At 72.3% G+C, this 56,038-nt stretch carries 57 protein-coding genes (1 of these 57 cut by a window edge); 11 read left to right on the forward strand and 46 right to left on the reverse strand.

Translation table 11 applies throughout. From position 1 onward, the window contains the following. Positions 1-481, forward strand: a 481-nt coding sequence (locus QQX13_RS09505) for a class I SAM-dependent methyltransferase (RefSeq protein ID WP_301153289.1), incomplete at its 5' end; no start/stop codon positions are given. Positions 482-491: 10 nt separating this feature from the next. Here the strand turns inward: QQX13_RS09505 and QQX13_RS09510 are convergent. The 11 genes from QQX13_RS09510 to pgsA all read right to left on the reverse strand — a co-directional run bounded on the left by QQX13_RS09510 (position 492) and on the right by pgsA (position 9,409). Further along, positions 492-1,076, reverse strand: coding sequence for a YdeI/OmpD-associated family protein (locus QQX13_RS09510; RefSeq protein WP_301118382.1), 585 nt, complete (start codon positions 1,074-1,076; stop codon positions 492-494). Between the two features lie 2 nt (positions 1,077-1,078). Next, complete coding sequence (gene dapF / locus QQX13_RS09515; RefSeq protein WP_301118383.1) at positions 1,079-1,951, reverse strand: diaminopimelate epimerase; 873 nt, start codon at positions 1,949-1,951, stop codon at positions 1,079-1,081. A gap of 31 nt (positions 1,952-1,982) precedes the next feature. Next, positions 1,983-2,945, reverse strand: a complete 963-nt coding sequence (gene miaA, locus QQX13_RS09520) for a tRNA (adenosine(37)-N6)-dimethylallyltransferase MiaA (RefSeq protein ID WP_301118384.1) — start codon at positions 2,943-2,945, stop codon at positions 1,983-1,985. Next, complete coding sequence (gene miaB / locus QQX13_RS09525) at positions 2,942-4,447, reverse strand: tRNA (N6-isopentenyl adenosine(37)-C2)-methylthiotransferase MiaB (RefSeq protein WP_301118385.1); 1,506 nt, start codon at positions 4,445-4,447, stop codon at positions 2,942-2,944. Before miaB ends, miaA begins: the two co-directional genes overlap by 4 nt. Then, entirely contained in the window at positions 4,444-5,910 is a 1,467-nt protein-coding gene (gene rny, locus QQX13_RS09530; RefSeq protein WP_301118386.1) for a ribonuclease Y, read from the reverse strand. Before rny ends, miaB begins: the two co-directional genes overlap by 4 nt. 15 nt (positions 5,911-5,925) lie before the next feature. Beyond that, positions 5,926-6,474 carry a regulatory protein RecX gene (locus tag QQX13_RS09535; protein WP_301118387.1) on the reverse strand — a complete coding sequence of 183 codons (549 nt, stop codon included), beginning with the start codon at positions 6,472-6,474 and terminating at the stop codon, positions 5,926-5,928. Next, on the reverse strand, positions 6,474-7,547 hold the full coding sequence (recA, locus tag QQX13_RS09540; RefSeq protein ID WP_301118388.1) for a recombinase RecA: 1,074 nt from the start codon (positions 7,545-7,547) through the stop codon (positions 6,474-6,476). The genes QQX13_RS09535 and recA overlap by 1 nt, the downstream gene beginning before the upstream one ends. A gap of 179 nt (positions 7,548-7,726) precedes the next feature. Continuing rightward, the gene (locus QQX13_RS09545) at positions 7,727-7,963 is read right to left on the reverse strand and encodes a DUF3046 domain-containing protein (protein WP_301118389.1); all 237 of its coding nucleotides are present in this window, start codon (positions 7,961-7,963) and stop codon (positions 7,727-7,729) included. A gap of 3 nt (positions 7,964-7,966) precedes the next feature. Next, positions 7,967-8,278, reverse strand: a complete 312-nt coding sequence (locus QQX13_RS09550) for a helix-turn-helix domain-containing protein (RefSeq protein ID WP_301118390.1) — start codon at positions 8,276-8,278, stop codon at positions 7,967-7,969. 92 nt (positions 8,279-8,370) lie between these two features. Next, positions 8,371-8,853: a CinA family protein gene (locus QQX13_RS09555; protein WP_301118391.1), complete on the reverse strand. Its 483-nt coding sequence runs from the start codon at positions 8,851-8,853 to the stop codon at positions 8,371-8,373. After that, a complete protein-coding gene (pgsA, locus tag QQX13_RS09560; protein WP_301118392.1) occupies positions 8,840-9,409 on the reverse strand; it encodes a CDP-diacylglycerol--glycerol-3-phosphate 3-phosphatidyltransferase in 570 nt (189 codons plus the stop codon). Before pgsA ends, QQX13_RS09555 begins: the two co-directional genes overlap by 14 nt. A 69-nt stretch (positions 9,410-9,478) precedes the next feature. On the opposite strand from pgsA, the gene QQX13_RS09565 reads away from it, so the two are divergent. Continuing rightward, positions 9,479-10,807, forward strand: coding sequence for a CapA family protein (locus QQX13_RS09565; protein ID WP_301118393.1), 1,329 nt, complete (start codon positions 9,479-9,481; stop codon positions 10,805-10,807). 48 nt (positions 10,808-10,855) lie between these two features. On the opposite strand, the gene QQX13_RS09570 is transcribed toward QQX13_RS09565, so the two are convergent. The 4 genes from QQX13_RS09570 to dapA all read right to left on the reverse strand — a co-directional run bounded on the left by QQX13_RS09570 (position 10,856) and on the right by dapA (position 18,411). Beyond that, on the reverse strand, positions 10,856-13,123 hold the full coding sequence (locus QQX13_RS09570; protein ID WP_301118394.1) for a putative bifunctional diguanylate cyclase/phosphodiesterase: 2,268 nt from the start codon (positions 13,121-13,123) through the stop codon (positions 10,856-10,858). After that, on the reverse strand, positions 13,108-15,753 hold the full coding sequence (locus QQX13_RS09575) for an FtsK/SpoIIIE family DNA translocase (RefSeq protein ID WP_301118395.1): 2,646 nt from the start codon (positions 15,751-15,753) through the stop codon (positions 13,108-13,110). Before QQX13_RS09575 ends, QQX13_RS09570 begins: the two co-directional genes overlap by 16 nt. A 71-nt stretch (positions 15,754-15,824) precedes the next feature. Next, the gene (locus QQX13_RS09580; RefSeq protein ID WP_301118396.1) at positions 15,825-17,507 is read right to left on the reverse strand and encodes a ribonuclease J; all 1,683 of its coding nucleotides are present in this window, start codon (positions 17,505-17,507) and stop codon (positions 15,825-15,827) included. Positions 17,508-17,517: 10 nt separating this feature from the next. Then, complete coding sequence (gene dapA, locus QQX13_RS09585; protein ID WP_301118397.1) at positions 17,518-18,411, reverse strand: 4-hydroxy-tetrahydrodipicolinate synthase; 894 nt, start codon at positions 18,409-18,411, stop codon at positions 17,518-17,520. A gap of 224 nt (positions 18,412-18,635) precedes the next feature. Between dapA and QQX13_RS09590 the strand changes: the two genes are divergently transcribed. The 7 genes from QQX13_RS09590 to QQX13_RS09620 all read left to right on the forward strand — a co-directional run bounded on the left by QQX13_RS09590 (position 18,636) and on the right by QQX13_RS09620 (position 23,126). Continuing rightward, a complete protein-coding gene (locus QQX13_RS09590) occupies positions 18,636-19,511 on the forward strand; it encodes a hypothetical protein (protein ID WP_301153290.1) in 876 nt (291 codons plus the stop codon). A 112-nt stretch (positions 19,512-19,623) separates the two neighbouring features. Continuing rightward, on the forward strand, positions 19,624-20,427 hold the full coding sequence (locus QQX13_RS09595; protein ID WP_301118399.1) for a thymidylate synthase: 804 nt from the start codon (positions 19,624-19,626) through the stop codon (positions 20,425-20,427). A 2-nt stretch (positions 20,428-20,429) separates the two neighbouring features. Beyond that, positions 20,430-20,933, forward strand: a complete 504-nt coding sequence (locus tag QQX13_RS09600) for a dihydrofolate reductase (RefSeq protein WP_301118400.1) — start codon at positions 20,430-20,432, stop codon at positions 20,931-20,933. Beyond that, complete coding sequence (locus tag QQX13_RS09605) at positions 20,930-21,562, forward strand: GNAT family N-acetyltransferase (protein WP_301118401.1); 633 nt, start codon at positions 20,930-20,932, stop codon at positions 21,560-21,562. The genes QQX13_RS09600 and QQX13_RS09605 overlap by 4 nt, the downstream gene beginning before the upstream one ends. Continuing rightward, positions 21,559-22,242 (forward strand): AzlC family ABC transporter permease, encoded by a 684-nt coding sequence (locus QQX13_RS09610; RefSeq protein WP_301118402.1) that lies wholly within the window; start codon positions 21,559-21,561, stop codon positions 22,240-22,242. Before QQX13_RS09605 ends, QQX13_RS09610 begins: the two co-directional genes overlap by 4 nt. Further along, a complete protein-coding gene (locus QQX13_RS09615) occupies positions 22,239-22,562 on the forward strand; it encodes an AzlD domain-containing protein (protein ID WP_436968574.1) in 324 nt (107 codons plus the stop codon). Before QQX13_RS09610 ends, QQX13_RS09615 begins: the two co-directional genes overlap by 4 nt. Positions 22,563-22,616: 54 nt before the next feature. Continuing rightward, complete coding sequence (locus tag QQX13_RS09620; protein ID WP_301118403.1) at positions 22,617-23,126, forward strand: GNAT family N-acetyltransferase; 510 nt, start codon at positions 22,617-22,619, stop codon at positions 23,124-23,126. Here the strand turns inward: QQX13_RS09620 and QQX13_RS09625 are convergent, their stop codons facing one another. The 17 genes from QQX13_RS09625 to rimP all read right to left on the reverse strand — a co-directional run bounded on the left by QQX13_RS09625 (position 23,127) and on the right by rimP (position 39,847). Next, positions 23,127-23,609 carry a GNAT family N-acetyltransferase gene (locus QQX13_RS09625; RefSeq protein WP_301118404.1) on the reverse strand — a complete coding sequence of 161 codons (483 nt, stop codon included), beginning with the start codon at positions 23,607-23,609 and terminating at the stop codon, positions 23,127-23,129. Further along, positions 23,606-24,067: a hypothetical protein gene (locus QQX13_RS09630; protein ID WP_301118405.1), complete on the reverse strand. Its 462-nt coding sequence runs from the start codon at positions 24,065-24,067 to the stop codon at positions 23,606-23,608. The genes QQX13_RS09625 and QQX13_RS09630 overlap by 4 nt, the downstream gene beginning before the upstream one ends. Continuing rightward, positions 24,064-24,807 carry a 4-hydroxy-tetrahydrodipicolinate reductase gene (gene dapB / locus QQX13_RS09635; RefSeq protein WP_301118406.1) on the reverse strand — a complete coding sequence of 248 codons (744 nt, stop codon included), beginning with the start codon at positions 24,805-24,807 and terminating at the stop codon, positions 24,064-24,066. The genes QQX13_RS09630 and dapB overlap by 4 nt, the downstream gene beginning before the upstream one ends. A gap of 61 nt (positions 24,808-24,868) precedes the next feature. Further along, complete coding sequence (locus QQX13_RS09640) at positions 24,869-26,194, reverse strand: M16 family metallopeptidase (RefSeq protein WP_301118407.1); 1,326 nt, start codon at positions 26,192-26,194, stop codon at positions 24,869-24,871. A 146-nt stretch (positions 26,195-26,340) separates the two neighbouring features. Then, on the reverse strand, positions 26,341-28,545 hold the full coding sequence (locus tag QQX13_RS09645; RefSeq protein WP_301118408.1) for a polyribonucleotide nucleotidyltransferase: 2,205 nt from the start codon (positions 28,543-28,545) through the stop codon (positions 26,341-26,343). Between the two features lie 337 nt (positions 28,546-28,882). Continuing rightward, on the reverse strand, positions 28,883-29,152 hold the full coding sequence (rpsO, locus tag QQX13_RS09650; RefSeq protein WP_062301281.1) for a 30S ribosomal protein S15: 270 nt from the start codon (positions 29,150-29,152) through the stop codon (positions 28,883-28,885). Positions 29,153-29,309: 157 nt separating this feature from the next. Next, entirely contained in the window at positions 29,310-30,374 is a 1,065-nt protein-coding gene (locus QQX13_RS09655; RefSeq protein ID WP_301118409.1) for an amino acid ABC transporter permease, read from the reverse strand. Continuing rightward, positions 30,371-31,024, reverse strand: a complete 654-nt coding sequence (locus tag QQX13_RS09660; RefSeq protein ID WP_301118410.1) for an amino acid ABC transporter permease — start codon at positions 31,022-31,024, stop codon at positions 30,371-30,373. Before QQX13_RS09660 ends, QQX13_RS09655 begins: the two co-directional genes overlap by 4 nt. 57 nt (positions 31,025-31,081) lie before the next feature. Then, entirely contained in the window at positions 31,082-31,963 is an 882-nt protein-coding gene (locus tag QQX13_RS09665) for a glutamate ABC transporter substrate-binding protein (RefSeq protein ID WP_301118411.1), read from the reverse strand. Between the two features lie 54 nt (positions 31,964-32,017). Further along, complete coding sequence (locus tag QQX13_RS09670) at positions 32,018-32,767, reverse strand: amino acid ABC transporter ATP-binding protein (RefSeq protein ID WP_301118412.1); 750 nt, start codon at positions 32,765-32,767, stop codon at positions 32,018-32,020. A gap of 94 nt (positions 32,768-32,861) precedes the next feature. Continuing rightward, the gene (locus tag QQX13_RS09675; RefSeq protein WP_301118413.1) at positions 32,862-33,836 is read right to left on the reverse strand and encodes a bifunctional riboflavin kinase/FAD synthetase; all 975 of its coding nucleotides are present in this window, start codon (positions 33,834-33,836) and stop codon (positions 32,862-32,864) included. Between the two features lie 5 nt (positions 33,837-33,841). After that, positions 33,842-34,801, reverse strand: a complete 960-nt coding sequence (truB, locus tag QQX13_RS09680) for a tRNA pseudouridine(55) synthase TruB (RefSeq protein ID WP_301118414.1) — start codon at positions 34,799-34,801, stop codon at positions 33,842-33,844. Between the two features lie 3 nt (positions 34,802-34,804). After that, positions 34,805-35,236, reverse strand: coding sequence for a 30S ribosome-binding factor RbfA (gene rbfA, locus QQX13_RS09685; protein ID WP_301118415.1), 432 nt, complete (start codon positions 35,234-35,236; stop codon positions 34,805-34,807). After that, complete coding sequence (infB, locus tag QQX13_RS09690; protein ID WP_301118416.1) at positions 35,236-37,941, reverse strand: translation initiation factor IF-2; 2,706 nt, start codon at positions 37,939-37,941, stop codon at positions 35,236-35,238. The genes rbfA and infB overlap by 1 nt, the downstream gene beginning before the upstream one ends. 92 nt (positions 37,942-38,033) lie before the next feature. Next, on the reverse strand, positions 38,034-38,354 hold the full coding sequence (locus QQX13_RS09695) for a YlxR family protein (protein ID WP_367281255.1): 321 nt from the start codon (positions 38,352-38,354) through the stop codon (positions 38,034-38,036). Positions 38,355-38,372: 18 nt separating this feature from the next. Continuing rightward, positions 38,373-39,380, reverse strand: a complete 1,008-nt coding sequence (gene nusA / locus QQX13_RS09700) for a transcription termination factor NusA (protein ID WP_301118418.1) — start codon at positions 39,378-39,380, stop codon at positions 38,373-38,375. Then, positions 39,380-39,847 (reverse strand): ribosome maturation factor RimP, encoded by a 468-nt coding sequence (gene rimP / locus QQX13_RS09705; RefSeq protein ID WP_301118419.1) that lies wholly within the window; start codon positions 39,845-39,847, stop codon positions 39,380-39,382. Before rimP ends, nusA begins: the two co-directional genes overlap by 1 nt. Positions 39,848-39,941: 94 nt before the next feature. Between rimP and QQX13_RS09710 the strand changes: the two genes are divergently transcribed. After that, positions 39,942-40,880, forward strand: a complete 939-nt coding sequence (locus QQX13_RS09710) for a hypothetical protein (protein WP_301118420.1) — start codon at positions 39,942-39,944, stop codon at positions 40,878-40,880. Positions 40,881-40,893: 13 nt separating this feature from the next. Here the strand turns inward: QQX13_RS09710 and QQX13_RS09715 are convergent, their stop codons facing one another. From QQX13_RS09715 to rpsB, 14 genes are all read right to left on the reverse strand, one after another. Next, the gene (locus tag QQX13_RS09715; RefSeq protein WP_301118619.1) at positions 40,894-42,687 is read right to left on the reverse strand and encodes a proline--tRNA ligase; all 1,794 of its coding nucleotides are present in this window, start codon (positions 42,685-42,687) and stop codon (positions 40,894-40,896) included. 60 nt (positions 42,688-42,747) lie between these two features. Continuing rightward, positions 42,748-43,464 (reverse strand): glycerophosphodiester phosphodiesterase, encoded by a 717-nt coding sequence (locus tag QQX13_RS09720; RefSeq protein WP_301118421.1) that lies wholly within the window; start codon positions 43,462-43,464, stop codon positions 42,748-42,750. A 70-nt stretch (positions 43,465-43,534) separates the two neighbouring features. Beyond that, positions 43,535-44,920, reverse strand: coding sequence for an S-layer homology domain-containing protein (locus tag QQX13_RS09725; protein WP_301118422.1), 1,386 nt, complete (start codon positions 44,918-44,920; stop codon positions 43,535-43,537). 176 nt (positions 44,921-45,096) lie between these two features. After that, positions 45,097-46,017, reverse strand: a complete 921-nt coding sequence (locus QQX13_RS09730) for a GNAT family N-acetyltransferase (protein ID WP_301118423.1) — start codon at positions 46,015-46,017, stop codon at positions 45,097-45,099. A 1-nt stretch (position 46,018) separates the two neighbouring features. Next, positions 46,019-47,149, reverse strand: a complete 1,131-nt coding sequence (gene ispG / locus QQX13_RS09735; RefSeq protein ID WP_301118620.1) for a flavodoxin-dependent (E)-4-hydroxy-3-methylbut-2-enyl-diphosphate synthase — start codon at positions 47,147-47,149, stop codon at positions 46,019-46,021. Positions 47,150-47,206: 57 nt separating this feature from the next. Beyond that, complete coding sequence (locus tag QQX13_RS09740) at positions 47,207-48,517, reverse strand: M50 family metallopeptidase (RefSeq protein WP_301118424.1); 1,311 nt, start codon at positions 48,515-48,517, stop codon at positions 47,207-47,209. Between the two features lie 5 nt (positions 48,518-48,522). Beyond that, a complete protein-coding gene (dxr, locus tag QQX13_RS09745; protein ID WP_301118425.1) occupies positions 48,523-49,695 on the reverse strand; it encodes a 1-deoxy-D-xylulose-5-phosphate reductoisomerase in 1,173 nt (390 codons plus the stop codon). Next, positions 49,692-50,261 carry a DivIVA domain-containing protein gene (locus QQX13_RS09750; RefSeq protein ID WP_436968575.1) on the reverse strand — a complete coding sequence of 190 codons (570 nt, stop codon included), beginning with the start codon at positions 50,259-50,261 and terminating at the stop codon, positions 49,692-49,694. The genes dxr and QQX13_RS09750 overlap by 4 nt, the downstream gene beginning before the upstream one ends. Next, on the reverse strand, positions 50,258-51,370 hold the full coding sequence (rlmN, locus tag QQX13_RS09755; protein ID WP_301118427.1) for a dual-specificity RNA methyltransferase RlmN: 1,113 nt from the start codon (positions 51,368-51,370) through the stop codon (positions 50,258-50,260). The genes QQX13_RS09750 and rlmN overlap by 4 nt, the downstream gene beginning before the upstream one ends. Beyond that, on the reverse strand, positions 51,367-52,503 hold the full coding sequence (locus QQX13_RS09760; protein ID WP_301118428.1) for a phosphatidate cytidylyltransferase: 1,137 nt from the start codon (positions 52,501-52,503) through the stop codon (positions 51,367-51,369). Before QQX13_RS09760 ends, rlmN begins: the two co-directional genes overlap by 4 nt. 31 nt (positions 52,504-52,534) lie before the next feature. Continuing rightward, entirely contained in the window at positions 52,535-53,083 is a 549-nt protein-coding gene (gene frr / locus QQX13_RS09765) for a ribosome recycling factor (RefSeq protein ID WP_436968576.1), read from the reverse strand. A 34-nt stretch (positions 53,084-53,117) separates the two neighbouring features. Next, the gene (gene pyrH / locus QQX13_RS09770; RefSeq protein ID WP_301118430.1) at positions 53,118-53,864 is read right to left on the reverse strand and encodes a UMP kinase; all 747 of its coding nucleotides are present in this window, start codon (positions 53,862-53,864) and stop codon (positions 53,118-53,120) included. Between the two features lie 54 nt (positions 53,865-53,918). Next, complete coding sequence (tsf, locus tag QQX13_RS09775) at positions 53,919-54,758, reverse strand: translation elongation factor Ts (RefSeq protein ID WP_301118431.1); 840 nt, start codon at positions 54,756-54,758, stop codon at positions 53,919-53,921. A gap of 11 nt (positions 54,759-54,769) precedes the next feature. Next, positions 54,770-55,651, reverse strand: a complete 882-nt coding sequence (gene rpsB, locus QQX13_RS09780) for a 30S ribosomal protein S2 (protein ID WP_301118432.1) — start codon at positions 55,649-55,651, stop codon at positions 54,770-54,772. 338 nt (positions 55,652-55,989) lie between these two features. Between rpsB and QQX13_RS09785 the strand changes: the two genes are divergently transcribed. Beyond that, positions 55,990-56,038: the beginning of a murein hydrolase activator EnvC family protein gene (locus tag QQX13_RS09785; RefSeq protein WP_301118433.1), read on the forward strand. Its footprint extends 488 nt past the window's final position; only the first 49 of its 537 coding nucleotides appear in the window; it begins with the start codon at positions 55,990-55,992; its stop codon lies off the right edge, out of view.

Consider the following 56,038-nt stretch of genomic DNA (forward strand, 5'->3'; position numbering starts at 1 on the left):
CCACGTCGACCTGGGCACGCGGGTGCTGCTCGCGCAGGTGCCGGACCCGCGGGGACGCGTCCTCGACATCGGCTGCGGGTGGGGGCCCATCGCCCTCGACGCGGCGCTGCGCGGACCCGACGACGTCACGGCGATCGACGTCAACGAGCGTGCCCTCGACCTGCTCCGGCGCAACGCCGACCGCATCGGGCGCCATCACGCGCTCGCACCCGTGGCCGCGATGCGTCCGGACGAGGTCCCGGCCGGGGCCACCTTCGACACCATCTGGTCGAACCCGCCGATCCGCATCGGCAAGGCCGCGCTGCACGAGCTCCTCGCGACCTGGCTCCCCCGTCTCGCGCCCGGCGGCGAGGCCTTCCTGGTGGTGCAGCGCAACCTGGGCGCGGACTCGCTGGCGCGATGGCTCGGCGACCAGGGCTGGGGCGCGGTCGACAAGGTCGCGAGCTCGAAGGGGTTCCGCGTGCTCCGCGTGGCCGCCTGACCCGGCCTCGCTACAGCCGCTCGCCGCGCGCGGCGGCATCGGCGATCGCGACGATGCGCGCGGCGCGCGTCGCCTCACGGCGCGCCATGGCGACGTGCCCGAGCATCTGCTTCCGGGCGGACGGCGAGAAGCCCTCCCAGGCCTCCCGTGCGCCCGGGCGGCTCGCCAGGGCCTCGGCGAGATCGGGCGGTACGACAAGGTCCTCGACGTCGTCGAGCATCGTCCACGAGCCATCTGCCTTCGCCGCGGCGACCACCGCGGCGCCCGAGGGAGCCATGAGCCCCGCGCGCTCGAGCTCGGCCAGGCGGACCTTGTTGCTGCGCGCCCAGCCGGAGCCGCGCCGGCGCGGCGCGCAGTACTGCAGCGTCCGCGAGTCGTCGAGCCTGCGCGTGATCGCGTCGATCCACCCGAAGCAGAGGGCCTGCCGCACCAGGTCCTCGTAGGTGAGGCCGGCGCGGCCCGCTCCGTGTCGCCACATCGCCACCCAGACCCCGGTGGCCTCCGCGTGATGCTGCTCGAGCCACGCACGCCACTCGTCGGCGTCGGCGGGGTGGATCCGTGCGACGCCGTCGTCGCCTGCCTCGATGGGGTGCACGGTCAGCCCGGCAGGTCGACCATGCCCTCGGCCACGAGCACCGCGGGCCCCTCGAGCACGGTCGAGTCCCGCGAGACCCGGACGGTCACCACACCGCCGGGCACCTCGACGTCCCACACGTCCGGAGCGTCGAGACCCGCCCAGAAGCGCATCGCGAGCGCGACGGCGCACGCGCCCGTGCCGCACGAGCGGGTCTCGCCGGAGCCTCGCTCGTGCACCCGCATGCGCACCCGGCCGCGGTGCTCGCCGGCCACGTCCTCGAAGCCCAGCGCGACGGCGAACTCGACGTTGCTGCCGTGCGGAGGCATGGGCGACACCGCCGGGGCGGCGGTCAGGTCGAGGGCGTCGAGCTCGCCGGTGTGGGCGAGCGCGACCACGTGGTGGGGGTTGCCCATGTCGACCGAGAGAGCCGGCCGCGCGAGGTCGAGCCCGCGCGCCTCCACCTCGGCGTCGAAGCCGGCGGCCGTGTCGCCGAGCCGGTGCACGCCCATCCCGATCGCGTAGCGGCCGTCGTCGAGCCTGGTGATCGTGCGCGGCCCGCCGCGCGTGCCGAAGGTCAGGCCCCCCGTGAGGTCCTCGCCCGCGTGACGCTCGAGGAGTGCGCCGAACACGCGTGCGCCGTTGCCGCACATCTCGGAGGTGGTCCCGTCCGAGTTCCAGTAGTCCATGAACCAGGTGTCGGGGGCAAGGTCCGCCCCGGCCTCGAGGACGCCCGCACGCACCGCGCGGATCACTCCGTCCCCGCCGATCCCGGCACGGCGGTCGCACAGGTACGCGACACGATCCGGGGTGAGGTCGATCTCGCCCGCCGGGTCGTACAGCAGCACGAAGTCGTTCTCGGTGCCATGGCCCTTGGTGAACGGGAGCGTCGTCATGGGGCCCAGCCTACGGGGGACGATGCGCGGGTCAGGCCGCGTCGGCGGCCCGCACCTGGGCGAGCGCGTCGGCGGAGGCGCGAGCGACATCGTCGGGGCCGACGGGCGCGCCGATCCAGCGCACCCGCGGGTCCGGGCGGAACCACTGGGCCTGCTTCCGCGCGAGCCGGCGCGTGTGCTGCGCGATCAGCTCGCGCGTCTCCTCGGCGTCGAGCTCGCCGTCGAGATGACGCAGCGTCTCGGCGTATCCGACCGCCCGGCGCGCGGTGACGCCCTCCCGCAGCCCTCGCGCCTCGAGGCCGCGCACCTCGTCGACCAGGCCCTGCTCCCACATCGCGTCGACCCGGGCGCCGATCCGCGGGTCGAGCACGTCGTAGGCGAGTTCGAGGGCGATGGTGACCGCGGGCGCGGCGTAGGCGTGCCGGGGAAGCGAGCTCCGCGTCGATCCAGTCAGCGTGATGATCTCGAGGGCGCGGACCAGGCGCTTCACATTCTGCGGCGGGATCTTGGCTGCGGCCTCCGGGTCCGCGGCGGCCAGCTCGCGATGCAACGCGCCCGGCCCCTCGGCGTCCGCGCGTGCCTCGAGCGCGGCGCGCAGCGCGGGATCGGTGCCCGGGAACTCGAACACGTCGAGAAGCGCGCGCAGGTACAGGCCCGAGCCGCCCACCACGATCGCGCGCCGGCCGCGCGCGTGGATCGCGGCGATGTCGGCGCGCGCCTCGGCCTGGAATCTGGCGACCGAGGCGTCCTCGTGGACGTCGAGGGTGTCGAGCTGGTGGTGAGGGATCCCGCGCCGCTCGCCGAGCGGCAGCTTGGCGGTGCCGATGTCCATGCCGCGGTAGAACTGCATCGAGTCGGCGTTGACGATCTCGCCGTCGAGGGCCCCGGCGAGGTCGAGGCTCACGGCGGACTTGCCCGTCGCCGTGGCGCCCACCACCGCGACGATCACCGGCGCATCGTCCCTCGCCGCGGTCGGACCCGAAGGCGTCGTCACGCGCGGCGCAGCGTCGGGATGCCGAGCCCGACCGGTCCGGCGGCACCGCCTCCGGTGCCGCACGCGTCGCCGCCGTGATCGTGGTCGTCGGCCTGCGCCGCGTCCCAGGCGTCGCCGGCGCGCGTACGTCGCACCTGGTACAGCCCTCCATCGAGACCGGAGTCGGCGATCAGGTGATGCGGCGCACCGTGCGTGACGCGGACCCGCACCATGTCGCCGGGACGGGGCGTGGCCTCGCCGGCGGGCACGGAGAAGTGGACCAGGCGGTTGCCGGGTTCACGCCCGGACATCCGCGCCGACTCGCCGTCCTTGCGTCCACCCGAGTCCAGCACCAAGAGCTCGAGGTCGCGGCCGACCAGCGCCCGCGAGTCCTCCAGCGTGATGCGCTCCTGAAGCGCGACGAGGCGCTCGAAGCGCTCCTGCACCACCGCCTTGGGGAGCGGCTCCAGCTCGTACGCGGGCGTGCCCGGGCGCGGCGAGTACTGAAAGGTGAAGGCCGACGTGAACCGCGACGCCTCGACCACCCGGAGGGTCTCGGCGAAGTCCTCCTCGGTCTCGCCGGGGAACCCGACGATGATGTCGGTGGTGATCGCCGCCTCGGGCATCGCCGTCCGCACGCGGTCGATGATGCCGAGGAACCGCTCCGAGCGGTACGAGCGGCGCATCGCGCGAAGCACCCGATCGGACCCCGACTGCAGCGGCATGTGGAGGCTCGGCATCACGTTCGGCGTCGCGGCCATCGCCTCGATCACGTCGTCGGTGAAGGCCGCGGGATGGGGCGAGGTGAAGCGCACGCGCTCGAGGCCGGGGATCTCGCCGCAGGCGCGCAGGAGCTTAGCGAATGCGCCGCGGTCGCCGAACTCGACGCCGTAGGAGTTGACGTTCTGACCCAGGAGCGTGACCTCGACGGCGCCCTGGGCGACCAGCGCCTCCACCTCGGCGAGGATCTCGCCGGGACGCCGGTCGCGCTCCTTGCCGCGCAGCGACGGGACGATGCAGAAGGTGCAGGTGTTGTTGCACCCGACCGAGATCGACACCCAGCCGGACGCGTGAGAGTCGCGTCTCGAGGGCAGCGTCGACGGGAAGACCTTGAGCGACTCCTCGATCTCGACCTGCGCGGCGGCGTTGTGACGCGCGCGCTCGAGCATCGCGGGCAGCACGTCGATGTTGTGCGTGCCGAAGACGACGTCGACCCACGGCGCGCGGGTGACGATCTCGCCGCGGTCCTTCTGCGCGAGGCAGCCACCGACGGCGATCTGCATCCCGGGACGCTCCGCCTTGACGGCCGCGAGCTGCCCGAGGTTGCCGTACAGGCGCGTCGCGGCGTTCTCGCGCACTGCGCAGGTGTTGATCACGACCACGTCCGCGACGTCGGCGCCCGCGGGCGCGGCGGCGTACCCGGCCTGCTCGAGCAGGCCCGACATGTGCTCGGAGTCGTGAACGTTCATCTGACACCCGAGCGTCCTGACGAGGTACGTGGGTGCGGGGGAAGTCTGGGTCATGCCTGTCCTGCGACGGCGTCCGCGCGTAGCTCGCGGATCACCGTCACCTTGATCTCTCCGGGGAAGGTGAATTCCTTGCTGATGTGCCCCGCAATTGTACGCGCCAGCGCCTGCGTGCCCTCGTCGTCGACCTCGTCGGGCTCGACGATCACGCGGACCTCGCGCCCGGCCGACATCGCCAGCACTCGCGTGACGCCCTCGTGTGCCGCGACGAGCTCCTCGAGGGTCTCCATCCGCGACACGTACGCGTCGAGGTCCTCCCGCCGGGCGCCGGGTCGGGCCGCGGAGAGGGCGTCGGCGACCTGGACGATCACCCCCTCGACGCTCTCCTGCGGCACCTCGTCGTGGTGGGCGGCGATGGCGGCGACCACCAGCGGCTCCTCGCCGTGCTCGGCCGCGAAGCGTGCGCCGACGGCCGCGTGGGTGCCGGGGAGGTCGTGCGTGAAGGCCTTGCCGATGTCGTGGAGGAACGCGGCCCGCCGCGCGACCTCGACGTCGGCGCCGACAGCGCGGGCGATGTCCTCCGCGAGCTGGGCGGACTCGACCAGATGGGCGAGCACGTTCTGCCCGTACGAGGTCCGCAGCCGGAGCCGCCCGAGCACTTCGACCATCTCGGCAGGGACCGCGCTGATCCCGGCCGCGGCGATCGCATCGAGCCCGGCGTCGCGGTGGCGCTGCGAGGCGCCCGCGACGGCACGCGCGTACGCGGCCTCCACGCGCTGGGGCTGGATGCGGCCGTCCTGGACGAGCGCCGCGAGCATGACCTCCGCGATCTCCCGTCGCTCGGGGTCGAAGCAGGAGAGCTGGACGGCGTTGACGCCCTCCTCCACCAGCACGTTCACCCCGGTGAGCGCCTCGAACGCGCGGATGTTGCGACCCTCGCGCCCGATGATGCGGCCCTTCATCTCCTCGCTCGGCAGGTCGACCCACGTGGTGCCGTGCTCGGTCGACGTGGCCTGGGCCTGACGCTGCATCGCGTCCACGAGGATCTCCCTGGCGCGGAGGTCGGCCTGGTCACGGGTGCGGCGCTCGATGCGCCGGACCTCGCCCGCGGCCTTCGCGCGCGCCTCGGCGACGAGGGCCGCGCGGAGCTCCTCCCGGGCCTCCTCAGGGGTGGTGCCGGCGACATCCGCCAGGGCCGCCGCGCGCTCCTGATCGACGTGCGCGCGCTCCTGCGCGAGCCGCTTCTCGTCACGCACCACGACCGCCGCCCGTTCCTCGAGCGAGCGCGCGTACTGCTGCGCCTGCCGGTGATCGGCGGCGATCTCCGCTTCACGGGCCAGCGCCAGCTCCTCCCGACGCTTGGCCTCGGTCAGCCTGGCGCGTGCGTCCTCGCGCAGCGACTCGGCCTCGCGACGGCCGGCCTCCCGCTCGGCGCGGGCCTCTCGGCGGGCGAACAGGACCAGCAGCAGGGCGACCAGGGAGGCGCCCAGGAGCACCAGGACGATCACCGACGTCGGCATCCCGGCTCCCTCCGCTTAGTGGTCCTCCTGACTATCGGCATCTCGCAAGTCTCGCACGAGGGCGAATGCGAGCGAGCTCGAGTAGCCCTTGCGGCCGAGCATGGCGACCACGCGCCTGGTGCGCACCTCGTCCGGGTGCGACGCCAGCTGGTGCCACCGGCGCGCGGCGAGCTCGGAGGCGCGCCGACGCTCGTCGTCCTCGTCGACCTGGGCGAGCGCCGTCTCGATGTCGTGGTCGTCGAAACCCTTGCGGCGGAGCTCCTGCCGGATGGCCCGACCGGCCTGGCCCCGCTCCGCGTGCCGGGTTCGCACGATGGTCGCGGCGAGCGCGGAGTCGTCGAGCAGGCCGACCTCGATGTACCGGTCCACGACGAGCTCCGCGGTCCCGGGATCGACGTCCCGCGCGAGGAGGCCGTCGCGCAGCTGGGATGCCGACCGGGGCGCGTGCGTCAGGAGCCGCAGCGCGATCTCGCGCGCGCGCTCGGCGGGGTCGGAGGCCGCCTCGGCCGCCCGCCGGTGCGCGGCGTCGTCCTCGCGACGCCGCGCACCGCGCGGGCCCGCCACTAGAAGTCCGCCTTGCCCTTGCGGCCGGAGGGCGCGACGACGGGCTCGGGGGCGTCCTGGCTCTCCTCACCGATCGGCACGCCGACCCCGAGCTTGGTCTTCACCTTGCGCTCGATCTCGTCCGCGAGCTGAGGGTTGTCCTTGAGGAAGTTGCGGGCGTTCTCCTTGCCCTGGCCCAGCTGGTCCCCCTCGTACGTGTACCAGGCACCGGACTTCTTGACGAAGCCGTGCTCCACGCCGAGGTCGATGATGCCTCCCTCGCGGGAGATGCCCTGGCCGTACAGGATGTCGAACTCGGCTTGCTTGAACGGCGGCGCCATCTTGTTCTTCACGACCTTGACGCGGGTGCGGTTGCCGACGGGCTCGGTGCCCTCCTTGAGGGTCTCGATGCGGCGCACGTCGAGGCGGACCGAGGCGTAGAACTTGAGGGCCTTGCCGCCCGTGGTGGTCTCGGGGCTGCCGAAGAACACGCCGATCTTCTCGCGGAGCTGGTTGATGAAGATCGCGGTGGTGCCGGTGGTGTTGAGGGCACCCGTGATCTTGCGAAGCGCCTGCGACATGAGACGTGCCTGGAGGCCGACGTGGCTGTCGCCCATCTCGCCCTCGATCTCGGCCTTGGGCACCAGCGCCGCGACCGAGTCGATGACCAGGATGTCGATGCCGCCGGAGCGGACCAGGATGTCGGCGATCTCGAGGGCCTGCTCACCCGTGTCGGGCTGCGAGACGATGAGGTTGTCGGTGTCGACGCCGAGCTTGCGGGCGTACTCCGGGTCGAGCGCGTGCTCGGCGTCGATGAACGCCGCCGTGCCGCCCTGCTTCTGCATGTTGGCGACCGCGTGGAGCGCCACCGTGGTCTTTCCGGAGGACTCCGGGCCGTAGATCTCGACGATCCGGCCCCGCGGCAGCCCGCCGATGCCGAGCGCGATGTCGAGCGCGAGCGAGCTGGTGGGGATCGCCTCCACGGCGACCTTCTGCTGCTCGCCCAGGCGCATCGCCGAGCCCTTGCCGAACTGACGGTCGATCTGACCGAGTGCCGCCTCGAGGGCCTTGCTGCGATCGGGTGCCTGTGCCATGTCGCTTCCTTCCGTTGCCTGATGCGGCGGGTGATGCCGGGTCGAGGTCGACGCTACGCCGAGCCTCTGACACCGGCCGGTCGGGGCCTCCCACGTCGGGGAGGGCTCGGGCCGGTCGGCGTCCTGTCGACCACAGTAATCGAACGCGTGTTCGATCGGAAGCGACACGCCGTGGCGCGTCATCGGCGCGGCGGGGGCACCAGCCGTTCGATGTCTCCGCCGTCGCGCCGGTCGAGCGGCACGTCCATCTGGGCGCACCACGCGTGCCAGACGTCCCGGGGGGCGTGCCCGCGCTCGAGCGCGGCGGCGGGGGTCAGGGACTCGAGGTCCGACAGCGCGAGCTCGCGCGCCAGGGTGCGCGCGTAGGCCTCGCCGAACACGGCGTCGGCCAGCGCCCAGAACTCGCTGAGCCTCACGCCCTAGCGGGACCGCATCGAGCTGAGCAGCTCGGGGACGGTGTCCGGGATCGACGGCATCATCGTCACGGAGTCGAGGGACTCGGCGGCGGCGAAGCGGTCCGACACCTCGCGCAGGATGTCCGACATGGGGACGTCGAGCGCGTCGCAGATCGAGGCGAGCAGCTCCGAGGAGGCCTCCTTCTGGCCGCGCTCCACCTCGGACAGGTAGCCGAGGGAGACGCGCGCTCCCGAGGAGATGTCACGGAGGGTCTTGCCCTGCGTGAGACGGGCGTCGCGAAGGACCTCGCCGATCTCGTTGCGAAGCACAGGCATGCGCCCTCCCCTCATCGTCGTCATGCGGCCCTTGTCCATGTCTGACACAACGCACCATACCCCACGGTTGTTCCGCCCCCGTGGCGCGCGCGTTACAGCCCTGTCACGTCTCCCGCCATCGCCGCGCGCAGCATCGCCAGCGCTTGCTCCACCGCTCCGGTGCGCACGGCGTCGCGGTCCCCCGGGAGGTGCACCGTCGCCACCTGGTCACCGCGCGGGCCCGCGACGGCGAGGCACACCGTCCCCGCCTCCCGTCCGCCGTGCCCGTCCGGACCCGCGACGCCCGTGGTCGCGATGCCGAACGTCGCTCCGGTGAGCGTGCGCGCCGCGGCGGCCATCGCGGTCGCCACCTGCTCGGAGACCACCCCGGCGCGCTCGATGAGCGACGCATCCAGGCCGAGCAGGCGCTGCTTCATCTCGACGGTGTAGGCGACCACGCCCCCGCGCACGACCGCCGACGCCCCCGGCACGGCGACCAGCGCGGCGCAGACGGCGCCGCCGGTCATGGACTCGGCGGTGGCCACCGTCTCGCCGCGGTCGGCCAGGCGGGCGACGAGCAGCTCAGCCGTGCTCACGGCCGCCCGCCCGCTGGTGGCGCGCCGCCGCCAGGATCTTGATCGTGTAGTCCACGCCGGTGACGACGGCCAGCACGGTGGCCGCCATGAGCACCCACCAGGCCGCGGTGTCGACCCAGGCGGGCGTGCCGGGCAGCAGGTAGAGCCAGATCGCCAGCAGCTGGGCGAAGGTCTTGAGCTTGCCTCCGCGGGACGCCGCGATGACGGTGTCCTCCGCGACCAGCAGGCGCCCGACGGTCACCCAGACCTCGCGCACCGCGATGACGACCACCGGCCACCACGGGACCCCGTCGATCAGCACGATCATCACGAGCGCCGCCAGCACGAGCGCCTTGTCGGCGATCGGGTCGGCGAGCTTGCCGAAGGAGCTCACGACGCCCCAGCGGCGGGCGAGGTAGCCGTCGAGGTAGTCCGTGGCGGCCGCCGCCATGAACAGTCCGACGCCCCACCAGCGCATCGCGCCCTCGTCGCCGCCGTCGGCCCACAGGAGCACGACCATGACGGGAACCACCACGAGCCGCGCGACGGTGAGCAGGTTGGGCAGAGCGGATGTCACGGCATCACCCTAGTGGGGTTCGAGACCCGCCTGGCCGGGACCCCCGCCAAGGCGCGCGATACTTGAGCCATGAGCCGCCCCGCACGCCACGGATCGTCGCGCGCGCGCACGCCCGGCGCCGCGGGGGCGCTCGCCGCCACCCTCGCGGGGGCGATCGGCGCGGTGATCGGCCTGGCGGCGTTCCAGGCGCTGCCGACGCCCACGTCCACGCCGGCCGCGACGCAGACGTCCGACGCGGCCGCCCCGGCGGCATCCGTGCCCGCGGAGGACGCGGTCACCGCATCGCCCAGCCCGAGCCCCGAGCCTCCCACGCCCGTGCGGTTCACCCTGGTGGCGGCGGGCGACGTCCTCCCGCATACCCCGGTGAACCGCTCGGCCGCCGGCGAGAACGGCTACGACTACAGCCCGCTCATGGCCGCGCTGGACCCCTACGTGTCGGGGGCGGACCTGGCGTTCTGCCACCTCGAGGTCCCCGTCACCCCGGAGGGGTCGTCACCGTCGGGGTACCCGCTGTTCTCCTCGCCGCCGGAGCTGGTCCGCGACCTTGCCGAGGCCGGCTGGGACGGCTGCTCGACCGCGTCGAACCACACGGTCGACAAGGGCGTCCGCGGGGTCGAGGCGACCCTCGCCGCGCTCGATGCGAACGGCCTGCAGCATGCGGGCTCGGCCCGGACCGCGGAGGAGGCCGCGGAGACCTCCTTCTACACGGTGTCGAGCGGGGACCGCGAGATCCGCGTGGCGCAGATCTCGTTCTCCTACGGCACGAACGGGATGCCGGTCGCCGACCCCTGGGAGGTCAACCTGTTCGACGCGGAGGCGTCGGACGCGGCGCCGATCATCGCGGCCGCCGAGCAGGCGCGCGCGGACGGCGCGGACGTGGTGGTCGCGTCCGTCCACTGCTGCGTCGAGTACCGGACGGAGCCGACGGACGCTCAGCGCCTCCTGGCGGAGCGGATCGCGGAGTCGGGCGCGGTCGACCTCTACGTCGGCCACCACGCGCACGTGCCTCAGCCGATCGAGCTGCTTCCCGGCGGCCCCGCGGGCGAGGGCATGTGGACGGCGTTCGGACTCGGCAACTACCTCTCGAACCAGAGCACCCTGTGCTGCGTGCCGCAGACGTCGAACGGCGTGGTCCTCACGGCCACGTTCACGGTGGATCCGGACGACGCGGTGCAGGTCGCGGTCGAGTGGACGGCGATCACCGTTGACCGCGCCGACTCGCACACGATGCACGTCCTGACCGACATCCCGGACGGCGCCGGCACCCTCGGCGCCGCCGAGGTCCAGCGGCGCTGGCAGATGGTGCGCGACGCGGTCGGCGACGAGGCTCCCGAGCGCACGTCACCCGCGCAGGCGCTGGCGGAGGCGTCCGCGGCGGTCCTCACGCCGGCCGCCTGAGCGCGTCGCCGTCGGTCCCGCGGGCATCCCGCGACGCGACCCGCGCGGTCAGCCCCCGAGGCCCTTGAGGTCCAGCTCGCCGGTCTCGCGCGGGTTCGGGTCGATCAGGCTGGTCGACAGCCGCGAGTGCGCCGCGATCACGGCGGCGCCCGGCTGCGCGACCCCGAAGAGCCACCCCTGCCCGTACCGCCAGCCGCATCGGCCGAGGAACTCCGCCTGCGCCTCGGTCTCGATGCCCTCGGCGATCGTCGCCAGCCCGAGCTCGCGGGCGAGCGCCCCGAGCGCGCGCGACACCTTGGCACCCGACGGGTCCTCCGGGATGCCCGCGACGAACGACATGTCGAGCTTGACGCCGGACACCGGCAGGTCGCGCAGGTAGGACAGCGGCGACACCCCGGTCCCGAAGTCGTCGAGCAGGATCGGGACGCCCGCGTTGCGCAGCTCGGTGAGCTCGTGCCGGATCCGCGTGTTCGGGGCGACCAGGGAGGCCTCGGTCAGCTCCACGACGATGCGTTGCGGGGTGAGGTGGTGACGGCCGATCGCGCTCAGCACGCGGTCGGCGAACTCGGAGTCGCCGAGCTGGTCCGCCGACACGTTCAGCGACACCCACGTGCTCTCCGACGGGTGGCGCGCGAGGAACTGGGACGCCTGCTCCACCAGGGCGGCGCCGAGCGTGACCGCGAGGCCCTTGTCCTCGATCAGCGGGAGGAACGCGCCGGGCAGCAGCAGCCCGCGCGTCGGGTGCTGCCAGCGCACGAGCGCCTCGTATCCGACCACCGAGCGCGTCGCGAGCTCGAGGATCGGCTGGTAGTGCAGGACCAGGTCGCCGTGCTCGATCGCGCGTGCGAGCTCGGCACCGAGCGCGCTCTGGCTGTCGTGCGAGGTGCGCATCGACGCCTCGAACACCTCGGTGCGGGACTTCCCGGCCGCCTTCGCGCGGTACATCGCCGCGTCGGCGGCACTCAGGAGCGTCGCCGACCCTCCCGCGAGGCTGTCGTCGTCGGCCATGGCGATGCCGATCGAGGCACCCAGCTGGATCTGGTGACGCTTCACCGCGAGCGGGCGCTTGAGCCCCTCGTGGATCGAGGCGGCGATGTCGAACAGCGCCTTCGAGCAGTCCGGATCCTGGACGGCGATCACGAACTCGTCGCCGCCGATGCGCGCGACGGTGCCGCTGCCGCCGGTCGCGGCCCGGAGGATGCCGGCGACGTGGACCAGCGCGCTGTCGCCCGTGGCGTGGCCGAAGCGGTCGTTGAGCCCCTTGAAGCCGTCGAGGTCCACCGCGATCACGCCGACGCGTCCGTCGGCGTCGGGCTGTGCGAGCAGGTTCTCCAGCACCTCGTGGAGCAGCGTGCGGTTCGCGAGGCCGGTCAGCGGGTCGTGCATCGCGCGGTGCGCGAGGAGCTCGGAGTGCATGCGGTCGTCCGTGGTGTCGCGGAGCTGCACCACGTAGTGGTCGGGCGCGCCGCCCGCGTAGCGCACCAGCCCCACGTCGAGCACCGCCCAGACGACGTTGCCGTCGGTGCGGACGTAGCGCTTCTCGAGCGAGAAGTGGCTCTGGTAGCCCTCGTACAGGCGCTCGAGCTGGTCCCGCTCGGCCTGGATGTCCTGCGGGTGCGACAGCGCCGAGAAGGGGGTGCCGCGCAGCGCCGCGACGGTGTGGCCCATCATCTCCGCGAACGCGCGGTTGACCTCCATGAGGCGCCACTCGAGGTCGACCAGCGCCATGCCGGTCGGAGCGTTCTCCATCGCGCGGCGGAACTGCGCGTCCGAGCGGTTGAGGGCCTCGGCGGCCTCGCGCAGCCCCGTGGTGTCCATGATGGTGACCACGGTGACCGGCTGGCCGTGCGGCGCCTGCTCGACCTGGTCCGCCTTGATGTGCAGCCACCGGATGTCGTCGGGTCCGCGGCGGCCCGGGACGCCGATGATCCGCGGCCGGCCCTCCTCGGTGAGCGCGAACGCGTCGCGGCCGAGCAGCGGCCGGTGGTGCTGGTCGACGCACCGCAGCGGCAGCCGGGACAGCGGCAGCCCGGTGGTGTCGGCGGCGTTGAGGCCGAGGATCCCGGCGGCGACATCGGACATGAGGGCGACATCGCCGGTGCGCGTCAGGATCATGATGCCGTCGCGCGAGGACGTCATGACGGCCTCGAACTGCTGGCGCAGCAGGCGCTCCTGCTCGAGGGCCGTGTCGCGGGCGACCCGCTCCCTGCCGGAGCGCCAGAAGAAGTAGAACGCGGCGAGCGCCAGCACGACCAGAAGCGCGCTCGAGCCGGCGACGAACGCCGGCTGCGCGAACAGGTCTAGCGCTCCGTCCATTCGCCGTCCTCACCGTCGGGTTCCACCTGGGTGGTGCCCACGCTAGCGCCTGACTCCCCTCGTAGGACAGCAAGAGTCGACGCCAGCTCCTCAGGTGTGACCAACACGTCACGCGCCTTGGAGCCCTGCGAGGGCCCGACCACGTCGCGCGTCTCCAGGAGATCCATGAGCCGGCCCGCCTTCGCGAAGCCCATCTTCAGCTTGCGCTGGAGCATCGAGGTCGATCCCAGCTGCGTGGTGATGACCAGCTCGGCGGCCGCCAGCAGGTCGTCGAGATCGTCGCCGATGTCCTCGGCGACGGCCGCGGCACCCGTGGCCGCCTGCGTGACGTCCTCGCGGTACTCCGGGTCGGCCTGCGCCTTGGCGTGCTCGACCGCGGCGTGGATCTCCGTCTCCGACACCCACGCGCCCTGCACGCGCATCGGCTTCGACTCCCCCATCGGCAGGAACAGGGCGTCGCCCTGACCGATCAGCTTCTCCGCGCCGGGCATGTCGAGCACCACCCGCGAGTCCGCGAGCGACGAGGTCGCGAACGCCAGCCGCGAGGGCACGTTCGCCTTGATGGTGCCGGTGATGATGTCGACCGACGGGCGCTGCGTCGCGAGCACCAGGTGGATGCCTGCCGCGCGGGCGAGCTGGGTGATGCGCTGGATCGACTCGTCGACGTCGCGGGGCGCGACCATCATGAGGTCCGCGAGCTCGTCCACGATCACCAGCAGGTAGGGGTACGTGTGGATCTTCCGCTCGGAACCGGGCAGCGGCTTGACCTTGCCCGCCCGCACCGCCTTGTTGAAGTCGTCGATGTGCTTGAAGCCGAACAGCGCGAGGTCGTCGTAGCGCATGTCCATCTCCTTCACCACCCACTCGAGGGCCTGCGCGGCCTTCTTCGGGTCGGTGATGATCGGAGTGATGAGGTGGGGGATCCCCTCGTAGATGGTGAGCTCGACGCGCTTGGGGTCGACCAGCACCATGCGCACCTCGTGGGGGGTGGCGCGCATCAGGATCGACGTGATCATCGAGTTCACGAACGACGACTTGCCGGCGCCGGTCGCGCCCGCGACCAGCAGGTGGGGCATCTTGGCCAGGTTGGCCATCACGTAGCCGCCCTCGACGTCCTTGCCGATCCCGATCGCCATCGGGTGGTCGTTGCGGGCCGCGACCTGGGAGCGCAGCACGTCGCCGAGCATGACGGTCTCGCGATCGACGTTCGGGATCTCGATGCCGATCGCCGACTTGCCGGGGATGGGCGAGAGGATGCGGACGTCCGCGCTCGCGACGGCGTACGCGATGTTCTTGCTCAGCTGGGTGATCTTCTCGACCTTGACCCCCGCGCCGAGCTCGACCTCGTAGCGCGTGACGGTCGGGCCGCGCGTGAAGCCGGTGACGGTCGCGTCCACCCCGAACTGCTCAAGCACGTCGGTGAGAGCCGCCACGACCCGGTCGTTCGCGGCGGACCGCTCCTTGTGGGGCGCGCCCTTCACGAGCATGTCGAGGTCGGGAAGCACGTAGGGGGCGGAGTTCTCGAGGGTGCCCTGCTCCCCCACCGGGACGATGCGCGTGGTCGGCGGCGCCACGGGCGCGGCGGCTGGGATCGCCTGGGTGACGGCGTCGGCCGCGTCCTCCCACGGCGCGCCGTCGTCCTCGGCGTCCTGCGGCACCTCGTAGGGCGAGATCACCTCGGTCACGGGCGGGCGCCCGGCGCCCTCGGGGTCGAGGATCAGGTCGTCGAAGTCGGTGCGGCCCACCTGAGCGGCGGTCGCGAACGCCTCGTCGGCCTCGTACGAGTCGAGTCCATCCTCACCCGCCGGCTCGCCGTGCAGCGCCCGGTCGAGGAGCTGCCGCGCACGGCCGCGACGCTTCCGCGCCGGCTGCTCACCGGAGCGCGCGAGGGTGCGGTGCTCGGGCAGGTCGAGCTCCTGGTCCTCGTCGTCGCCGTGACGCACCTTGGCGGAGACCTCGCGGACCCACGCCACCGCCTCGCGCATCGAGATCCCCGCGACGATCAGCAGCGCGAGCAGGGCGAGCAGGACCATGACGACGATCGCGAGCGGCGCGGACACCAGCGACGCCAGCGGCGTCCCGATGAGGAAGCCGAGGATCCCGCCCGCCGCCTGGATGCCCTCGACGCCCGCGGTCGGGCTCGGCTGCCCCTGGGCGACGTGGATGATGCCGTCGACCATGATGGCGAGCATCAGCGCGCCGAGGGTGATGCGGTGGTTGGCGGACTCCTCCTGCGGGGCCCGCATGAGTCGGATCGCCATCGCGACCAGGACCACCGGAAGCCCGTACGCGAGCACGCCGAACGTGCCGGCGGCGACCCAGTGGATGGCGACGCCGGCCCAGCTGCTCAGCTCGAACCACTCGCGCGCGGCGACCAGGATCGCGACGATGACGAGCAGGATCGCCCACCCGTCACGTCGCACGGCGGGGCTCACGTCGCGCGCGCCGTGCCCGATCCCGCGGACGGCGTTGCCGGTCGCGGCGGCGGTCCCCTGCCCCACCTTCCGGAGCACGCGCAGCACCGCCGGAGGACGCTTCTTGGCCGGCTGCCGGGCCGCGGGGCGGCGGCCGCCGCCCTTGCCCGTCGCGGCGGATCGAGTCGCGGGGCGGCTCTGTCGCGTGTCTGCCATGGGTCAGGACGGTACCGCGCACCCCCGACTTCGGCCGGTTGCCACCCCGCGCGACCCCCGCATCGTCCCCCTCAGGCCTCCACGACCACCGGGATGATCATCGGTCGCCGGCGCAGCTTGGTGCCGACGTACCGGCCGAGCACGCGGCGCGCCACCTGCTGGAGCTGATGCGTGTCGGCGGCACCCGAGCGGGCGGAGTCCTCGATCGCCTTCTTGATCTCGGGCAGGATCGCGTCGAAGACCGCGTCGTCCTCCGCGAGGCCGCGCGCGTGGACCTCGGGGCCGCTGACGACCGTCCCGTTCGACGAGTCGACCACGGCGAACACGGACACGAAGCCCTCCTCCGCGAGGATCCGGCGGTCCTTGAGCTCGGTCTCCGTGATCTCCCCGACCGACGAGCCGTCGACGTACACGTTGTGGAACTCGACCCCGCCGACGACCTTCGCGACGCCGTCCTTGAGGTCGATCACGGTGCCGTTCTCGGCGTGGACAACGTTCTCCGCCGGGATGCCGGTGCGCATCGCGAGGCGGCCGTTCGCCAGCAGGTGGCGCACCTCGCCGTGGATGGGCATGACGTTCCGCGGGCGCAGGATGTTGTAGCAGTAGATGAGCTCGCCCGCGCTCGCGTGGCCGGACACGTGGACGCGCGCGCTGCCCTGGTGGACCACCGTGGCGCCGAGCCGCATCAGGCCGTTGATCACGCGGAACACCGCGTTCTCGTTGCCGGGGATGAGGGACGATGCGAGGACCACCAGGTCCCCCTCGCCCACCTCGACCTTGTGGTCGCGGTTGGCCATGCGGGACAGCGCCGCCATCGGCTCGCCCTGCGAGCCGGTCGACATGTACACGACCTTGTGACGCGGCATCTGGTCCGCGGCCTTCGGGTCGACCAGGATCCCGTCGGGGACGCGCAGGAAGCCCATCTCGGCGGCGATCCCCATGTTGCGGACCATCGACCGGCCGACGAACGCGACCTTGCGGCCGTGCTCCTCCGCGGCGTCGATCACCTGCTGGACGCGATGCACGTGGCTCGCGAAGGACGCGACGATGATCCGCCCCTTGGCCTGCGCGAACTGCTGGTTGAGCACGGGACCGATCTCGACCTCGGCCGTGGTGAACCCGGGGACCTCGGCGTTGGTGGAGTCGACCATGAAGAGGTCGACCCCCTCCTCGCCCAGGCGGGCGAAGGCGCGCAGGTCCGTGATGCGACCGTCGAGCGGGAGCTGGTCCATCTTGAAGTCGCCCGTGTTGAGCACGGTGCCGGCGGAGGTGCGCACCATGACCGCGAGCGCGTCCGGGATCGAGTGGTTCACCGCGATGAACTCGAGGTCGAAGCGCCCGAGCTGCTCGCGCTGGCCCTCCTTCACGGCGAGCGTCACGGGGGTGATGCGGTGCTCCTTGAGCTTCGCCTCGATGAAGGCGAGCGTGAGCTGCGAGCCCAGGATCGGGATGTCCCGGCGCATGCGGAGCAGGTACGGGACGGCGCCGATGTGGTCCTCGTGGCCGTGGGTGAGGACGATCGCCTCGATGTCGTCGAGCCGGTCCTCGAGGTAGTCGAGGTCGGGCAGGATCAGGTCGACGCCCGGCTGGTGGTCCTCGGGGAAGAGGACGCCGCAGTCGATGATGAGGATGCGCCCGTCGATCTCGAGCGTGTGCATGTTGCGGCCCACCTCGCCCAGCCCCCCGAGGGGGACGATGCGCAGGGTGCCGGATTCGAGCGGCGGCGGGGCGGGCAGGTCGGCGTGGAAGGTCATGCGGTCTCCGTCAGGGATGGATGCCCGCGGCGGTCAGGCGCGAGATGAGCGCCTCATGCTCGGCGGGCGTGTTGGGAAGAAGCGGGAGCCGCATCGCGCGGCTCGGGATGGCGCCGAGCCAGTGCACGGCGGACTTCGCGTTGGTGGCGCCGGGGCCGGTGAAGACGGCCTCGTGCACCGGCAGGAGCGACTCGTGGATGCGGTCGGCCTCGGCGTCGTCGCCCGCGTCGTGCGCGGCGATCATGGCGGCGAGCTCGGCGGACACCACATGGCTCGACACCGAGACGACTCCGACGCCGCCGGCGCGGAGGAACTCGAGGGTGAGCGCGTCGTCGCCCGAGTACCAGGCCAGGCCGGTGCGCTCGATGCGGGCCTTCGCCTGCGCCACGTCCCCGGTGGCGTCCTTGACCGCGACCACGCGCGGGTGCGCGGCCAGCTCGTCCATCGACTCGTCGGAGATCGCGAGCGCGGTGCGGCCCGGGATGTCGTAGAGCATCGCGGGCAGACCCGTGGCGCCCAGGATCGCGCGGAAGTGCGCGACGACCCCCGCCTGCGACGGCTTGGAGTAGTACGGGGTGAGCGCGAGGATGCCGTCGGCGCCGGCCTCCTCGCCCTGCTCGGCCATCCGCACCGCGTGGGCGGTGTCGTTCGAGCCGGCGCCCGTGAGGATCGTGACGTCGGGTCCGACGGCCTCGCGGACCGCCTGCAGGAGGTCGACCTTCTCCGGTGCGTGCGTCGTCGGCGCCTCGCCGGTGGTGCCCGAGAGCACCAGCCCGTCCGAGCCGCGGGCCACGAGGAAACGGGCCAGAGCCTGGGCGGATGCGAGGTCGAGGGCGCCGCCCTCGTGCATCGGCGTGACCATCGCGGTCAGCACGGTGCCGAACGGCCGGGAGGTGGAAGTCATGGGACTCAACTTACCGCGCGCGCCGGGCCGCGCGGCGTCCCTCGCCGGGCCCCGCGTGGTCGTGGACGGGGGTTGCATGTGCGCCTGGGTGTCATGTCACCGGCCTCATGCGCGGCGACCCGCGCGCGTAGCGTGGAAGATGCGGGGTCCGGCGAGGGAACCGGACCCCTGGCGGTGCGGCAGCCGCCACGCGTGCCTCACCGTCCGGATGGAAGGAGAGGAAGATGCGCACGAGAGTGCTGAGCCTCATCGCCGTGGCGCTCATGACCGTCGCCCTGGCGGCGCCGGCGGGCGCCCAGGGCAAGCCGGATGGCGTCGGCGGGGGCGGTCCGCCGTCCGGAGTCGGGGACACCGGGCTGTACAACAACCTGTCGGTGCCCACGCTCCTGGTCAGCGCGGCCGGCCAGTCGCCGCAGCCGTACCTGACGATGGGGTGCGGGACGGCCGTCGCGCCGGGTCACGACGAGCAGGCGACGGACCCCGACTTCGACGGCTACTGGACGCAGAAGTCCGAGTCGACCTGGACCGCGACCTGCGGAGTCGTGCTCGCGGCCTCCGCCGTGATCGACTGGGGCGACAACCTGACCGGGAGCACCGCGCTCAAGTCCGGGAAGACCATCCGCGTGGAGGCGAGCCTGCTCGCACCCGTCGGCGCGGGCGACACCGGGTACTACGTGGAGAAGCTCACGGACGAGCTCGACCGCTACGCCACCTACGGCACCGATGGCACCACCCTGGCGGAAGCGGCCGCGGACCCGGGCATCGACCTGCCGGCGCCGATGACGCTGGCCAGGGTCTGGGACCCCGGCGCCTACCTCACCATCGCGGAGCTCGACAAGGACGATGTGGTCGGGAGGACCGTCTACGAGGGGGTCGCCGTGGCCGAGGTCAACTCGGCCGGCGCGATCGTCTACGGCTTCAACTGGGGCCAGAAGGGCGCGGCTCCCCTGCCGGGCTCGTACCGGATCACCGTCGAGGTATCCACGGCGACCACGCTCACGGGCGTGTTCGACACCGTGGGCGACACCGACCTGCCGGACGCGCACACCGCGACGCTCGACATCGTCCTGACAGCCTCGGGAGGCAAGAACGCACGGTAGCCGGGCCGCACCGGCGCCCGGGGGACGGGGTCGACGGCCCCGTCCCCCGGACGACCCCGCATCGTCCCGCGCCGGCCCCACCCATGGCCGCCGGGCGCACTAGGCTGGCCGCGTGAGCGCGATCCCGACCCCGTACGAGGACCTGCTGCGCGACGTGCTGGCCACCGGCACGCAGAAGGGCGACCGCACCGGCACCGGCACGCTGTCGGTGTTCGGCCGCCAGCTTCGCTACGACCTCTCCGAGGGTTTCCCGCTGATCACCACCAAGCGCGTGCACGTACGGTCAGTCGTCGGCGAGCTGCTGTGGTTCCTGCGCGGCGAGACCAACGTGCGCTGGCTGCAGGAGCGCGGGATCACCATCTGGGACGAGTGGGCGGACGCGGACGGCGAGCTCGGCCCGGTCTACGGCTACCAGTGGCGCTCGTGGCCGACCCCGGACGGCCGGCACGTCGACCAGATCGCGAACGTGATCGAGTCGATCCGGTCCAACCCGGACTCGCGGCGGCACATGGTCTCGGCGTGGAACCCGGCCCTGATCGACGAGATGGCGCTGCCGCCGTGCCACGCGATGTTCCAGTTCTACGTCGCCGACGGTCGCCTGAGCTGCCAGCTGTACCAGCGCAGCGCCGATCTGTTCCTGGGCGTGCCGTTCAACATCGCGTCCTACGCGCTCCTCACGCACATGATCGCCGCGCAGACCGGGCTCGAGGTCGGCGACTTCGTGTGGACCGGCGGCGACTGCCACATCTACTCGAACCACATGGACCAGGTCGCGCTGCAGCTCAGCCGCGAGCCCTTCCCGTACCCGACGCTGCGGCTCGAACCGAAGGACTCGCTGCTCGACTACGACATCGACGACGTGATCATCGAGAACTACCAGCACCACCCGGGCATCAAGGCCCCCGTGGCGGTCTGACGATGGTCAAGGCGATCTGGGCGCAGGCACGGGACGGCGAGGGCCGCCCGGTGATCGGGCTCGGCGGGACGATGCCGTGGCACCTTCCCGAGGACCTCGCCCACTTCTCGGAGACCACGCACGGCGAGGTGGTCATCATGGGCCGTCTGACCTGGGAGTCGCTGCCCGAGCGGTTCCGCCCGCTGCCCAGCCGCACCAACATCGTCGTGTCGCATCACGAGAACACGTTCCACGGCGCCGCGAGCGCCTCCTCGCTCGAGGGTGCGCTCGACGCCGCGGAGGACCTCGACCCCGACGCGACGTGCTGGGTGATGGGCGGTGCGCGGCTGTTCGCGGAGGCCGCGGGGATCGCCGACGAGATCGTGGTGACCGAGATCGACCTGGTGACCGAGGGCGACACCTTCGCCCCGACCCTGGACCCGGACGCGTGGCGCGTGAAGGCCGCCGACTGGCAGGAGTCCCGCACTGGCCTGCGGTACCGGATCGTCCGCCACCGGCGCCGATGACCTGGCCCGTCCCCGCGCGGATCGCCACCGAGCGGCTCGTGCTCCGCCGCTACGCCCCCGCGGACGCCGAGGCTCTCGCCGCGGTCGCCGCGCGCAACCGCGAGCACCTGATCCGGTTCCTGCCGTGGGCCGCGGACGAGCCGCAGAGCGTCGCGCAGCGACGCGCGTGGATCGCCGAGGTCGACGCCGCGTTCGACGCGGGCACCGAGTTCACCATGGGCCTCTTCCTCGCCGACGGCACGCTGGTGGGAGGGACGGGCTACCACGTCCGCACCGAGCCCGAGCCGTACCTCGAGATCGGCTACTGGATCGATGCGGCGCACGAGGGGCTCGGCCTGGTCACCGAGGCGGTCGCGGCGCTGACGCTGGTCGCCCTCGAGATCTGCGGCGTGCCGACGGTCGGCATCGCTCACGCCCCCGCGAACACCCGCAGCGCCGCCGTGCCCGCGCGCCTCGGCTACGCGAGGCAGCCGGACACGGCGATCCTCACATGCAGCGACGGCGGCGCGGCCGTCGCGCCGGTCGAGTGGCGCGCGACGCCCTCCACGCTCGCCGTGGAGCCCCTCGCCTCATGGCCGCGCCCCGCGCTCACCGACGCCGATGGAGCGGCGGTCGCGTGGCCCGGATGATGCTCGACGCGACCCGCCAGCAGGCGCTGTCGGTGTCGCTCGCGACGGGCGCCTACGGGCTGAGCTTCGGAGCGCTCTCGGTGGCCGCTGGACTCGACGTCTGGCAGACCTGCGCACTGTCGCTGCTCGTGTTCTCCGGGGGCTCGCAGTTCGCGTTCGTCGGCGTGATCGGCGCCGGCGGCGGACCGTGGGCCGCGGCGGCGACCTCGACCTTCCTCGGGCTGCGCAACGGGTTCTACGGCGTCGGCCTCGCGCCCGTCATGCGACCGATCACCGGCTGGCGGCGGGCCTGGGCCGCGCAGGTGACCATCGACGAGTCGACGGCGGTCGCCCTCGCGCAGCCGGCCGACCACCGGGAGGCCCGGCGCACCGGCTTCTGGTGGACCGGCGTCGGCGTCTTCCTCGCGTGGAACGCGATCACGCTGCTGGGCGCCCTGCTCGGCAGCCGGATCGGGGACCCGGCCGACTGGGGCCTCGACGCCGCCGCCGCCGCGGCGTTCCTCGCGCTGGTGTGGCCCCGGCTCGCGCATCGTCGCGCCCAGGCCGTCGCCGCGGGAGCGGCGGTGCTCGCGCTCGCCCTCACGCCCGTCGCGCCGCCGGGCGTGCCCGTGCTCGCCGCCGCGGCGATCGCGATCCTGGCCGGCTGGGGGCACCCGCGGCTCGAGGAGGTGCCCGAGTGAGCCCCTACGCCTGGACCTGGGCGGCGATCGTCGCGGCCGGGCTGCTCGCCTGGCTGACCAAGCTCGCCGGACACGCGGTGCCCGAGTCCTGGCTCGAGGACCCGCGGGTCCACCGCATCGCCGCGTTCGTGACGGTCGCCCTGCTGTCCGCGCTGGTGGCGGTGCAGACCTTCGCGTCGGGACGCGCGCTCGCCGTCGACGCCCGGGTCGCCGCGCTCGCGGTCGCGGCGCTGCTGCTCTGGCGCCGCGCGCCGTTCATCGTGGTGGTCGCGGCGGCGGCGGCGGTCGCGGCGGGCCTGCGCGCGCTCGGCTGGGGCTGACCGGCTGCCGCGAGCCTGTTTCCATCGCGGCGCGGCGTCACTAGGCTCGGCATCATGAGCCCTGCTCCCGCTGCCGATGCATCCGTCCGCCCCGCCCGACCCGGCGATGAGGCCGCCGTCGCTCGCATCCAGGTGGACTCCTGGATCGCCGCGCTCGGCGAGCGGCTCGGGCCGCGGCGCCACAGCGCGTTCGACCTCGCCTCCGTCGAGGCCGGCTGGGCCGCCGCGATCGTGCAGCCGCCGACGCCGGGCCACCAGGTGCTCGTCGCGCTGGCCGGCGACCGGATCGTGGGCTTCGCGGCGGTGGCGCCGCCGCGCGACATCATCGCGCTCGAGGTCGCGCCCGACCAGCGCCGTCGCGGGCACGGCTCCCGGCTCCTGTCGGCCGTGGTCGACCACCTGCGCTCCCACGGCGCGGACGAGATGCGCCTCTGGGCCCTCGAGAAGGACAAGGTCCGCTCGGACTACCTGCGCTCGGTCGGATTCGCGGAGGCAGGCATGCGGCGCGAGCTCGACGGCCCCGGGATCAGCATCCCCGAGCAGCTCTGGCACGCCACGGTCTGATCAGGCGTCGGCGAGCGCGAGCGTGTAGAACCGCGAGTGCGGATCTGACCTGTAGGACCCGAAGGGCCCGCACGCGACGAACCCGTGGCGCTCGTAGAGACGGTGCGCGGGCGCGAAGAAGTCCTGGGTCCCGGTCTCGAGGCTGAGACGGGCGAGACCCCGCTCGCGCCCGAGGTCGACGATACGGGCAAGCACCGCGGCCGCCACGCCTCGCCCGCGTGCGGCGGGCGTGGTGCGCATCGACTCGATCTCGCCGTGGTCCGGGCCGAGCACCGCGAGCGCCCCCACGCCGAGGAGGGCCCCGGCGTGGTCGCGCGCGGCGAGGAAGGTGACGTGCGGGGCTCGCAGCGCGCGCACGTCGAGCGCGTGCACGGACTCGGCCGGCGAGGTCGCGTGCATGTCCGCGAGGTGCTCCGACAGCAGTGCGACGACGTCGTCGGTCGCGGGGTCCTCGACCGCGATCCGGACCTCGGGGGTGCTCACCCGGCTGACCTGCGGAAGAGCTCGGCGGCGTAGCGGTAGGAGCGCCTCGCCTGCGCCCGGTCCTCCATCACGGAGTACCCGGCGGCGAGGTGGAACCAGGCGACCCAGCTGTCGGGCTCGAGGTCGACGCCCGCGCGCGCGACCTCGTACACGTCGCGCGCGGCCTGCTCCTCGAGCCTCCCGCTCGGCGTGCGCGGGCCGTCGTGGACCGGCAGCCGCCCCTCCTGCTCGAGGCGCGCGCCCATCCGCTGGACGGCGATCACCAGCCGCCACTCCTGCCACAGGTACCAGGCCGCCACGAACGGCAGCACCAGGGACGCGACGCCGATCCCCCGCGCCAGCCACGAGTCGTCGCGGAGCAGGGCGAAGGACAGCGACGCCACCACCGAGATGTAGAGCGCGAGCAGCAGGGTCAGCGCCCCCGCGGCCAGGAACGCCGGACGCCGGAGGAGCTTCACAGGTCCATGTAGGAGTCGAGACCCACCGCGAGCCCGGGCCGGCGGACCACCTCGCGCACGCCGAGCAGCACCCCGGGCATGAAGCTCACGCGGTCGAAGCTGTCGGTGCGGATCGTGAGCTGCTCGCCCGGGTTGCCCAGCAGCACCTCCTCGTGCGCGACCAGGCCGCGCAGCCGCACCGCGTGGACGTGCACGCCGTCGATCACCGCCCCGCGCGCCCCGTCGGGGTCGTGGGTGGTCGCGTCGGGCGAGGCCGCGATGCCCGCGGCGGCGCGCGCGGCGGCGATCCCGCGGGCCGTGTGCACCGCCGTGCCTGACGGGGCGTCGACCTTGTCGGGATGGTGCAGCTCGACCACCTCGACGGACTCGAAGTACCGCGCGGCCGCCGCGGCGAACCGCATGCTCAGCACCGCGCTGAGGGCGAAGTTCGGGGCGATCAGCACGCCGAGCTCGGGACGCTCCCGCAGGTGCTCCTCCACCCGCAGCAGCGACTCCTCGGTCCAGCCCGTGGTGCCGACGACCGCGTTGATGCCGAGGTCGATCAGCGCGTGCACGTTGGCCTCGGTCGCGGTGGGAACGGTGAAGTCGACCGCGACCTGCGCGCCGGCTCGGGCCGCCTGCGCTACGTCGTCGGAGTGGTCGAGCGCCGCGACCAGCTCGAGGTCCGGCGCGGCCCCGACCGCATTCACGACGTGGGTCCCCATGCGCCCGGCGGCGCCCAGCACTGCGACGGTGATCATGCGACCACCCTACTGGCGCCCGGACGCCGGGCAGCGCGGTGCACCGCGGCCTCCATCGTCCCTACGCGCGCTCGGGGCCGACCCTCACGCTCACGCGGGCACGGGCGGCGAGGTCGGCGGCGAGGCCCTGCACCTCGGAGGCCGTGACGGCGTGCACGTCGTCGAGCATCTCGGCGATCGACCACAGGTCGCCGAAGACGAGCTCGGCCTTCCCCAGGCGCGACATGCGGCTGTACGAGTCCTCCAGCCGCAGCACCATGGACCCCGCGATCTGGCCCTTGGCGCGCTCGAGCTCCGCGTCGGTGACCCCCTCGGCCATGCGCTCGAACTCGTGCGTCATGAGCCGCACCACCTCGTCCGCCTTGCCGGGCGCGCAGGCGCCGTAGATGCCGAACACGCCCGTCTCCGCGCTGGGGGCGCCGAAGGAGTAGACCGAGTACGTCAGGCCCCGCTTCTCGCGGATCTCCTGGAACAGCCGGGAGGACATCCCGCCGCCGAGGATCGCGTTGTACACGGCGAGCACGCTCCGGCGCTCGTCCGTCGCCCGGAAGCCCGTGGTGCCCAGCAGCACGTGCGCCTGCTCGAGCTCCGAGCGGGTGATGCGGATCTCGGGCGTGACGCTCGCCTCCACCGGGGCGAACCGGTCGCGCCGGCCGGTCGGGATGCCGTCGGCGGGAAGGTCCCAGCCGCCCGCGTCGAGCGCGCGGGCGACCAGCGCGCAGACCGCGTCGTGGTCGACGCCGCCCGCGGCGGTGATGATCAATCCGCGGGGCGTGTAGTGCTGACGGTAGTGCTCCTCGACCGCGTCCCGCGTGACGGCCTCGATGATCTCGGGGGTACCGCCGATGGGGCGTCCGAGGGGATGGCCCCCGAGCACCGCCTCGGTGAAGCGCTCGTGGATGACGTCGCCCGGGTCGTCCTCGTTCATGGCGAGCTCCTCGAGGATGACCCCGCGCTCCATGTCGAAGTCGGCCTGGTCGAGCCGCGCGCTCGTGACCATGTCGAGCACCACGTCGATCGCCATCGGCAGGTCGGTGTCGATCACCCGCGCGTAGTAGCAGGTGTACTCCTTGCCGGTCAGGGCGTTGGACTCGCCCCCGACCCGGTCGAACTCCTCGGCGATGTCGAGCGCGCTCCGGCGCGCGGTGCCCTTGAACAGCAGGTGCTCGAGGAAGTGGGTCGAGCCGCCGTGCTCGGGGGCCTCGTCCCGCGAGCCGACGCCCACCCACGCGCCGAGCGTGGCCGACCGCATGCCCGGGATCTGCTCGGTGAGGACGCGCACGCCGCCGGGCAGGATCGTGCGACGGATCACCGCCCCGTGATCCTGCTCGATCGCGATGTCGGAGCCGATGGCGCCGGAGTGGACCAGGGGAAGCATGTGCGGCATGGGGGTGAGCCTAGCCGCGGCGCGGCCCCGCCCGGGCACCGGGGACGATGCGCGCGCCGGGCGACCGTCGCATCGTCGCCCGGACGCGCCGGAGGGGCGGCCCCGCTGCGCGGGACCGCCCCTCCGGACGTCAGGACTGCGAAGGCCTACGCCTCGACGGTCTCCTCGGCGGCCGCCTCCTCGACCACGCCGAGCGAGAGCTTGCCGCGCGGGTCGACCTCGGTGATCTCCACCTGGATCTTCTGACCCACGCCGAGCACGTCCTCCACGTTCTCGACACGCTTGCCGCCCACGAGCTTGCGGATCTGCGAGATGTGCAGCAGACCGTCCTTGCCCGGGGTGAGCGAGATGAAGGCACCGAACGCGACGGTCTTCACCACGGTGCCGACGAAGCGCTCGCCGACCTCGGGCACGTGCGGGTTGGCGATCGCGTTGATCGCCGCGCGCGCGGCCTCGGCCGACGGGCCGTCGGTGGCGCCGATGTAGACGGTGCCGTCGTCCTCAATGGAGATGTCCGCACCCGTGTCGTCCTGGATCTGGTTGATCATCTTGCCCTTGGGGCCGATGACCTCGCCGATCTTGTCGACGGGGATGCGCACCGCGATCACGCGCGGGGCGTGCGGGCTCATCTCGTCGGGCTCGGAGATGGCCTGCGCCATCACGCCGAGGATGTGGACGCGGGCGTCGTACGCCTGCTGCAGCGCGCCGGCCAGCACCGAGGCGGGGATGCCGTCGAGCTTGGTGTCGAGCTGGATCGCGGTGACGAACTCGGAGGTGCCGGCGACCTTGAAGTCCATGTCGCCGAACGCGTCCTCGGCGCCCAGGATGTCGGTGAGCGCCGCGTAGCGGGTCTCACCGTCGACCGTGTCGGACACGAGGCCCATCGCGATGCCCGCGACGGGGGCCTTCAGCGGCACGCCGGCGTTGAGCATGGCCAGCGTCGAGGCGCAGACCGAGCCCATCGAGGTCGAGCCGTTCGAGCCGAGCGCCTCGGACACCTCGCGGATCGCGTAGGGGAAGTCCTCGCGCGACGGGAGCACCGGCACCAGGGCACGCTCGGCGAGCGCGCCGTGGCCGATCTCGCGACGCTTCGGGGAGCCCACGCGACCGGTCTCGCCCGTGGAGAAGGGCGGGAAGTTGTAGTGGTGCATGTAGCGCTTGTGCGTCTCGGGCGAGAACGAGTCGATCTGCTGCTCCATCTTGAGCATGTTCAGCGTGGTGATGCCCATGATCTGGGTCTCGCCACGCTCGAAGATCGCGGAGCCGTGCACGCGGGGCACCACGGCGACCTCGGCCGACAGCGGACGGATGTCCTTGAGGCCACGGCCGTCGATGCGGACGCCGTCCTTGAGGATGCGCTGACGGATGGTCTTCTTGGTGACCGAGCGGACGACCGCGGAGATCTCCTTCTCCCGGCCCTCGAACTGACCGTCGAACTGCGCGTGCGCGCCGTCCTTGATCTCGTCGAGGCGCGACTCGCGGGTCTGCTTGTCGGCGATGGTGAGCGCCTCGGCGAGGTCGCCCTCGATCGCAGGCGCGACCACCGAGTACAGGTCGTCCTGGTAGTCGAGGAAGCGCGGGAACTCCGCGGTCTCCTTGGCGGCCTTCGCGGCGACCTCGGCCTGCGCCTCGCACAGGGCGCGGATGAACGGCTTCGCAGCCTCGAGGCCCTCGGCCACGACGGCCTCGGTCGGCGCCTGGGCGCCCTCGGAGACCAGCTCGAAGGCGGTCTCGGTGGCCTCGGCCTCGACCATCATGATGGCGACGTCGTCACCGACGACGCGGCCGGCCACGACCATGTTGAAGACCGCGTTGTCCATCTCCGACCAGCGCGGGAAGCAGACCCACTGGCCCTCGATGAGCGCGATGCGCACGCCGCCGATGGGGCCCGAGAAGGGCAGGCCGGCGAGCTGGGTGGACATGGACGCCGCGTTGATCGCGACGACGTCGTACTGGTCGTCCGGGTGGATCGCGAGGACGTCGACGACGACCTGGATCTCGTTGCGCAGGCCCGACACGAAGGACGGGCGCAGCGGACGGTCGATCAGACGGCAGGTGAGGATCGCGTCCGTGGTGGGACGGCCCTCGCGACGGAAGAACGAGCCGGGGATCTTGCCCGCGGCGTACTGGCGCTCCTCGACGTCGACGGTCAGGGGGAAGAAGTCGAAGCCGTCACGCGGCGCCTTGGAGGCGGTGGTGGCGGACAGCAGCATGGTCTCGCCGTCGAGGTAGGCGACGGCGGAGCCGGCGGCCTGCTTGGCGAGACGACCCGTCTCGAACCGGACGGTGCGGGTGCCGAAGCGACCGTTGTCGATCGTGGCCTCGGCGAACTGGATCTCGGGACCCTCCATAGGGGTGAGTGCTCCTTGCCTAGGAGGCAGGCAGGCGGATATGGCTCACGCCACGTCACTGATCGTCAGTCGAAATGCTCAGAACGACGCCCGCTCGCGGGGGGTTCTGCCCATCACCACCGAGGATCAGCATCCGGCTGGCCTGCCAGGTTGTGTTGGCTGGCTCGAACTTCCGAGCCGCGTCAATGGTATCAGTCACACGCCTGAAACACGCGAGTCGGACACGCGGACGGCCCAGGGACGATGCCCGCGCCTCCCCCGGACATGCGAAAGCCCGGCCGCTGCGACCTTCACGGGGAAGGGCGCGGCCGGGCTGACGCGTGAGCGGGCTGCGCGCTTAGCGGCGCAGGCCCAGACGGGCGATCAGGGCGCGGTAGCGCTCCACGTCGACGCGCTGGAGGTAGTTGAGGAGGTTGCGACGGCGACCCACGAGGAGCAGCAGGCCACGACGCGAGTGGTGGTCGTGCTTGTGCTCCTTGAGGTGCTCGGTCAGGTCCTTGATGCGCTGCGTGAGCACCGCGACCTGGACCTCGGGAGAACCGGTGTCGCCCTCGCGGGTCGCGTACTCGGCCATGATGGACTGCTTCACTGCTGCGTCGAGCGCCACTGTGATCTCTCTTTCACTCGTTGCGCGGCGCACCCGGGCCTGTTCACCGGGGCACTGTTAACCGCGGCCGTTCTGACGGCGAAGATCAATGGTACAGGACGTTGCGGGGATCGGGCGACCTCGGGAGGCATGGCCCGCGCGCGGCGGCCCGCGAACGCTACCAGGAGTCCCCGGTACGGCTGTTCGCCTGCATGCCCGCGCGGGTCGGGTCGCTCAGCACCGCGCGCCTGCGGCGCTCCTCCTCGTCGTCGCCCGGCCGTCGCTGCGGGATGGGCTGGGAGCTGACAGGCCGTCCCGCCCCGAACAACGGGTCGCCCGCGTGGGCTCCCTCCTCGCGCGCCGGGCCGCCGATGCCGGACTGCGGGATCGGCCCGGTGGGCCCGATCTCCGGCGGCGTCAGCCCACGGCCTGCCCCGCCCTCGCGCAGGCGACGCTCGATGTAGGTCGCGAGCCGCGACACGGCCATGTTGATCAGGATGTAGATGGTCGCGCCCACGAGGAACAGCGGCAACGTGTAGTCGACGCCGAAGTAGTCGCGGTTGAGCTTGATGGTCCGCAGCAGCTCGGGGTACGCGACGATGAAGCCGAGCGAGGTGTCCTTGAGCAGCACGACCAGCTGGCTCACCAGCGCGGGCAGCATGATCCGCACCGCCTGCGGGAGCTCGATCAGGAGCGTCGTGCGCATGGTCGACAGGCCGATGCTGAGCCCTGCCTCGCGCTGGCCCTTGGGCAGCGCGGCGAGACCGGCGCGCAGGATCTCGGCGACCACCGCCGCGTTGTAGACCACCAGCCCGAAGACCACGGACCACAGCACGTCCCAGCCGAACACGAGCTTCGCGAGGAACATCAGCAGCAGCACGGGGAGGCCGCGCGCGAGCTCCGTCACCACGGCGGAGGAGCCCGACAGCACGCGGCGGGCCGAGCCGCGCCGCACGATAGCGATCGCGCCGCCCAGGATGAGGGCGACGGGCGCGGCGAGGGCCGCGGCCTTGAGCGTGTTCCCCAGACCCTTCGCGAGCGACAGCCAGACGTCGCCGGCGGTCTGACCCTTCGGCGGGTCCCACAGGATGGCCCAGCGGTCGTCGAAGATCCCGCGCTGGTACCAGGACCACAGGATCCACGCGCCGATCGCGACGAACGCGAGCGAGAAGACGAGGTTGAGCGTCCGGTCGAGCCGCTTCGCGCGGGGGCCGGGGGCGTCGTAGAGGACCGATCCGCTCATCGTGCGAACGCCACCTTCCGCTCGATCTGCCCGGCCAGGAGGCCGAGCGGGATGGTGATCACCAGGTACATGAGGCCGATCCCGAAGAAGATGAACAGCCCGTCGGCGGGGTGCGTGTTGGTGAGGCGCTGCTGGATCGCGACCAGCTCGGTGAACGCGAAGCCGGCGGCGACCGACGTGTTCTTGGTGAGCGCGATCAGCACCGAGATCAGCGGCGGGATCGCGGTGCGCCACGCCTGGGGCAGCACCACCTGGGACAGCGTCTGGCCGAAGGTCAGGCCGATGCTGCGGGCGGCCTCCGCCTGCCCGATCCCGACGGAGTTCACGCCGGAGCGCAACGCCTCGCAGACGAAGGAGCTGGTGTACAGGCTCAGCGAGACCACCGCGGGCCAGAAGCCCAGCTCGGGGAACAGCAGCCCGAACGTCGGGGCGACGAAGACCCAGAAGAAGAACATGAGCGTCAGCGGGGTGTTGCGGACGATCTCGACGTACGCGGTGCCGAAGCTCCGCAGCGGGCCGACGGGCGACACGCGCATGGTCGCGAGCAGGGTGCCGAGCACGAGCGACAGCGCCCCCGCCACCGCCGTCAGCGACAGCGTCGCGAGGAAGGCCCCCCAGATGAGGCCGAACTCCTCGATGAACGTCTGCATGCTCTCCTCCGGACGGGCCGTGCGGCCCCTCGGACGAGGGGCCGCACGGCGTGGTCGCTAGTTCTCGTACCGGTCGACGGTCGGGACATCCGGGTCGGGCAGCACGGTGCCCGCGGTGGCCTGCCACGCCTCGAGCCAGCTGCCGTCCTCGAAGATCTCCTCGAGCACGTCGTTGATCCACATCCGGAACTCGGTGTCGTCGAGCGCGAGACCGATGCCGTAGGGCTCCTCGGTGAACGGCTCGCCGACCACCTTGAACTCACCGTCCGACTCGGCCACGTAGCCCGCGAGGATCACGTTGTCCGTCGTCACCACGTCGACCTGACCGTTGCTGAGCGGCTCCAGGCAGTCCGTGTACGCGCCGAACAGCGAGAGGTTCGCGTCCGGGTAGTTGTCCGCGATGTTCTGCGCGGGGGTCGAGCCCTCGACGGAGCAGACGTTCTTGCCCGCGAGGTCGTCGGGACCGTTGATGTCGTCCGTGGTGGACAGCGTCATCAGCGCCTGGCCGGCGTTGTAGTACGGACCCGCGAAGCTCACGAGCTCCTTGCGCGCGTCGTTGATCGTGTACGTCGCGATGACGATGTCGACGGTGCCGTCCTGGATGAACGGCTCGCGGTTCGCGGACACGGTCTCGACCCACTCGATCGAGCCTTCGTCGATGCCGAGCTTGCCCGCGATGATCTTGCCGATCTCCACGTCGAAGCCCTCGGGGTCGCCGCTCGGCGCGAGCAGCCCGAACAGCGGCTGGTCGAACTTGGTGCCGATCGTGATCGAGCCCGCCTCCGAGAGGGCGGCCATGGTCGACCCCTCGGCGAACTCCATCATCGAGCCGTCATCGCCCGAGGCCTCCGCATCCGAGTCGTCCCCCGACGAGCACGCCGCGAGGGTGAGCCCCGCCACGATCGCCGCTGCGGCCCAGGCCGCCTTCTTCCGCATCATCTCTGCCTCCTCCATCCGGGCGCCCCGCGGTCGCGGAGCGCCAAGCCGTTGCTCTCAGTGCGTCAGGATCTTCGACAGGAAGTCCTTGGCACGCTCCGACGTCGGCGACGTGAAGAACGTCTCCGGGTCGGACTCCTCGTGGATCCGTCCATCCGCCATGAACACCACGCGGTTCGCCGCCTTGCGCGCGAAGCCCATCTCGTGGGTGACCACGATCATGGTCATCCCTTCGTGCGCGAGGGAGGTCATCACGTCGAGGACCTCGTTGATCATCTCCGGGTCGAGCGCGCTGGTGGGCTCGTCGAACAGCATCACCTTGGGCTTCATGGCCAGGGAGCGGGCGATCGCGACGCGCTGCTGCTGGCCGCCCGAGAGCTGAGCCGGGTACTTCTGGGCCTGGTTGGCGACGCCGACGCGCTCGAGCAGCGCCATGGCCTGCGCGTCGGCCTCCTTCTTCGCCACCTTCTTGACCTTGATGGGCCCGAGCGTGACGTTCTCGAGGATCGTCTTGTGCGCGAACAGGTTGAACGATTGGAAGACCATCCCGACGTCGGCGCGGAGGCCGGCGAGCGCCTTCCCCTCTTGCGGCAGCGGCTGGCCGTCGATGGTGATCGACCCGCTGTCGATGGTCTCGAGGCGGTTGATGGCGCGGCACAGCGTGGACTTGCCCGAGCCGGACGGCCCGATCACGACGATCACCTCGCCGCGGGCCACGGACAGGTCGATGTCCTGAAGCACGTGCAGCTCGCCGAAGTGCTTGTTGACCTTGTCGACCACCACGAGGGCATCGGTTGCGGTTGGCATCTCTCCACCCTAGGCCCGCAGGTCCGGGTCCGCCCGAGATGTGACACAAAAGCGACCGAAACTTAACTGCCTGGTAACACGCCCCGGCCGTGCGTCACGGGCGGATCTCGAGCGCCTCCCGGCACCAGTCGACGTCCTCCTCGAGGCCCACCACCAGCGCCTCGACGGAACCGAAGTCGAGCATCGGGCGCCGCCACTCGACCAGGTCGAGGGCGACCTCGGCGCCGTACAGGTCGAGCCCCTCGGCGTCGATCACGTAGGCCTCGATGCGCAGGTCGGTGCCCCCGACGGTGTAGTTCATCCCGAGGCTCACGGCGGCGGGCAGGCGCTCCTGCGCGATCGCCGCGGCGCGAGCGTTGTCCCCGGGATCGATCACCGTGAGCCAGGCCGCGTAGACGCCGTGGCGCGGGATCATCCCTGCGGTGTGGTCGAGGTTCGCGGTCGGGAACCCGATGGTCCGGCCGAGCTTGTCGCCGTGGATCACCACGCCGCGCACCCGGTGCTCCCGGCCCAGCACGTCGGCGGCGCCGCGCAGGTCGCCCTCCTCGACGAGCTCGCGCACCCAGGTCGACGACCAGCGCCGCCCGGACTCGGACACCGCGCACGCGTCGTCGATGATGTCGACGTCGAAGCCCAGCCGGTCGCCCAGCTCCCGCATCGTCTCGACGTCGCCGGCGTTGCCGCGCCCGAAGCGGGTGTCGCGCCCGACCACGACGCACGAGGCGCGCATGCCGCGCACGAGGTAGTCGCGCACGAACTCCTCAGGCGTCTGGCGGGCGAAGTCCAGCGTGTAGCGCACGACGAGCACGCCGTCGAGCCCGATCGCCGCCAGCCGCTCCAACCGGTCGTCGATCCCGGTGAGGAGCTCCGGCGGGTGCGCCGGGTCGTGCACGGCCTTCGGATGCGGGTCGAAGGTCATCGCCAGCGCGACCTGGCCGCGCGCCCGGGCGTCGGCGACCATGGCCCCGAGCACCGCCTGGTGGCCGCGGTGGACGCCGTCGAAGTTGCCGAGCGTGACCACGGCGGGGCCCAGGTCGGGGATCTCCGCGAGCGAGCGCCAGACGTGCATGCGCGTCATTCTGCCGCAGCCGGCGGGGCCGACGGTCCAGGTGCGGACGATGCGGAGGCGACCTCGAAGACCACCGCGGGCTTCGCGCGGCCTGCCTTGGGCTCCACGATCGCGACCGCGCGCGGCCCGGGCGCGATGGCCACCGCGGTGCCGTCGAGGCCGGGAGCGTCGATCCACTGGCCGAAGCCGAGCGCGGTCGCGTCGCGATCCGACACCTCCAGCACCGGCAGCGTCGCGGAGGCGGCGTCGGCGAGCGGGATGCGCGGCATGGTCTCGCCCCCCTCGACCACCGCGCCCAGGTCCTCGAGCGTGCGCGCCATGGCGAGGTCGATGCCGCCCACCCGCGTCCGGCGCAGCGCGGTCAGATGCCCTCCGACGCCGAGCGCGGCGCCCAGGTCGCGGGCGAGCGCCCGCACGTACGTGCCCGACGAGACGTCGACCGTCACGTCGACGTCGACGACCGGGCCCGACCGGCGCACCGCGCGCACGTCGAAGCGCGAGACGGTGACGGGTCGCGGCGGCAGCTCGACGTCCTCTCCCCCGCGCACCCGCGCGTAGGAGCGCCTGCCGTCGACCTTGATCGCGGAGACCGCGGACGGCCGCTGCTGGATGTCGCCGGTGAGGTCGGCCACGGCCGCCCGCAGCGCCTCGTCCGTCACCGCGGAGGCGTCGGCCTCGGAGGTGACGTCACCCTCCGCATCGTCCGTCACCGTGGACTGGCCGAGGCGGATGGTCGCGTCGTAGGACTTGTCATGCCCGACCACGTAGGTGAGCAGCTTGGTCGCGCGTCCGATGCCGAGCACCAGCACGCCCGTCGCCATCGGATCGAGCGTGCCGGCGTGGCCCACCTTGGAGGTGGACGCCAGCCGGCGGACCCGCGCGACGACGTCGTGCGAGGTCCAGCCGGCCGGCTTGTCGACCACGACCAGGCCGGGGACGGGCTCGGGCCCGCCGCGGCGGCCCATGCCCTAGCTCTCGTCCTCGTCCGGGTGCTTGTACGGGTCCGCCTCGCCGGCGAACTGCGCGTTCTCGCGCAGCCGCTTGAGCTCCTCGTCCCGCTGGTGCGCCTCGTGCAGCGCGCGGTCGAGCGAGGCGGCCGTCTCGGGGACCGCGTCGAGGTGGAAGGACAGCGTCGGGGTCAGACGGATGCCCAGCCCGGAGCCGACGATCGACCGCAGCCGGCCCGTGGCCTTGGCCAGGGCCTTCGCCGCGTCCTCACGCTCGGTCTCGCCGCCCATGACGGTGTAGAACACCGACGCCTGCTGGAGGTCGCCCGTCACCCGCACATCGGTGATGGTGACGAACGCCAGCCGGGGGTCCTTGATCTCGGTCTGAAGCGCGCGGGCGACGATCTTCTTGATCGTGCCCGCGAGCTTCAGCGCGCGTGCCTTGTCAGCCATCAGTCCCTCGGGATCTCGACCATCTCGAACGTCTCGATGATGTCACCGACCTGGATGTCGTTGAACTTGCCGAGGCCGATACCGCACTCGAAGCCGTCCTTGACCTCCGTGACGTCGTCCTTGAAGCGACGCAGGGTGTCGATGGTCGGCTCGCCGATGACCACGCCGTTGCGCACGACCTTGGCCTTGGCGTTGCGGGTGATCTTGCCGGTGCGGACCAGGCAGCCGGCGATGTTGCCGAACTTGGAGGAGCGGAAGATCTCCATGATCTCCGCGCCGCCGACCTGGCGCTCCTCGAACTCGGGCTTGAGCATGCCCTTGAGCGAGGCCTCGACGTCCTCGAGCGCGCGGTAGATGACCGAGTAGAAGCGCATGTCCACGCCCTCGCGGTCCGCGAGGTCCTGGACGCGCTCCGCCGGACGCACGTTGAAGCCGAGGATGATCGCGTTGTCGACCGTCGCGAGGTTGACGTCGTTCTGCGTCACCGCACCGACACCGCGGTGGATGATGCGCAGGTCGACCTCGTCGCCCACGTCGATCTGGAGCAGCGCGTCCTCGAGCGCCTCGACGGCACCGGAGACGTCACCCTTGATGATGAGGTTGAGGGTCTCGACCTTGCCCTCCTCGAGGGCCTTGTTGAAGTCCTCGAGGGAGATGCGCTTGCGGCGCTTGGCGAGCTGAGCGGCACGCTCGGCGGCCTCGCGCTTCTCGGCGATCTGACGGGCGGTGCGGTCGTCGTCGGCCACCAGGAAGGTGTCGCCGGCGCGGGGCACCGAGGTGAGACCGATGACCAGCACCGGGCGGCCCGGCGTGGCGACGTCGACCGGGTTGTCGTGCTCGTCGAACATCGCACGCACGCGGCCGTGGGCCGTGCCCGCGACGATCGCGTCGCCGACGCGGAGCGTTCCGGAGTTGACCAGGACGGTCGCGACGGCACCGCGGCCCTTGTCGAGGTGGGCCTCGACGGCCACACCGCGGGCGTCCTTGTTCGGGTTCGCCCGCAGGTCGAGGCCGGCATCCGCGGTGAGCAGCACGGCCTCGAGCAGATCGTCGATGCCCTTGCCCTGGAGCGCGGACACGTCGACGAACATGGTGTCGCCGCCGTACTCCTCGGCCACCAGGTTGTACTCGGTGAGCTGCTGGCGGATCTTGGCGGGGTTGGCCCCCTCCTTGTCCACCTTGTTGACCGCGACCACGATCGGCACGTTCGCCGCCTGGGCGTGGTTCAGCGCCTCGATCGTCTGGGGCATCACGCCGTCGTCCGCCGCGACCACCAGGATCGCGATGTCCGTGACCTTCGCACCGCGGGCACGCATGGCGGTGAACGCCTCGTGACCCGGGGTGTCGATGAAGGTGATGGCACGGTCGACGTCCTCGTGCGTGGTGTGCACCTGGTACGCGCCGATGTGCTGGGTGATGCCGCCGGCCTCGCCGGAGATGACGTCCGCCTTGCGGATCGAGTCCAGCAGACGGGTCTTTCCGTGGTCGACGTGACCCATGACGGTGACGATCGGGGCACGCGGCTCCAGGTCCTCGTCGGTCTCCGCCTCGAGCTCGGCGTCCAGGTCGAGGCCGAAGTCCTCGAGGAGCTCCTTGTCCTCGTCCTCCGGCGACACGATCTGGATGACGTAGCCGAGCTCGCTGCCGAGGGCCTCGAAGGTGTCCTCGTCGAGCGACTGCGTCGCGGTGGCCATCTCGCCCAGGTGGAACAGGACGGTCACGAGCGACGCGGGGTTGACGTCGATCTTCTCAGCGAAGTCCGTCAGGGTCGCGCCGCGACGCAGGCGGATCGGGGTCGAGCCGTCGCCGCGAGGGATCTGCACGCCGCCGATCGACGGCGCCGCCTGCTGCTCGTACTCGGCCCGCTTCGCCCGCTTCGACTTCCGGCCGCGCGCGGGCTTGCCGCCCGCACGACCGAAAGCGCCGGCGGTGCCGCCGCCGCGGCCACGGCCGCCGGGGGCCGGACGGCCGCCGGGGCCGCCGAAGCCGCCGGGACGGCCCGGAGCGCCACCGGGACCGCCGCCCGGGGCACCGCCCGCGGGACGGGGGCCGAAGCCGCGACCAGGGGTGCCCGCGGGGGCGCCGCCGGGACGGCCGGGTGCGCCGCCGGGACCGCCGGGACGTCCGCCGCCGGCGCCGCCGGGACGGGGGCCCTGCGGACGGGGCGACTGGAACGGGTTGTTGCCGCCCGGACGGGGGCGGGGACGCGGACCTGCGTTGCGGTCCGAGAACGGGTTGTTGCCGGCCGGGCGCGGACGCGGGCGCGGCATGTCGCTCGGCGTCGGGGCCGCCGGGCGAGGTCCGGGGGTGGGCGCGCCGGGCTTGCGTGCCGGGGCGGCATCGGACGATGCGGGGGCCTGGGCCGCGGGCTTCGCCGCGGCAGGCTTCGGGCCGGGTCCGGCGGGCTTGCGCGCGGGCTCCGGGGCCTCGACCTGCTCGGCGGCGGGCGCCGCCTTGGGGCCGGGCTTGGGTGCGCCGGGCTTGGCGGCCGGCGCGGCAGCGGGCTTCGGCGCGGGCGCGGCCGCCTTGGCGGCGGGCTTCGCGGCGGACGCGGGGAAGGCGTCGCGCGCCTTGCGCACGACCGGCGCCTCCAGGGTGGAGGACGGACCCTTGACGTACTCGCCGAGCTCGTTCAGCTTGGCGATGAGGTCCTTGCTCGAGACTCCGAGCTCCTTCGCGATCTCATGAACGCGGGGCTTTGCCACAATTCTCCTGTCTTGACTCGACCAAGACAGGGTCGAGCCGTCGTTACGGGTGGGTACTCATTTCGAGGTACTCATCGGATGGCCATGGGCTTTCATCCCGTCTGACTCGTGGGTGGACGCGGTCCGGGCTCGTCGACCGTGAGGCCGGTGACGTCGAGATCCGACGCGCGCAGCGCGCGCGGCAGGGCCCGTCGCCTCAGAGCCTGCGCGAGGCACTCCGGATCGGGGTGCAGCCAGGCGCCCCGGCCCGGCATGCTCCGACGATGGTCGACGACCGCACGGCCGTCCTCGATCGCCACTCGCACAAGGACCGACCGAGAGCCCCGACCCCTGCATCCCACGCACGTCCGCTGCGGCTCCTGAGGAGCGCTGGCGGCCTCGTCGGCCACACGAGACGGGTCTCTCGGTGTCACCAGTCTAGCGGCTTCCCGTCAGCGCCCGGAACCGCCGCGCCCGGGGACCTCCGGCGCCTCGTCCGAACGGATGTCGATCCGCCACCCCGTCAGGCGGGCGGCGAGGCGGGCGTTCTGGCCCTCCTTGCCGATCGCGAGCGAGAGGTGGAAGTCGGGCACGACGACGCGCGCCGCGCGCGCCTCCTCGTCGACCACGGTCACCGACACCACCCGCGACGGGGACAGCGCGTTGCCCACGAAGGTCGCGGGGTCGTCGTCCCAGTCGATGATGTCGATCTTCTCGCCGCGCAGCTCGCTCATCACGGCGCGCACGCGCGCGCCCATGGGGCCGATGCACGCGCCCTTCGCGTTGACGCCGGGCACGGTCGCGCGCACGGCCAGCTTGGTGCGGTGCCCGGCCTCGCGCGCGAGGCTCATGATCTCGACCGTGCCGTCGGCGATCTCCGGCACCTCGAGCTCGAAGAGCTTGCGGACCAGGCCCGGGTGGGTGCGCGACAGGGTGATGGACGGGCCTTTGGCGCCCCGGGCCACGTCGAGCACGAAGCCCTTGAGCCGCTCGCCGTGCACGTAGACCTCGGTAGGCACCTGCTCGTGCGGCGGCAGGATGGCCTCCACCTCGCCGAGCTGGACGTGGACGTTCTTGGGGTCCGACGACTGCTGGATGATGCCCGACACGATCTGCCCGGTCTTGCCGGCGTACTCGCCGAGCACCGCATCGTCGCCCGCCTGGCGCAGGCGCTGGAAGATCACCTGACGCGCGGTCGACGTCGCGATGCGTCCGAAGTCCGCGGGGGTGTCGTCGAACTCGGGCGCGGTCATCGGATCCTCGCCGGGCTCCACGTCCTCGCGGGCGAAGATGCTCACCTTGCCCGTCGCGCGATCAAGGTGCGCGCGGGCGTTCCGGTAGGCGCCGGGCGACTTGTGGTACGCGGAGAGGAGCGCCTGCTCGATCGCGTCGACCAGGACGTCGAGCCTGATGTCGCGCTCGCGCTCGAGCCCGCGCAGCGCCTGCATGTCGATGTCCATCAGTCCTCCGAGATCCTCTTCATCTCCACCTCGATGCGGCCGGTGCGCACCTGCGACAGCGGCACGCGCCGCTCCTCGCCGTCGACCGCCAGCACCAGGTCGTCGCCGTCCACGTCGGTCAGGCGGCCCGTGAGCGCACCGTCCTCGACGGTCAGCGTCACCAGGCGCGTCCGTGCGCGCATGAAGTGGCGGCGCTCGGTGAGCGGCCGGCTGGTCCCGGGCGTCGACACCTCGAGCACGTAGGGGTTCTCCGGCACGTTCGCCTCGTCGAGCGCGGCGCCGATCGCGCGCGACGCGTCGGCGATCCGGTCGAGGTCGGCGCTGCCGACCTCGGTCTCGGGCAGGTCGAGCGTCACGATCACGCGCGAGCGCTTGCCCGCCGCCTCCACCGTGACGTCCTCGACCACGAGCCCGGCGGACGCCGCCGCCGGGGTCGCGAGCTCGGTGATGCGGCTCGAGATGTCCATGGCATCGCCTCCCGCGCGCGGCGCGCGCTCCGTTGCTGAAATTCGGTCGGAGACCATTCTAGGGCCCTCGCGGGGGCGTGTCATGATGTGCCACGTGACCGTCTGGGCCGAGCGAACCGTCCGCTGGGGCGCCGTCGCGGCCCTGGCCGCGGCCGCGCTCTCCGGATGCTCGCTCCGCGCCGAGACGCCGCCGCTCGAGCGGCGCACGCCGCTGCCCGAGGTGGTGGTCAGGGACGATGCCGCGGTGCGGGAGCAGGCGGTCGTCGACGCCGCGTCCGACGGGTCGTCCACGCTCGCCGCGGTCGAGTCCGTCACGGCGCCCGTGCGGCTCGAGGTGCTCGGGCCGGTCTACGTCGCCACGCCCGGCGCGACGCCCTCCCCCACGCCGGTCGAGCTGAGCGACGCGGTCCTCGATGCGCGCGACGGCGCGCTCGCCGCGGCTGCGGCCACGCCCGACGAGGAGCTGGCGGTGCTGCTGCGCGCCACCGCGCTGGGGCACTCGCTCGCGCTCGCCGCCGACTTCGTCGTGACGCCCGACGGCTGGCCCGAGATGACCGAACGGCTGGCGGGCGTCGCCTCGCTGGGCGACGCGCTGACCCCGGTGGGAGACCCGAGCGTCGACTCCGACGAGCTCGCCGGGCTGGCCCTCGTGCACGACCGCGCCGCGTTCGCCTACGAGGTGGCGGCGGCGCGCGCCGCGGACGACGAGCGGACGGCGTGGCTCGAGCGGTCGGCGCTGCACCGGGCGAGGGCGGAGGCGCTGCTCGCCGTGCCCGGCGTGGAGGACCGTCGGGACGACCTGTACGACGTGCCGCCGGAGGCCGTCGCGGACACGGACGCGCGCATCGCGACGGCACGCGCCACCGAGACGGCGCTCGGCGAGCGGTACGCCGCGCTCTGGGCGAGCGTGGGCGGCCCGGAGGACGGCTGGCTGTGCAACGCCGCCTACGACGCCTACGCCGCGGCCTTCGCGCTGCCCGGCTTCGACGTGGCGGACGTGCCGGCCCTGGCCGGCGTCGCCGCCGTGTCCTGAGCCCGCCGGGCCGTCAGCCGGCCAGCGCGGCGCGGACCCGGGCGACCACCACGGCCGCCGCATCGTCCACCGGCAGGGCCTCGCTGGTCCCCTCCGCGCGGACCTTGAGCTCCACCGTGCCCTCCGCCAGCCCGCGGCCGACCACCAGGATGAACGGCGCGCCGATCAGCTCTGCGTCCTTGAACTTCACCCCGGGCGAGACCTTCGGGCGGTCGTCGTAGCAGACCTCGACGCCGGCCGCCTCGAGCTCGGTCGCGAGCGCCGCGGCCGCCTCGAACACCGACTCGTCCTTGCCCGTCGCGACCACGTGCACGTGGTACGGCGCGACCTGGACCGGCCACGTGAGGCCGAGCTCGTCGTGGTTGTTCTCCGCGAGCAGGGCGACGGCGCGGGTGACGCCGATGCCGTAGGAGCCCATGGTGACCACCTGCTGCTTGCCGTTGACGTCGAGCACGCGCAGGTCGAGCGCCTCGGCGTACTTCCGGCCGAGCTGGAAGATGTGACCGATCTCGACACCCCGCGCGAGCTCGAGCGGGCCGGAGCCGTCCGGGGCCTCGTCGCCGTCGCGGACGTCGGCGGCCTCGATGGTGCCGTCGCCCACGAAGTCGCGCCCCATGACCAGGTCGAACACGTGCCTGCCGTGCTCGTTCGCGCCCGTGATCCAGCGGGTGCCGGGGACGATCCTCGGGTCGAGCATGTACGGGATGGTCGCGTCCTCCTCGGAGAGGAACGCGACGCCCTCGGGGCGCGCCTGCGGGCCGAGCACGCCCGGGCCGATGTAGCCCTTCACCAGCTCGGGGTGCGTCTTCAGGTCGTCCTCGTTCGCGGCCTCCACCGTCGCGGGCGCGAGCGCCGCCTCGAGGCGGGTCATGTCGACGTCGCGGTCGCCGGGGACGCCGACGACGAGCAGCCCCCGCTCGCCGGCCGGGTTCGTCGCCGCGACGACCACGTTCTTGAGGGTGTCCGCGGCCGTCCACGCGCGGTCGTCGCGCGGGTGGTCCGCGTTCGCGGCGGCCACCAGGGTCTCGATCGTGGGGGTGTCGGGGGTGTCCTCCACGTGCGCGGCGGGCGCGTCGTCCCAGGCCTGCGAGGCGGGCACGGGCGTGGTGACGGCCTCCACGTTCGCGGCGTAGCCGCCGGGCGAGCGCACGAACGTGTCCTCCCCCACCTCGGTGGGCGAGAGGAACTCCTCCGACCGGGAGCCGCCCATCGCGCCCGACTGCGCCTGCACGATCACGTACTCGAGGCCCAGGCGGTCGAAGATGCGGATGTACGTCGCGCGCTGGGCCGCGTAGGACGCGTCTAGGCCCTCGTCGGTGACGTCGAAGGAGTACGAGTCCTTCATGATGAACTCGCGTCCGCGCAGGAGCCCGGCGCGAGGACGCGCCTCGTCGCGGTACTTGGTCTGGATCTGGTAGATCGTCAGCGGCAGGTCCTTGTACGACGAGTACAGGTCCTTCACCAGCAGCGTGAACATCTCCTCGTGCGTGGGCGCGAGCAGGTAGTCGCCGCCCTTGCGGTCCTGCAGCCGGAACAGGTTGGGCCCGTACTCGGTCCAGCGCTGCGTCGCCTCGTAGGGCTCGCGCGGCAGCAGCGCCGGGAAGTGGACCTCCTGGCCGCCCGCGGCATCCATCTCCTCGCGGACGATCGCCTCGACCTTGGCCAGCACCTTGAGGCCCAGCGGGAGCCAGGTGTAGATGCCCGGCGCGGCACGGCGGATGTAGCCGGCGCGGACCAGCAGCTTGTGCGACGCGACCTCGGCGTCGGCGGGGTCCTCGCGCAGCGTGCGGAGGAAGAGCGTGGACATGCGAAGCATGGGGACAAGGGTATCGGGCGTCGGGCGGGACGATGCGCGGGCCCGGGGCGGTCAGGAGCCCGCGAGCGAGTCCCGCAGCGCGACGGCACCGCGCGGGTCATCCGTGATGAGGGCGTCGATCCCGGCCGCGATCAGCTCACGCTGCTCGTGGGGGTCGTTCACCGTCCAGGCGCGGACGCCGATCCCCGAGGCGGCCAGGCCGGCGAGGATCCCGGGGCTCGCGAGCCTCGGCGCGTACGCGTGGACCGCCTCGGCGCCGAGGCGCGTCGCGAGCTGCCACGGATGCGCACGAGGCCACTGGTAGAGGGGCGCGATCCGGGCGCCGGCGTCCAGGCGGCGGATCCGCCGCAGCGCGCCGTGGTCGAAGCTGGAGTGCACGACCCGATCGGCCATCCCCGAGGCATGCATCGCCGCGAGCGCCTGCTCCTCGAGCCCGCGGTCCGGCAGGGCTCGACGCTTGAGCTCGACGTTGAGGGTGAGGGCCGTGGGCGCGAGCATCGCGTAGGCCTCGGCGAGCGTCGGGATGCGCTCGCCGTCGCCGAGGCGGACCGCCGCGAGGTCGGCGGCCGTCACGTCGCGCAGCGCGCGGACCGAGCCGTCGGCCAACGCGACGCGGGGGTCGTGGTGGATCACGAGCACGCCGTCCGCGGTGCGACGCACGTCGAGCTCGATCCCGTCCGCGCCGGCGTCGATGGCGGCCGCGAACGCCGCGAGCGTGTTCTCGGGCGCCTCGAGCCGCGCCCCGCGGTGCGCCCAGACCTGCGTCATGCCTCGAGCCTAGGCGCGCCGAAGGCGCCGACCCCTGGGGGACGGCGCCTTCGGAACGGTGCGATGCGTCTCAGATGGTCATCGACCTGCGGAACAGGAACGCGGCGAGCGCGTCACGCTTGGTCGCGGTGAACGGCCGGTAGGTGCCGTCGGACCAGCCGGTCGAGAGGCCCGCCTCGTGCATCCACACGATCGCGACACGGTGCTCGATCGAGGTGTCCGAGAGCGCGACGTCCGAGAACGGCGACGACGAGGTCGCCAGCGCGGGCGAGCCGGCCAGGCGGTACAGGAACGCGGCGATCGCGTCACGCTTCACCGGGCTCAGGGGACGGTAGGTGCCGTCCGCCCATCCGTCGGCGAGGCCCGTCTCGCTCATCCAGAAGATGGCCTTCCAGTGCTCGTTGTAGAGCGGCGAGGAGGGGTCGCCCGACACATCCGCGAACGGCGAGGCCGTCAGGGTCGGCTCCGGCGAGCCGGACTGGCGCCAGAGGAACGCGGCGAACGCGTCACGCGTGGTCTGGGCCAGGGGACGGAACTCCTGGCCGCCCGGCGTGGTCCACCCCTTCGACAGGCCGGACAGCGCCATCCAGCGGATGGCCAGCTCGTGCTCGCTGTAGCCGGCCGCGCCCTCGACGCCGGTGACGTCGACGAAGGGCTGGCAGCCCTCGGAGGGGCGCTCCGCGTTCATGAGGACGTTGTCGATCGGCAGCTGCTCGAAGCCGTTGACGGTGATCCAGCCGTAGCGGTTCGCGCCCACCGCGTCCGGGATGGTGTCGGCGGGCGAGGTGCGGGTCCACGAGGCGAGCTCGACGCCGTCGGCGTCCAGCACGGTCATGTCCACCGCGAGCACACCGGCCTCGTCGCGGAAGTCGTGCGCGAACGTGTACCAGCCGGACTCGGTGACCGTCAGGGTGTCGCCGGTCAGCGGGCTCGCGCCCACGCCGACGAAGCCCGAGTTGTTGCTCGCGCCGATGGTCCAGGAGCCGGCTCCCGCCGACTGCGCGTGGAAGATGTAGTCCCGCTGGTGAGCGCCGTCCGAGCCGTTGGCGGCCACCGACCAGTCGAACTGGTCGAGCGAGCCGCCGGTGGCGACGTCCACGTCCAGGTAGAAGTCCGCCGACGCGGTCCAGCCGCCGGCAGGGAAGGTGTCGCCGTAGCCCCCGAAGCGGGTGAACTGGTACGCGTAGTCGCCGTCGTCCAGGTTCTGGGCCGCGATCGCGTAGAAGCAGCCCGAGGCGGCGTCGAGGCCGGAGATGCCGCTCATCGCGCGGGTGACGCCGATGACACCGTCGGTCGAGTCGTCGGAGGCGGCGATGCTGGCGGCGTCCTCGAAGCCGTACAGGGCCGTCGGGGCGGCGGAGGTCGCCAGCGCCGGTGCGCCGGCGGCGACGAGGCCGGCGGCGCCCAGGGTGGTGGCGAGGATTCCCGCGAGGGCGCGGGAATGCGTGTGCTTCATGGTGATCCCCTCAGATCATGCGCGCGCGGCGCAGACCCGGGTGGGCCGGTGCGTCGCTGCGCGCGGTTGGTGAGTGGAATCTATGGCCCGCGGATGACGAATGGTTGGCGAACAGCGAAATAACCACGTCAGTGTGATGAAGCCCATATCCGACGGTTGTCGGATGTCCGAAACGCCTAGAACATCACGGTGGCGAAGGTGCCGACCCGCGCGAGGCCCACCGCCTCGTACGCCCGGATCGCCGCGGGGTTGAAGTCGTTGACGTAGAGCGACACCGTCGGGGCGATCGATCGCCGCACCGCGTCGATCACGCCGCCGAGGCCCGCGCGGGCGAGCCCGCGCCCGCGCAGCCGGGGGTGCACCCAGACGCCCTGCAGCTGCGCGACTCCCCCGGCGACGGCGCCGACCTCCGCCTTGAAGACCACCTCGCGCCTGCCGTCGATCGTGCCGAGCTGCAGGAACGAGCGTCCCGAGCGGACCAGGAAGCGCAGCCGCTCCTCGTAGGCGGCCCTGCCGTGGGCGAGCGGGTCGTAGCCGACCTCGCCGATGAACATGTGGACGCACGCGGGCAGCAGCAGGTCGTAGTCGTCGAGCGTGGCGCGGCGCACGGCGTCCAGGGCGAGTCCCGCATCGTCCACCCCCGCGACCCTCACCGGGGCGCCGGAGATCGCCATCGAGAGCTGGCGCGGGCGGAGCTCCCGCTCCGGTCCCCACCACGGCTCGACCCGGCCCCACAGGTCGAGCACGGTCTCGGAAGGACCGACGATCGCTGCGGGGCGGGTGAGCCGGCCCACCGCGGCGGCGGCCACCTCGGCGCGCATCGCCTCCGACTCCTCCGACGCGTCCGCGGGGAGGACCGGGCACAGGTTCGCGCCGTTCCACACGAGCGCGACCAGCTCCGCCCTGAGTCCCGCGCGTCGACGCACCGCCCACATGGAGGTGGGCGTCACGCCCGAGTCGCGCGCCATCTCGAGGTGCATCAGCGGCACCACGTTCGCCACCGGGTCGGCCCCGGCGATCTCGAGCGCCTGCGCGAGCTCCCGTCGCTGCAGGGGCGCCAGCGAGTGCTGCGCGCGCCTGAGCAGCGAGTCGGTCATGTCAGCTCGGCACCACCAGCGGCGACGCGCCCTCGACGGGCTCCATCGTCTCGGCGATCTTCATCGCCTCCTCGATGAGCGTCTCCACGATCTGGGACTCCGGCACGGTCTTGATGACCTCGCCCTTCACGAAGATCTGGCCCTTGCCGTTGCCGGAGGCCACGCCGAGGTCCGCCTCGCGTGCCTCGCCCGGGCCGTTCACCACGCAGCCCATGACGGCGACGCGCAGCGGCACCTCCATGCCCTCGAGCCCGGCGGTGACCTTCTCCGCGAGCTCGTAGACGTCCACCTGCGCACGCCCGCAGGACGGGCAGGAGACGATCTCGAGCTTGCGAGGCCGCAGGTTGAGCGCCTGGAGGATCTGGATCCCGACCTTGACCTCCTCGACGGGCGGGGCGGACAGCGACACGCGGATGGTGTCGCCGATGCCCTGCGCGAGGAGCGCGCCGAACGCGGTCGCGGACTTGATGGTGCCCTGGAACGCGGGACCGGCCTCCGTCACGCCGAGGTGCAGCGGCCAGTCGCCTCGCTCGCTCAGCATCTCGTAGGCGCGGACCATGACCACCGGGTCGTTGTGCTTGACGGAGATCTTGAAGTCGTGGAAGTCGTGCTCCTCGAACAGGCTCGCCTCCCACACCGCGGACTCGACGAGCGCCTCCGCCGTGGGCTTGCCGTACTTGTCGAGCAGGCGCTTGTCGAGGGAGCCCGCGTTGACGCCGATGCGGATCGACGTGCCGTGGTCCTTCGCCGCCTGCGCGATCTCCTTGACCTGGTCGTCGAACCTCTTGATGTTGCCCGGGTTGACGCGCACCGCGGCGCAGCCGGCCTCGATCGCGGCGAACACGTACTTGGGCTGGAAGTGGATGTCCGCGATCACCGGGATGTTCGACTTGCGCGCGATCGGCGCGAGCGCGTCGGCATCGTCCTGCGTCGGGCAGGCGACGCGGACGATGTCGCAGCCCGACGCGGTCAGCTCGGCGATCTGCTGCAGCGTCGCGTTCACGTCGTGCGTCTTGGTGGTGCACATCGACTGCACGCTGATGGGCGCGTCGCCGCCGACGTACACGTCGCCGACCTTGATCTTGCGCGTCCTGCGCCGGGGCGCGAGGACGGGGGCGGGCATGGCGGGCATTCCGAGTCCGATGGCGGTCACGGTGTCAGTATCTCCCAACGGTCGAGGGCGGACGGATCACACCACGCTGACGGGCGCGACGATGTCCGCGTAGATGAGGACGACGCCCATGACGAGCAGCAGCGCGAAGACCCCGTACGCGAGGGGCATCATGCGCGCCACGTCCACGGGCGCGGGGCGCGGCAGGCCGCGCACCTTGGCGTAGGCGTTCTTGACGGCCTGCCACAGCGCCGAGGCGATGTGGCCGCCGTCGAGCGGCACCAACGGGATCATGTTGAAGGCGAAGAGCGCGAGGTTGAGGCCGCCGAGCAGCATGAGCATGTCCGCCACGCGCTCGCCGATCGTGTAGCCGGGCGCCTCGAGGGAGGAGATCTCGCCGGCGACCCGGCCCACGCCGACGATCCCCATGACGGAGTCGGTGGTGCGCTCCTCGAGGCCGACGGCGGCGCGGGCGACGTCCCACACGCGCTGCGGGAGGTGGATCACCACGTCCGCGGTGGTGGCGAGCACCTCGCCCGTGTACGCGAGGCCGGCGGTCGCGCTGCGCTCCATCGCGATCTCCGGGTAGATGCCCATGTAGCCGACCGTCTCGGTGACCACGGCGCCGGACGCATCCGTGACGACGGCGCCGTCGTCGTCGGTCACGGCGCGCTCCCGCTCCGCGGGGGTGAGGTCGAGCGTCACGGCCTCGCCGTCGCGCAGCACCGTCAGCTCGAGGTCCTCCCCCGGGCGGGCGCCGACGTACGCGGTGAGGTCCTCCCACTCGGTCATCTCGACGCCGTCGACGGCCGTGATGGTGTCGCCGGCCTGCAGGCCGGACTGCGAGGCGGGCGACGCCGGGTCGGCCGCGGTGCAGTCGGATGCGCCCACGGCGGGGACGCACGCCGTCACCTGGGAGACGGTGAGGGTCGGCGTGGTCGGGGTGCCCATGACCGCCATGACGCCGGTGAAGATCAGCACGGCGAGCAGCAGGTTCACGAACGGGCCGCCGAACATCACGATCGCCTTGCGCCACCAGGTCAGGTGGTAGAAGGCGCGGTGGTCCTCGCCCTCGCGGATCTCCTCGACCGCGGCCTCACGCGTGTCGGCGATGATCCGGGCGATGCGCCCGGTGCCGCGCACCGGCTTCACCGCGGTCTCCGGCGGGATCATCCCCACCAGCCTGACGTAGCCGCCGAGGGGGATCGCCTTGACGCCGTACTCCGTCTCCTTGCCGCGGCGCGACCACAGGGTGGGCCCGAAGCCCACGAAGTACTCGCTCACGCGCACGCCGAACCTCTTCGCCGGGATCATGTGACCCAGCTCGTGCAACGCGATCGAGACGAGCAGCCCCACGATCAGGACCGCCCAGCCCAGCACCTCAGCCATGTCTCCTACCTTGCTCCCTGCGCCGCGATCGCGCCACGGGCGCGTTCCCGCGCCCATCTCTCGGCCTCGTCGACGGCGTCGAGATCGACGGTCGCCGGGGCGTCGTACGCCTCCACAACGCTTCTGACGGTGTCAACGATCCCGAGGAACGGCAGCATTCCCTCGACGAAGGCCTGCACGCACTCCTCGTTCGCCGCGTTCAGCACGGCCGGGTGGAGGGACGATGCGGCGAGCGCGTCGCGCATGAGACGCACCGCCGGGAACGCGACCTCGTCGAGCGGCTCGAACGTCCACGACTGCGCCCGGGTCCAGTCGAGGCGCGGCGCCACGTCGGGCAGGCGGTCGGGCCAGCTGAGACCGAGCGCGATGGGCAGCCGCATGTCGGGCGGCGACGCCTGCGCGATGGTCGCGCCGTCGACGAACTCGACCATCGAGTGCACGATCGACTGGGGATGCACCACCACGTCGATGCGGTCGAGCGGGATCCCGAACAGCAGGTGCGCCTCCGCGACCTCGAGCGCCTTGTTCACCATCGACGCCGAGTTGATGGTGACCACGGGCCCCATGTCCCAGTTGGGGTGCGCGAGGGCGTCGGCGGGCGTGACGTCCGCGAGCGAGGCCCGGCTGCGACCCCGGAAGGCGCCGCCCGAGGCCGTCACCACCAGGCGCCTCACCTCGCCGTGCGATCCCGCGCGCAGGCACTGCGCGAGCGCCGAGTGCTCCGAGTCGACGGGCACGATCTGGTCGGGCCGCCGCTTCGCTGCTTCGACGAGCGCACCCCCGGCGATCAGCGACTCCTTGTTCGCCAGCGCGAGCGTCGAGCCCGACTCGAGCGCGGCGAGGGTCGGGCGCAGGCCGACCGAGCCGGTCATGCCGTTGAGCACCACGTCGGCGCCGAGCCGCGCGGCCTCGACCACGGCCGCGGCACCGCCGCGGACGTCCACCCCGGCGACTCCCGCATCGTCCAGGCCCGCGCGGACGGCGTCCGCGGCCGACTCGCGGGCGACGGCGACGTAGCGGGGACGATGCGCGATCGCCTGCGCGATCACCGCGTCGGGGTCCGCTCCCCCGGCCGCGAGCGCGATGACGTCGAAGGCGTCGGGGTGGCGGTCGACGACGTCGAGCGCCTGCGTCCCGATCGAACCGGTCGAGCCGAGCAGGGCGACGGTGCGGGTCATCCCTCGTCGACGCCGAGCAGGATGTCGACCATGCGGGCGAGGAACGCGTCCACGGTCGGCTCGTCGTAGGCGCGCGAGCCGCGGCCGGACTTGAACGTCGCGGACCGGACCTCGTCGGCGGTCAGCGGCGCGCCGCGGTCGAAGAACGAAGTGACGCGCGCGAGCAGCTCGTCGACGTCGCTCGCACGGTAGCCGCGTCCCATCCCCGAGGGGTGGGCGAACCGCTCGCCCGCGGGCCGACGCAGCCGCGGGTAGAGGGTCTGGGCCCGGCTCGCGAGCTCCTGCATCCACGCGTCCTTGCCGTGCTGGCGGACGAACGCGTCGCGCTGCCGGCCCACGAACGCGAGCTCGAGCCGGTCGAGCGCGGAGTCGACCGCGGCGGTCTGGTAGCCGCCGTGCTTGAGGTCGAACGCCGTCCGCCGCACCTCGAGGGGGCCGAGCGCGGTCTCCGGGGTGCCGGACTGCTCGTACGCGGCGCGCGCCTTGTCGAAGAACTCCTCGACCTGATGCGGGTGATAGCCCAGCTTCAGCGCTCCGACCTTGGGGAACAGGCTCGTCGTCATCATCTCTCCTTGATCGCCAGCTGCCCGCAGGCGCCATCGATGTCGCTTCCCCGAGTATCCCTGATGGTGGTCGGAATCCCGTGCATTCGGAGGATGCGGACGAACTCCTGCTCGACCTTCGGGTCCGACGCGGTCCACTTCGAGCCGGGCGTCGGGTTGAGCGGGATGGGGTTGACGTGGACCCAGCCGTCGCCGCGGGCGGTGAGCTTCTGCGCGAGGAGCTCGGCGCGGTGGGCGTGGTCGTTGATGTCGCGGATGAGCGCGTACTCGATGCTCACGCGGCGTCCGGTGGCGTCGAAGTAGCGGCGTGCGGCGTCGAGCGCCTCGTCGACCTTCCAGCGCGCGTTGATCGGCACCAGCTCGTCGCGGAGCTCGTCGTCCGGGGCGTGGAGGCTGAGCGCGAGGGTGACGGGGATACCCTCGGCCGCGAGGCGGTCGATGCCCGTCACCAGGCCCACCGTCGACACCGTGACGTGGCGCGCGGACAGGCCGAAGCCCTCCGGCGGCGGGCTCGTGAGCGCGCGCACCGCGGTGATGACGGCGGCGTAGTTGGCGAGCGGCTCGCCCATGCCCATGAACACCACGTTCGACAGGCGCACGGGGTCGCCGCCCAGCTCGCCGTCGCGGGCCTGCTTGGCGGCGAGGCGCACCTGCTCGACGATCTCGCCGGCGGACAGGTTCCGCGTGAGGCCCATCTGGCCGGTCGCGCAGAACGGGCAGGCCATGCCGCAGCCGGCCTGGCTCGTGACGCACAGGGTCGCGCGGTCGGGGTACTTCATCAGCACCGACTCGACCTTGGCGTTGTCGATGAGGTTCCACAGCGTCTTGACCGTCTCTCCGCCGTCGGCGGCGAGGGAGGTGACCTTGGTCAGGAGCGGCGGGAACAGCTCGGCGGCCAGGTCCTCGCGCGCGGCCGCGGGCAGGTCCGTCATGTCGTCCGCCTCGACCGTGAGGTGGTCGTAGTAGTGCGTCGCGAGCTGCTTGGCGCGGAACTTGGGCTGCCCGAGCTGGGCGAGCGCCTCGACACGCTCGGCGGCGTCGAGGTCGGCGAAGTGGCGCGGCGGCTTGCCGCGACGCGGGGCGAGCATGGGGAGCAGAGGATGCTGGGTCATCGGGTTCCGATCAGCAGGGCGAAGACGATGTACGCGACGGCGGCGGCGGGCAGGAGCGAGTCGAGCCTGTCCAGGATGCCCCCATGGCCGGGGATCGCGCTCGACATGTCCTTCACGGCGATGTCGCGCTTGAGGGCGGACTCGGCCAGGTCGCCGAGCACGGCGGCGACCACGCAGGCCGCACCGACGGCCGCGCCGAGCCACCAGCGCCCGTCGAACAGGTAGAAGCTCAGGACGGCGGAGCCGATGATGCCGAAGGCGGCACCGCCGATCGCGCCCTCCCAGGTCTTCTTGGGGCTGACGCGCGGCGCGAGCTTGCGGCGGCCGAACAGCATCCCGGTGAACAGCGCGAAGGTGTCGTTGAGGACCACCGCGACGATCACGACGAGCACACGGCGCCAGCCGTCGTCGGCGAGCTCGAGCAGCACCAGGAAGGACGCGAGGAACGGGATCCACGCGAGGGTGAAGATGCCGACCAGGGAGTCCGCGAGCGTGTTCTCCACACGGTCGTCGACGATCCGCCAGGCGATCACGCCGGCGCAGGCGACCAGCAGCGCGACCACGAGGCCCTCGCCGCGCCCGAACACGGTCGCGACGCCCATCCCGAGCGTCGCCAGCAGCACCGGCACCACGGACACGTGGAGACCGAGCCGGCCGAGCGCGTGCCGCCACTCGAGCACGGCGGCCACCGCGAAGGCGTACACCACGGCGGTGAACACCAGGGGGTGGTAGATCGCGGCGGCGATCGCGCCGACGCCGAGCACGACCCCCGTCGCGGTCGCGAGCCACAGGTTGCGGCCCGCGCGCGGGGGCGCCGGCACCGGCAAGGCCTCCGTGGACGGGACGTCGAGGTCCACGGGGTCGACCGCATCGTCCTCGCCCGCCCGGTGCGGCGCCTCGGCCGCGACGGCCGCGGCCACGCGCGCGGACACCTGCTCGGCGGCGTGCGCGACCGGAGCGGTCTCGGGGGCGTGCTCGACGGCCGCGTCGGCGGGCGGCAGCGGCTCGAGCTCGACCTCCGCGTGCCCCGCCGGGGTCACCTGGGTCACCGGCGCGAAGGGGCTGCCGTCGGAGACGACAGGGGCGTCCTCCGGGGTGGGGGGATCCGCCTGGCGGCGGCGTCCCCACCTCATCGGACGCCCTGACGTGAGGTCGTGACCGTCATCAGACCTCGAGCAGCTCGCTCTCCTTGTGCGCGAGGAGCGCGTCGATCGCGTCGACGTGCTTCTTGGTGAGGGCGTCGAGCTCCTTCTCGGCGCGCGCGCCCTCGTCCTCACCCACCTCGCCGTCCTTGACGGAGGCGTCGATCAGATCCTTGGCCTTGCGGCGCATGTTGCGGAGCGTCACGCGGGACTCCTCCGCCTTGGACTTCGCGAGCTTGACGTAGTCGCGGCGGCGCTCCTCCGTGAGCTGCGGGAGGTTGACGCGCAGCACCTTGCCGTCGTCCGTGGGGTTCACCCCGAGGTCCGAGTTCCGCAGCGCGGTCTCGATCTCCTTCTTGGCGCTCACGTCGTAGGGCGAGATCACCACGGAGCGCGCCTCGACCACCTGGATGGAGGCGAGCTGCTGCAGCGGGGTGGGGGCGCCGTAGTAGTCGACGGCGATGTTCGCGAACATCGCCGAGGACGCCTGCCCGGTGCGGATGGACGCGAAGTTGCTCTTCGCGACCTCCACCGCGTTGTCCATGTTCTCCTCGGCCTCGAGGAGGATCATCTCAGTCACGCAAGTCTCCTTAAGAGGGACGGGCTCACGCCGTCACCCGGGTTCCAATCCTCTCACCCAGCAGGGCGCGAGTCACATTTCCAGGCGTGTCGAGGCCGAACACCTGCATGGGCATCCGGTTGTCCATCGCGAGGGAGAACGCCGCGGCGTCCATGACGGCGAGACGCTTCTGCAGCGCCTCGGCGTAGGTGACGTGCTCCAGGCGCTCCGCGTCGGGGTCCTTGCGCGGGTCGGCGGTGTAGACCGCGTCGACTCCGTTCTTGCCCATCAGCACCTCGGAGCAGCGGGTCTCGAGGGCGCGCTGGAGGGAGACGGTGTCGGTCGAGAAGTAGGGCATGCCGGCGCCCGCGCCGAAGATCACCACGCGGCCCTTCTCCATGTGACGGATGGCGCGCAGCGGCAGGTAGGACTCCGCGACCTGGCCCATGGTGATGGCGGTCTGGACGCGGGTGGTGACGCCCGCCTGCTCGAGGAAGTCCTGGAGGGCGAGGGCGTTCATGACGGTGCCCAGCATGCCCATGTAGTCGGCGCGCGAGCGCTCCATGCCCCGCTCGGACAGCTCGGCGCCGCGGAAGAAGTTGCCGCCGCCGACCACGACCGCGACCTGCACGCCCTGGTGGACGGCGTCCGCGATCTCGCGCGCCACGCGGCTCACGACGTCCGGGTCGAGGCCGAGCTGGCCCCCGCCGAACATCTCGCCGGAGAGCTTGAGAAGCACGCGGCGCGCCGCCTGGGGCTCCGTGCCCGGGATCAGATCGCTGGTCTCGGTCACGGAATCCTCCTGACGGCGCGCCGCGCCTTGGTCATCTATGGGTGAAGCTGGGTCCTAGGCTCCCACACGGAAGCGCGCGAAGGAAACGAGCGCGCCACCCGTGGCGTCCACGACCTTGCCGACCGTGGTCTTGGGGTCCTTGGCGAACGCCTGCTCGACGAGCACGTTCTCCTTGAACCAGCCGTTGAGGCGGCCCTCGACGATCTTCGGCAGCGCGGCCTCGGGCTTGCCCTCCGCACGCGACACCTCCTCGGCGACGCGACGCTCGTTCTCCACGACGTCCGCCGGAGCGTCCTCACGGGTGAGGTACGCGGGCGAGTACGCCGCGGTGTGCATCGCGACGTCCTTGGCCACCGAGGCGGCCTTGGCGTCCGAGCCCACGAGGACGCCCACCTGGGCGGGCAGGTCCTTGTTGGTGCGGTGGAGGTACTCGGTCACGACCGGGGCCTCGACGCGCGCCACGCGGCGCAGCACGACCTTCTCGCCGAGCGTGCCGGCGGCCTCGTCGATGAACGCCTGGACGGTCTTGCCGTCGATGTCGGCGGCCAGCGCGGCCTCGGCCGAGTCGGCGCCGGCCGCGGCCGCCGCGTCGAGCACGGCGTTCGCGAGCGTGATGAACTTGTCGTTCTTCGCGACGAAGTCGGTCTCCGAGTTGAGCTCGAGCAGGGTGCCGACCTGAGCGCCCTCGTCACCCTCGATCTTGGTGATGACGAGGCCCTCGGAGGCCGCGCGGCCCTCGCGCTTCGCGACGCCCTTCAGGCCCTTGATGCGCAGGATCTCGACGGCCTTCTCCTGGTCGCCGTCCGCCTCGTCGAGCGCCTTCTTGACGTCGAGCATGCCGGCGCCGGTGCGCTCGCGGAGCGCCTGGATGTCGGCAACGGTGTAGTTGGCCATGTGAGGGGTCCTTACTTCTCGTCGGCCGCGACCACGGGGGTCTCGGCGTCAGCGGTGGTCTCGGCGGGGGCCTCGGCAGCCTCGGCGGCGGGCGCCTCGGCGGCCTTCTCCTCGGCCTTCGCGCCGTCCAGGAGCTCCTGCTCCCACTCGGCGAGGGGCTCCTCGCCCGCCTCGGCCTCGGCGCCGGTGGCGGCCGAGCCCGAGTGACGCAGGCGGATGCCCTCCGCGACGGCGTCGGCGATCACGCGGGTGAGCAGGCCCACCGAGCGGATGGCGTCGTCGTTGCCGGGGATGCCGTAGGCGACCTGGTCCGGGTCGCAGTTCGAGTCGAGGATGCCGACGACCGGGACGCCGAGCTTCTTCGCCTCGTCGACCGCGAGGTGCTCCTTGTTGGTGTCGACGATCCACACGACCGAGGGGACCTTGGCCATGTCGCGGATGCCGCCGAGGGTCTTGTCGAGCTTCTCCATCTCGCGACGGAGGCCCAGGAGCTCCTTCTTGGTGCGGCCCGAGCCGGCGACGTCGTCGAAGTCGATCTCCTCGAGCTCCTTGAGGCGCTGCACGCGCTTGCTGACCGTCTGGAAGTTGGTCAGCATGCCGCCGAGCCAGCGCTCGTTCACGTAGGGCATGCCCACGCGCTTGGCCTGCTCGGCGATCTGCTCCTGCGCCTGGCGCTTGGTGCCGACGAACAGCACGGTGCCGCCGTGGGCGACGGTGTCGCGCACGAACTCGTAGGCGGCGTCGATCTTGGACAGCGACTGCTGAAGGTCGATGATGTAGATGCCGTTGCGCTCGGTGAAGATGAAGCGCTTCATCTTGGGGTTCCAGCGGCTGGTCTGGTGTCCGAAGTGGACACCCGAGTCGAGCAGCTGGCGCATGGTCACGACGGCCATGGCTCATCCTTGTCCGCACGCGCACGCGCGTGCCTGGTGTGGGGGCGCACGGGGCGCCCATGTTCGGTTGACGATGCGGGCCGGGAGGCTCGCATCCCTGGCGCCAACGCGGTCGGGCACCGATTGCTCGGACCTCGCCCTTCCGGCGCGTCCCCTCACGGGGGCGCGAATGGCGCGCGATGTCATCCGGGCATGCCGGATGCGGGATCAATGGTACCTGAGGGTGGCGGCCACGCGCGACCGCCGACCGATGTCCCCCGCCCGCGAAGGCGGACGGCTCGTCCCCGGGCCGCGGCGGCGGCGCCCCGGCGCCACCGGGGCGACCGCAGCATCGTCCCATGAGGATCCGTCCCCGCCGTCGCGGAGCGGCCGCCGCGCTGGTCGCGC

Source organism: Demequina lignilytica (assembly GCF_030418375.1).
GTDB classification, from domain to species: domain Bacteria; phylum Actinomycetota; class Actinomycetes; order Actinomycetales; family Demequinaceae; genus Demequina; species Demequina lignilytica.

Excerpts from the sequence above, each read along its gene's own strand:
- ispG (WP_301118620.1), bottom strand. The coding sequence starts at position 47,149 with ATGCCCGCCATGCCCGCCCCCGTCCTCGCGCCCCGGCGCAGGACGCGC.
- QQX13_RS09610 (WP_301118402.1), top strand. The coding sequence starts at position 21,559 with ATGATGCTCGACGCGACCCGCCAGCAGGCGCTGTCGGTGTCGCTCGCG.
- QQX13_RS09600 (WP_301118400.1), top strand. The coding sequence starts at position 20,430 with ATGGTCAAGGCGATCTGGGCGCAGGCACGGGACGGCGAGGGCCGCCCG.
- rbfA (WP_301118415.1), bottom strand. The coding sequence starts at position 35,236 with ATGGCTGACAAGGCACGCGCGCTGAAGCTCGCGGGCACGATCAAGAAG.
- rpsB (WP_301118432.1), bottom strand. The coding sequence starts at position 55,651 with ATGGCCGTCGTGACCATGCGCCAGCTGCTCGACTCGGGTGTCCACTTC.
- QQX13_RS09720 (WP_301118421.1), bottom strand. The coding sequence starts at position 43,464 with ATGACGCAGGTCTGGGCGCACCGCGGGGCGCGGCTCGAGGCGCCCGAG.
- QQX13_RS09640 (WP_301118407.1), bottom strand. The coding sequence starts at position 26,194 with ATGCCGCACATGCTTCCCCTGGTCCACTCCGGCGCCATCGGCTCCGAC.
- rlmN (WP_301118427.1), bottom strand. The coding sequence starts at position 51,370 with ATGACCCAGCATCCTCTGCTCCCCATGCTCGCCCCGCGTCGCGGCAAG.
- dapB (WP_301118406.1), bottom strand. The coding sequence starts at position 24,807 with ATGATCACCGTCGCAGTGCTGGGCGCCGCCGGGCGCATGGGGACCCAC.
- QQX13_RS09565 (WP_301118393.1), top strand. The coding sequence starts at position 9,479 with ATGAGCCGCCCCGCACGCCACGGATCGTCGCGCGCGCGCACGCCCGGC.
- recA (WP_301118388.1), bottom strand. The coding sequence starts at position 7,547 with ATGGCACAGGCACCCGATCGCAGCAAGGCCCTCGAGGCGGCACTCGGT.
- dapA (WP_301118397.1), bottom strand. The coding sequence starts at position 18,411 with ATGACTTCCACCTCCCGGCCGTTCGGCACCGTGCTGACCGCGATGGTC.
- QQX13_RS09575 (WP_301118395.1), bottom strand. The coding sequence starts at position 15,753 with ATGGCAGACACGCGACAGAGCCGCCCCGCGACTCGATCCGCCGCGACG.
- QQX13_RS09590 (WP_301153290.1), top strand. The coding sequence starts at position 18,636 with ATGCGCACGAGAGTGCTGAGCCTCATCGCCGTGGCGCTCATGACCGTC.
- QQX13_RS09760 (WP_301118428.1), bottom strand. The coding sequence starts at position 52,503 with ATGAGGTGGGGACGCCGCCGCCAGGCGGATCCCCCCACCCCGGAGGAC.
- QQX13_RS09605 (WP_301118401.1), top strand. The coding sequence starts at position 20,930 with ATGACCTGGCCCGTCCCCGCGCGGATCGCCACCGAGCGGCTCGTGCTC.
- frr (WP_436968576.1), bottom strand. The coding sequence starts at position 53,083 with ATGATCCTCCTCGAGGCCGAGGAGAACATGGACAACGCGGTGGAGGTC.
- QQX13_RS09740 (WP_301118424.1), bottom strand. The coding sequence starts at position 48,517 with ATGGCTGAGGTGCTGGGCTGGGCGGTCCTGATCGTGGGGCTGCTCGTC.
- QQX13_RS09725 (WP_301118422.1), bottom strand. The coding sequence starts at position 44,920 with ATGAAGCACACGCATTCCCGCGCCCTCGCGGGAATCCTCGCCACCACC.
- QQX13_RS09670 (WP_301118412.1), bottom strand. The coding sequence starts at position 32,767 with ATGCCAACCGCAACCGATGCCCTCGTGGTGGTCGACAAGGTCAACAAG.
- rimP (WP_301118419.1), bottom strand. The coding sequence starts at position 39,847 with ATGGACATCTCGAGCCGCATCACCGAGCTCGCGACCCCGGCGGCGGCG.
- QQX13_RS09750 (WP_436968575.1), bottom strand. The coding sequence starts at position 50,261 with ATGATGACGACGAGCCTGTTCCCCAAGGTCGGAGCGCTGAAGCTGGGC.
- QQX13_RS09715 (WP_301118619.1), bottom strand. The coding sequence starts at position 42,687 with ATGTCCACGCTCTTCCTCCGCACGCTGCGCGAGGACCCCGCCGACGCC.
- truB (WP_301118414.1), bottom strand. The coding sequence starts at position 34,801 with ATGGGCCGCCGCGGCGGGCCCGAGCCCGTCCCCGGCCTGGTCGTGGTC.
- QQX13_RS09655 (WP_301118409.1), bottom strand. The coding sequence starts at position 30,374 with ATGAGCGGATCGGTCCTCTACGACGCCCCCGGCCCCCGCGCGAAGCGG.
- QQX13_RS09645 (WP_301118408.1), bottom strand. The coding sequence starts at position 28,545 with ATGGAGGGTCCCGAGATCCAGTTCGCCGAGGCCACGATCGACAACGGT.
- QQX13_RS09550 (WP_301118390.1), bottom strand. The coding sequence starts at position 8,278 with ATGCCTGTGCTTCGCAACGAGATCGGCGAGGTCCTTCGCGACGCCCGT.
- tsf (WP_301118431.1), bottom strand. The coding sequence starts at position 54,758 with ATGGCCAACTACACCGTTGCCGACATCCAGGCGCTCCGCGAGCGCACC.
- dxr (WP_301118425.1), bottom strand. The coding sequence starts at position 49,695 with ATGACCCGCACCGTCGCCCTGCTCGGCTCGACCGGTTCGATCGGGACG.
- QQX13_RS09730 (WP_301118423.1), bottom strand. The coding sequence starts at position 46,017 with ATGACCGACTCGCTGCTCAGGCGCGCGCAGCACTCGCTGGCGCCCCTG.
- QQX13_RS09665 (WP_301118411.1), bottom strand. The coding sequence starts at position 31,963 with ATGATGCGGAAGAAGGCGGCCTGGGCCGCAGCGGCGATCGTGGCGGGG.
- QQX13_RS09570 (WP_301118394.1), bottom strand. The coding sequence starts at position 13,123 with ATGGACGGAGCGCTAGACCTGTTCGCGCAGCCGGCGTTCGTCGCCGGC.
- miaB (WP_301118385.1), bottom strand. The coding sequence starts at position 4,447 with ATGACCCAGACTTCCCCCGCACCCACGTACCTCGTCAGGACGCTCGGG.
- QQX13_RS09580 (WP_301118396.1), bottom strand. The coding sequence starts at position 17,507 with ATGACCTTCCACGCCGACCTGCCCGCCCCGCCGCCGCTCGAATCCGGC.
- QQX13_RS09660 (WP_301118410.1), bottom strand. The coding sequence starts at position 31,024 with ATGCAGACGTTCATCGAGGAGTTCGGCCTCATCTGGGGGGCCTTCCTC.
- QQX13_RS09620 (WP_301118403.1), top strand. The coding sequence starts at position 22,617 with ATGAGCCCTGCTCCCGCTGCCGATGCATCCGTCCGCCCCGCCCGACCC.
- rny (WP_301118386.1), bottom strand. The coding sequence starts at position 5,910 with ATGCCGACGTCGGTGATCGTCCTGGTGCTCCTGGGCGCCTCCCTGGTC.
- nusA (WP_301118418.1), bottom strand. The coding sequence starts at position 39,380 with ATGGACATCGACATGCAGGCGCTGCGCGGGCTCGAGCGCGAGCGCGAC.
- QQX13_RS09675 (WP_301118413.1), bottom strand. The coding sequence starts at position 33,836 with ATGCACGTCTGGCGCTCGCTCGCGGAGATCCCCGACCTGGGCCCCGCC.
- dapF (WP_301118383.1), bottom strand. The coding sequence starts at position 1,951 with ATGACGACGCTCCCGTTCACCAAGGGCCATGGCACCGAGAACGACTTC.